General features: G+C 54.5%; 70 protein-coding genes, 2 tRNA genes and 2 pseudogenes (1 of these 74 running past the window's edge). 67 read left to right on the top strand and 7 right to left on the bottom strand.

Translation table 11 applies throughout. From position 1 onward, the window contains the following. Nucleotides 1–56 precede the first annotated feature (56 nt). The 9 genes and pseudogenes from BN871_RS04955 to BN871_RS04990 all read left to right on the top strand — a co-directional run. Nucleotides 57–1,250: pseudogene (locus BN871_RS04955) on the top strand (ABC transporter permease); the annotation flags it as partial. Between the two features lie 7 nt (nt 1,251–1,257). Next, nucleotides 1,258–2,142, top strand: coding sequence for an ABC transporter ATP-binding protein (locus BN871_RS04960; RefSeq protein WP_048744881.1), 885 nt, complete (start codon nt 1,258–1,260; stop codon nt 2,140–2,142). Next, nucleotides 2,139–3,722 carry an extracellular solute-binding protein gene (locus tag BN871_RS04965; protein WP_021877048.1) on the top strand — a complete coding sequence of 528 codons (1,584 nt, stop codon included), beginning with the start codon at nt 2,139–2,141 and terminating at the stop codon, nt 3,720–3,722. Before BN871_RS04960 ends, BN871_RS04965 begins: the two co-directional genes overlap by 4 nt. A 150-nt stretch (nt 3,723–3,872) precedes the next feature. After that, nucleotides 3,873–4,037 (top strand): hypothetical protein, encoded by a 165-nt coding sequence (locus BN871_RS28200; protein ID WP_164762992.1) that lies wholly within the window; start codon nt 3,873–3,875, stop codon nt 4,035–4,037. Nucleotides 4,038–4,112: 75 nt separating this feature from the next. After that, a tRNA-Met gene (locus BN871_RS04970) sits at nt 4,113–4,186 on the top strand. A gap of 43 nt (nt 4,187–4,229) precedes the next feature. Further along, nucleotides 4,230–4,306 (top strand) — tRNA-Ile (locus BN871_RS04975). Nucleotides 4,307–4,480: 174 nt separating this feature from the next. Further along, nucleotides 4,481–4,966: a MarR family transcriptional regulator gene (locus tag BN871_RS04980; protein WP_048744883.1), complete on the top strand. Its 486-nt coding sequence runs from the start codon at nt 4,481–4,483 to the stop codon at nt 4,964–4,966. A gap of 129 nt (nt 4,967–5,095) precedes the next feature. Next, nucleotides 5,096–6,331: an MFS transporter gene (locus tag BN871_RS04985; protein ID WP_021877051.1), complete on the top strand. Its 1,236-nt coding sequence runs from the start codon at nt 5,096–5,098 to the stop codon at nt 6,329–6,331. A gap of 506 nt (nt 6,332–6,837) precedes the next feature. Then, the gene (locus BN871_RS04990) at nt 6,838–7,635 is read left to right on the top strand and encodes a tyrosine-type recombinase/integrase (protein WP_198158010.1); all 798 of its coding nucleotides are present in this window, start codon (nt 6,838–6,840) and stop codon (nt 7,633–7,635) included. Here BN871_RS04990 and BN871_RS04995 read toward each other — a convergent pair. Further along, on the bottom strand, nt 7,613–7,933 hold the full coding sequence (locus BN871_RS04995) for a hypothetical protein (protein ID WP_021877053.1): 321 nt from the start codon (nt 7,931–7,933) through the stop codon (nt 7,613–7,615). The genes BN871_RS04990 and BN871_RS04995 overlap by 23 nt on opposite strands. 278 nt (nt 7,934–8,211) lie before the next feature. Between BN871_RS04995 and BN871_RS05000 the strand changes: the two genes are divergently transcribed. The 20 genes and pseudogenes from BN871_RS05000 to BN871_RS05105 all read left to right on the top strand — a co-directional run bounded on the left by BN871_RS05000 (nt 8,212) and on the right by BN871_RS05105 (nt 19,364). Then, the gene (locus tag BN871_RS05000) at nt 8,212–9,141 is read left to right on the top strand and encodes a hypothetical protein (protein WP_048744885.1); all 930 of its coding nucleotides are present in this window, start codon (nt 8,212–8,214) and stop codon (nt 9,139–9,141) included. Nucleotides 9,142–9,634: 493 nt separating this feature from the next. Beyond that, nucleotides 9,635–10,048: a hypothetical protein gene (locus BN871_RS05005; RefSeq protein WP_021877056.1), complete on the top strand. Its 414-nt coding sequence runs from the start codon at nt 9,635–9,637 to the stop codon at nt 10,046–10,048. Continuing rightward, a complete protein-coding gene (locus BN871_RS05010) occupies nt 10,048–10,308 on the top strand; it encodes a hypothetical protein (RefSeq protein WP_021877057.1) in 261 nt (86 codons plus the stop codon). The genes BN871_RS05005 and BN871_RS05010 overlap by 1 nt, the downstream gene beginning before the upstream one ends. Further along, nucleotides 10,305–10,643, top strand: coding sequence for a hypothetical protein (locus tag BN871_RS05015; protein ID WP_021877058.1), 339 nt, complete (start codon nt 10,305–10,307; stop codon nt 10,641–10,643). The genes BN871_RS05010 and BN871_RS05015 overlap by 4 nt, the downstream gene beginning before the upstream one ends. Next, a complete protein-coding gene (locus BN871_RS05020) occupies nt 10,640–10,846 on the top strand; it encodes a hypothetical protein (protein ID WP_021877059.1) in 207 nt (68 codons plus the stop codon). Before BN871_RS05015 ends, BN871_RS05020 begins: the two co-directional genes overlap by 4 nt. Next, on the top strand, nt 10,843–11,154 hold the full coding sequence (locus BN871_RS05025; protein ID WP_021877060.1) for a hypothetical protein: 312 nt from the start codon (nt 10,843–10,845) through the stop codon (nt 11,152–11,154). The genes BN871_RS05020 and BN871_RS05025 overlap by 4 nt, the downstream gene beginning before the upstream one ends. Then, nucleotides 11,151–11,342, top strand: coding sequence for a hypothetical protein (locus BN871_RS05030; protein WP_021877061.1), 192 nt, complete (start codon nt 11,151–11,153; stop codon nt 11,340–11,342). Before BN871_RS05025 ends, BN871_RS05030 begins: the two co-directional genes overlap by 4 nt. Then, nucleotides 11,318–11,572 (top strand): hypothetical protein, encoded by a 255-nt coding sequence (locus BN871_RS05035; protein WP_021877062.1) that lies wholly within the window; start codon nt 11,318–11,320, stop codon nt 11,570–11,572. Before BN871_RS05030 ends, BN871_RS05035 begins: the two co-directional genes overlap by 25 nt. 182 nt (nt 11,573–11,754) lie before the next feature. Next, nucleotides 11,755–12,027 (top strand): hypothetical protein, encoded by a 273-nt coding sequence (locus BN871_RS05040; RefSeq protein ID WP_021877064.1) that lies wholly within the window; start codon nt 11,755–11,757, stop codon nt 12,025–12,027. A 712-nt stretch (nt 12,028–12,739) separates the two neighbouring features. Beyond that, nucleotides 12,740–12,936 (top strand): annotated as a pseudogene (locus BN871_RS05055) (SAM-dependent methyltransferase); the annotation flags it as partial. Beyond that, nucleotides 12,933–13,211 (top strand): hypothetical protein, encoded by a 279-nt coding sequence (locus BN871_RS05060; protein WP_021877068.1) that lies wholly within the window; start codon nt 12,933–12,935, stop codon nt 13,209–13,211. The pseudogene BN871_RS05055 and the gene BN871_RS05060, both read left to right, overlap by 4 nt. Continuing rightward, on the top strand, nt 13,192–13,575 hold the full coding sequence (locus tag BN871_RS05065) for a hypothetical protein (RefSeq protein ID WP_021877069.1): 384 nt from the start codon (nt 13,192–13,194) through the stop codon (nt 13,573–13,575). The genes BN871_RS05060 and BN871_RS05065 overlap by 20 nt, the downstream gene beginning before the upstream one ends. Nucleotides 13,576–14,075: 500 nt before the next feature. Next, nucleotides 14,076–14,705, top strand: coding sequence for a DNA replication protein (locus tag BN871_RS05075; RefSeq protein WP_232312818.1), 630 nt, complete (start codon nt 14,076–14,078; stop codon nt 14,703–14,705). Nucleotides 14,706–14,761: 56 nt separating this feature from the next. Beyond that, entirely contained in the window at nt 14,762–16,111 is a 1,350-nt protein-coding gene (locus BN871_RS05080; protein WP_021877072.1) for an AAA family ATPase, read from the top strand. 102 nt (nt 16,112–16,213) lie between these two features. Next, on the top strand, nt 16,214–16,723 hold the full coding sequence (locus BN871_RS05085; protein ID WP_048744886.1) for a helix-turn-helix domain-containing protein: 510 nt from the start codon (nt 16,214–16,216) through the stop codon (nt 16,721–16,723). Continuing rightward, nucleotides 16,692–17,639: a toprim domain-containing protein gene (locus BN871_RS05090; RefSeq protein ID WP_083436251.1), complete on the top strand. Its 948-nt coding sequence runs from the start codon at nt 16,692–16,694 to the stop codon at nt 17,637–17,639. Before BN871_RS05085 ends, BN871_RS05090 begins: the two co-directional genes overlap by 32 nt. A 5-nt stretch (nt 17,640–17,644) precedes the next feature. Next, complete coding sequence (locus BN871_RS05095) at nt 17,645–18,331, top strand: hypothetical protein (RefSeq protein WP_157060205.1); 687 nt, start codon at nt 17,645–17,647, stop codon at nt 18,329–18,331. Then, on the top strand, nt 18,312–18,845 hold the full coding sequence (locus BN871_RS05100; protein ID WP_048744888.1) for an accessory gene regulator B family protein: 534 nt from the start codon (nt 18,312–18,314) through the stop codon (nt 18,843–18,845). Before BN871_RS05095 ends, BN871_RS05100 begins: the two co-directional genes overlap by 20 nt. Continuing rightward, nucleotides 18,838–18,975, top strand: a complete 138-nt coding sequence (locus BN871_RS27470) for a hypothetical protein (RefSeq protein WP_021877075.1) — start codon at nt 18,838–18,840, stop codon at nt 18,973–18,975. The genes BN871_RS05100 and BN871_RS27470 overlap by 8 nt, the downstream gene beginning before the upstream one ends. Then, nucleotides 18,975–19,364 (top strand): hypothetical protein, encoded by a 390-nt coding sequence (locus BN871_RS05105; protein WP_021877076.1) that lies wholly within the window; start codon nt 18,975–18,977, stop codon nt 19,362–19,364. Before BN871_RS27470 ends, BN871_RS05105 begins: the two co-directional genes overlap by 1 nt. 158 nt (nt 19,365–19,522) lie before the next feature. Here BN871_RS05105 and BN871_RS30125 read toward each other — a convergent pair whose 3' ends face one another. Further along, the gene (locus tag BN871_RS30125) at nt 19,523–19,744 is read right to left on the bottom strand and encodes a helix-turn-helix transcriptional regulator (RefSeq protein ID WP_021877077.1); all 222 of its coding nucleotides are present in this window, start codon (nt 19,742–19,744) and stop codon (nt 19,523–19,525) included. Nucleotides 19,745–19,840: 96 nt separating this feature from the next. Between BN871_RS30125 and BN871_RS05115 the strand changes: the two genes are divergently transcribed. From BN871_RS05115 to BN871_RS27480, 26 genes are all read left to right on the top strand, one after another. After that, nucleotides 19,841–20,422, top strand: a complete 582-nt coding sequence (locus BN871_RS05115; RefSeq protein WP_021877078.1) for a hypothetical protein — start codon at nt 19,841–19,843, stop codon at nt 20,420–20,422. 199 nt (nt 20,423–20,621) lie between these two features. Further along, nucleotides 20,622–20,780: a hypothetical protein gene (locus tag BN871_RS27475; protein WP_021877079.1), complete on the top strand. Its 159-nt coding sequence runs from the start codon at nt 20,622–20,624 to the stop codon at nt 20,778–20,780. Next, nucleotides 20,777–21,343 carry a hypothetical protein gene (locus BN871_RS05120; RefSeq protein ID WP_021877080.1) on the top strand — a complete coding sequence of 189 codons (567 nt, stop codon included), beginning with the start codon at nt 20,777–20,779 and terminating at the stop codon, nt 21,341–21,343. Before BN871_RS27475 ends, BN871_RS05120 begins: the two co-directional genes overlap by 4 nt. Before the next feature lie 167 nt (nt 21,344–21,510). Continuing rightward, a complete protein-coding gene (locus tag BN871_RS05125; protein WP_198158011.1) occupies nt 21,511–22,302 on the top strand; it encodes a hypothetical protein in 792 nt (263 codons plus the stop codon). Beyond that, complete coding sequence (locus tag BN871_RS05130) at nt 22,302–22,544, top strand: hypothetical protein (protein ID WP_048744889.1); 243 nt, start codon at nt 22,302–22,304, stop codon at nt 22,542–22,544. The genes BN871_RS05125 and BN871_RS05130 overlap by 1 nt, the downstream gene beginning before the upstream one ends. After that, nucleotides 22,545–22,934 (top strand): hypothetical protein, encoded by a 390-nt coding sequence (locus BN871_RS05135; RefSeq protein ID WP_021877082.1) that lies wholly within the window; start codon nt 22,545–22,547, stop codon nt 22,932–22,934. A gap of 241 nt (nt 22,935–23,175) precedes the next feature. Then, nucleotides 23,176–25,410 carry a hypothetical protein gene (locus tag BN871_RS05140; protein WP_021877083.1) on the top strand — a complete coding sequence of 745 codons (2,235 nt, stop codon included), beginning with the start codon at nt 23,176–23,178 and terminating at the stop codon, nt 25,408–25,410. Further along, complete coding sequence (locus BN871_RS29585; protein WP_021877084.1) at nt 25,400–27,226, top strand: DNA polymerase; 1,827 nt, start codon at nt 25,400–25,402, stop codon at nt 27,224–27,226. The genes BN871_RS05140 and BN871_RS29585 overlap by 11 nt, the downstream gene beginning before the upstream one ends. Further along, nucleotides 27,226–28,302: a DNA polymerase gene (locus BN871_RS05150; RefSeq protein WP_048744918.1), complete on the top strand. Its 1,077-nt coding sequence runs from the start codon at nt 27,226–27,228 to the stop codon at nt 28,300–28,302. Before BN871_RS29585 ends, BN871_RS05150 begins: the two co-directional genes overlap by 1 nt. Nucleotides 28,303–28,314: 12 nt before the next feature. Then, a complete protein-coding gene (locus tag BN871_RS05155) occupies nt 28,315–29,418 on the top strand; it encodes a hypothetical protein (RefSeq protein ID WP_021877086.1) in 1,104 nt (367 codons plus the stop codon). Beyond that, nucleotides 29,415–29,636, top strand: coding sequence for a hypothetical protein (locus BN871_RS05160; RefSeq protein ID WP_021877087.1), 222 nt, complete (start codon nt 29,415–29,417; stop codon nt 29,634–29,636). The genes BN871_RS05155 and BN871_RS05160 overlap by 4 nt, the downstream gene beginning before the upstream one ends. Further along, on the top strand, nt 29,633–29,827 hold the full coding sequence (locus tag BN871_RS05165) for a hypothetical protein (protein ID WP_021877088.1): 195 nt from the start codon (nt 29,633–29,635) through the stop codon (nt 29,825–29,827). Before BN871_RS05160 ends, BN871_RS05165 begins: the two co-directional genes overlap by 4 nt. Then, on the top strand, nt 29,796–30,344 hold the full coding sequence (locus tag BN871_RS05170; RefSeq protein ID WP_021877089.1) for a crossover junction endodeoxyribonuclease RuvC: 549 nt from the start codon (nt 29,796–29,798) through the stop codon (nt 30,342–30,344). Before BN871_RS05165 ends, BN871_RS05170 begins: the two co-directional genes overlap by 32 nt. Before the next feature lie 123 nt (nt 30,345–30,467). Then, nucleotides 30,468–31,535, top strand: a complete 1,068-nt coding sequence (locus tag BN871_RS05175; protein WP_269745405.1) for a site-specific DNA-methyltransferase — start codon at nt 30,468–30,470, stop codon at nt 31,533–31,535. Next, the gene (gene nrdI / locus BN871_RS05180; protein ID WP_048744891.1) at nt 31,532–31,900 is read left to right on the top strand and encodes a class Ib ribonucleoside-diphosphate reductase assembly flavoprotein NrdI; all 369 of its coding nucleotides are present in this window, start codon (nt 31,532–31,534) and stop codon (nt 31,898–31,900) included. The genes BN871_RS05175 and nrdI overlap by 4 nt, the downstream gene beginning before the upstream one ends. A gap of 11 nt (nt 31,901–31,911) precedes the next feature. After that, a complete protein-coding gene (nrdE, locus tag BN871_RS05185) occupies nt 31,912–33,969 on the top strand; it encodes a class 1b ribonucleoside-diphosphate reductase subunit alpha (protein WP_048744892.1) in 2,058 nt (685 codons plus the stop codon). Nucleotides 33,970–33,998: 29 nt separating this feature from the next. Then, entirely contained in the window at nt 33,999–34,973 is a 975-nt protein-coding gene (gene nrdF / locus BN871_RS05190) for a class 1b ribonucleoside-diphosphate reductase subunit beta (RefSeq protein WP_157060210.1), read from the top strand. A 2-nt stretch (nt 34,974–34,975) separates the two neighbouring features. Next, nucleotides 34,976–35,629, top strand: a complete 654-nt coding sequence (locus tag BN871_RS05195; RefSeq protein ID WP_021877095.1) for a PhoH family protein — start codon at nt 34,976–34,978, stop codon at nt 35,627–35,629. A 93-nt stretch (nt 35,630–35,722) separates the two neighbouring features. After that, nucleotides 35,723–36,085, top strand: a complete 363-nt coding sequence (locus BN871_RS05200; RefSeq protein ID WP_048744893.1) for a hypothetical protein — start codon at nt 35,723–35,725, stop codon at nt 36,083–36,085. Beyond that, complete coding sequence (locus BN871_RS05205; RefSeq protein ID WP_048744894.1) at nt 36,082–36,498, top strand: dUTPase; 417 nt, start codon at nt 36,082–36,084, stop codon at nt 36,496–36,498. Before BN871_RS05200 ends, BN871_RS05205 begins: the two co-directional genes overlap by 4 nt. 275 nt (nt 36,499–36,773) lie before the next feature. Beyond that, entirely contained in the window at nt 36,774–36,980 is a 207-nt protein-coding gene (locus BN871_RS30130; RefSeq protein ID WP_373864526.1) for an HNH endonuclease, read from the top strand. A 52-nt stretch (nt 36,981–37,032) separates the two neighbouring features. Further along, nucleotides 37,033–37,788 (top strand): FAD-dependent thymidylate synthase, encoded by a 756-nt coding sequence (gene thyX, locus BN871_RS05210; protein WP_373864527.1) that lies wholly within the window; start codon nt 37,033–37,035, stop codon nt 37,786–37,788. Further along, entirely contained in the window at nt 37,789–38,385 is a 597-nt protein-coding gene (locus tag BN871_RS05215) for a hypothetical protein (RefSeq protein WP_021877099.1), read from the top strand. Between the two features lie 94 nt (nt 38,386–38,479). Then, nucleotides 38,480–39,694, top strand: a complete 1,215-nt coding sequence (locus BN871_RS05220) for a hypothetical protein (protein WP_021877100.1) — start codon at nt 38,480–38,482, stop codon at nt 39,692–39,694. Beyond that, the gene (locus BN871_RS26580; protein WP_232312825.1) at nt 39,694–40,317 is read left to right on the top strand and encodes an HNH endonuclease; all 624 of its coding nucleotides are present in this window, start codon (nt 39,694–39,696) and stop codon (nt 40,315–40,317) included. The genes BN871_RS05220 and BN871_RS26580 overlap by 1 nt, the downstream gene beginning before the upstream one ends. Beyond that, nucleotides 40,274–40,876, top strand: coding sequence for a hypothetical protein (locus BN871_RS27480; RefSeq protein ID WP_021877101.1), 603 nt, complete (start codon nt 40,274–40,276; stop codon nt 40,874–40,876). The genes BN871_RS26580 and BN871_RS27480 overlap by 44 nt, the downstream gene beginning before the upstream one ends. Here BN871_RS27480 and BN871_RS05230 read toward each other — a convergent pair. Continuing rightward, nucleotides 40,854–41,198, bottom strand: a complete 345-nt coding sequence (locus BN871_RS05230) for a hypothetical protein (protein WP_048744895.1) — start codon at nt 41,196–41,198, stop codon at nt 40,854–40,856. The two genes, BN871_RS27480 and BN871_RS05230, sit on opposite strands and share 23 nt — an antisense overlap. A 98-nt stretch (nt 41,199–41,296) precedes the next feature. Between BN871_RS05230 and dcm the strand changes: the two genes are divergently transcribed. Genes dcm through BN871_RS26100 form a run of 3 tightly spaced genes read left to right on the top strand, consistent with a single transcriptional unit; the run spans nt 41,297 to nt 43,651 of the window. Continuing rightward, entirely contained in the window at nt 41,297–42,724 is a 1,428-nt protein-coding gene (dcm, locus tag BN871_RS05235) for a DNA (cytosine-5-)-methyltransferase (RefSeq protein WP_021877102.1), read from the top strand. Then, on the top strand, nt 42,724–43,125 hold the full coding sequence (locus BN871_RS05240) for a sigma factor-like helix-turn-helix DNA-binding protein (RefSeq protein WP_021877103.1): 402 nt from the start codon (nt 42,724–42,726) through the stop codon (nt 43,123–43,125). Before dcm ends, BN871_RS05240 begins: the two co-directional genes overlap by 1 nt. Continuing rightward, on the top strand, nt 43,109–43,651 hold the full coding sequence (locus tag BN871_RS26100) for a hypothetical protein (RefSeq protein WP_021877104.1): 543 nt from the start codon (nt 43,109–43,111) through the stop codon (nt 43,649–43,651). Before BN871_RS05240 ends, BN871_RS26100 begins: the two co-directional genes overlap by 17 nt. Here BN871_RS26100 and BN871_RS26590 read toward each other — a convergent pair. Next, nucleotides 43,596–43,832, bottom strand: coding sequence for a helix-turn-helix transcriptional regulator (locus tag BN871_RS26590; protein WP_083436254.1), 237 nt, complete (start codon nt 43,830–43,832; stop codon nt 43,596–43,598). The two genes, BN871_RS26100 and BN871_RS26590, sit on opposite strands and share 56 nt — an antisense overlap. Before the next feature lie 523 nt (nt 43,833–44,355). Between BN871_RS26590 and BN871_RS05250 the strand changes: the two genes are divergently transcribed. From BN871_RS05250 to BN871_RS05270, 4 genes are all read left to right on the top strand, one after another. Further along, on the top strand, nt 44,356–44,844 hold the full coding sequence (locus BN871_RS05250) for a hypothetical protein (protein WP_021877107.1): 489 nt from the start codon (nt 44,356–44,358) through the stop codon (nt 44,842–44,844). 86 nt (nt 44,845–44,930) lie between these two features. Continuing rightward, nucleotides 44,931–45,422: a hypothetical protein gene (locus BN871_RS05255; protein ID WP_021877108.1), complete on the top strand. Its 492-nt coding sequence runs from the start codon at nt 44,931–44,933 to the stop codon at nt 45,420–45,422. Between the two features lie 98 nt (nt 45,423–45,520). Continuing rightward, nucleotides 45,521–45,907 carry a hypothetical protein gene (locus BN871_RS05260; protein WP_048744896.1) on the top strand — a complete coding sequence of 129 codons (387 nt, stop codon included), beginning with the start codon at nt 45,521–45,523 and terminating at the stop codon, nt 45,905–45,907. Between the two features lie 1,383 nt (nt 45,908–47,290). After that, nucleotides 47,291–48,139, top strand: a complete 849-nt coding sequence (locus BN871_RS05270) for an RNA ligase family protein (protein ID WP_048744897.1) — start codon at nt 47,291–47,293, stop codon at nt 48,137–48,139. 177 nt (nt 48,140–48,316) lie between these two features. Here the strand turns inward: BN871_RS05270 and BN871_RS27485 are convergent, their stop codons facing one another. The 3 genes from BN871_RS27485 to BN871_RS05285 all read right to left on the bottom strand — a co-directional run bounded on the left by BN871_RS27485 (nt 48,317) and on the right by BN871_RS05285 (nt 49,519). Next, nucleotides 48,317–48,769 carry a hypothetical protein gene (locus BN871_RS27485; protein WP_157060207.1) on the bottom strand — a complete coding sequence of 151 codons (453 nt, stop codon included), beginning with the start codon at nt 48,767–48,769 and terminating at the stop codon, nt 48,317–48,319. Continuing rightward, the gene (locus BN871_RS05280; RefSeq protein ID WP_021877114.1) at nt 48,770–49,018 is read right to left on the bottom strand and encodes a hypothetical protein; all 249 of its coding nucleotides are present in this window, start codon (nt 49,016–49,018) and stop codon (nt 48,770–48,772) included. Between the two features lie 273 nt (nt 49,019–49,291). Then, a complete protein-coding gene (locus BN871_RS05285) occupies nt 49,292–49,519 on the bottom strand; it encodes a hypothetical protein (protein ID WP_021877116.1) in 228 nt (75 codons plus the stop codon). A gap of 218 nt (nt 49,520–49,737) precedes the next feature. Here BN871_RS05285 and BN871_RS28205 point away from each other — a divergent pair, with 218 nt between their 5' ends. From BN871_RS28205 to BN871_RS05305, 5 genes are all read left to right on the top strand, one after another. Continuing rightward, the gene (locus BN871_RS28205) at nt 49,738–49,890 is read left to right on the top strand and encodes a hypothetical protein (RefSeq protein ID WP_021877117.1); all 153 of its coding nucleotides are present in this window, start codon (nt 49,738–49,740) and stop codon (nt 49,888–49,890) included. Continuing rightward, nucleotides 49,887–50,795: a hypothetical protein gene (locus tag BN871_RS05290; protein WP_021877118.1), complete on the top strand. Its 909-nt coding sequence runs from the start codon at nt 49,887–49,889 to the stop codon at nt 50,793–50,795. The genes BN871_RS28205 and BN871_RS05290 overlap by 4 nt, the downstream gene beginning before the upstream one ends. Nucleotides 50,796–51,260: 465 nt before the next feature. Beyond that, nucleotides 51,261–51,659: a phBC6A51 family helix-turn-helix protein gene (locus BN871_RS05295; protein ID WP_048744899.1), complete on the top strand. Its 399-nt coding sequence runs from the start codon at nt 51,261–51,263 to the stop codon at nt 51,657–51,659. Nucleotides 51,660–52,967: 1,308 nt separating this feature from the next. Then, on the top strand, nt 52,968–54,422 hold the full coding sequence (terL, locus tag BN871_RS05300; protein WP_048744921.1) for a phage terminase large subunit: 1,455 nt from the start codon (nt 52,968–52,970) through the stop codon (nt 54,420–54,422). A 14-nt stretch (nt 54,423–54,436) separates the two neighbouring features. Continuing rightward, a protein-coding gene (locus BN871_RS05305) for a phage portal protein (RefSeq protein WP_048744900.1) crosses the window boundary here: on the top strand, nt 54,437–54,647 show its beginning. It continues 1,349 nt past the right edge of the window; only the first 211 of its 1,560 coding nucleotides appear in the window; it begins with the start codon at nt 54,437–54,439; the stop codon falls past the right edge of the window.

Below are 54,647 nucleotides of genomic sequence, written 5' to 3' on the forward strand. Positions count from 1 at the left end.
GAATGACCTGAAACTCCTGTATGCGCAAATCCTTCGGMATGGCCGGACGATCGTATCTCAACTCCACGGAACGGACGCTGTACCAATACGGCACCGACGTGGTCATGCAGACGGTATGGCCGGGATCGCCCGAGCTTCCTCCGACGCAGGGAGGCGGCAGCGGCAACGGCTCCGGCGGCAATGGCTCCGGGGGCGGAGCAGGCGGCGGAGGCCAAGGCGGCGGAGGCAATCCGGTGCCGGCTACGATCCGATACAGCGAGCCGCCCTTCGAGCTGTTCCGCACTCTGGAAGGGGTCGAGGCGGCGGCGCGGGTGCTCCAGACGAAAGGGAGCATCGTTGTGTCGGGACGCTCCATCGGCCAAGGCACGCTGATGGGGATCGACAATGTGGATTTTGCCAAAGTAGGCTGGTTCCGCAACGACCTGTATCCGGTCCATCCGTTCAACTACCTCAATAATCTGGGAATCTACGCGGAAGGCATGGGAGCGATCATTCCGACTTCGATGGCGGAGAAGTACCAGCTGAAGCTGGGAGATACCGTCTCGGTCGGACTGTCGGACGGCATGATCGATTTCTCCGTCGTCGGCATCCTTCCTTATTGGCCGTCCCAGTATCCGGATCAGTCGCCGTTCATCATCGCCAACCTGGATTACATCTACGATCAGGTGCCGATCATTCCTTATGATGTCTGGCTCAAGATGAAGCCCGGAGCGAAGGTCGCCCCGCTCATGAGCAAGCTGGCGGCGCAAGGCGTCGAGCTCGCATCCGTGAAGGACGTGCGCACCGAGCTCGTGACGCAGAGCAAGCTGCCGACTCGCGGCGGGGTGTTCGGCATCCTCAGCCTCGGCTTCCTCGTCTCCGTCATCGTGACGCTGACCGGCTATATTCTGTACTGGTTCTTCAACCTGTCGGGACGCGTCGTCCAGTTCGGCGTGCTGAGGGCGATGGGACTCTCGCGAGGACAGCTGACGGGCATGCTGCTTCTGGAGCAGCTGTTCACGGCCGGCCTCAGCATCGGCCTGGGCGTGCTCATCGGCAAGATCGCCAGCATCCTGTTCCTGCCCTTCCTGGAGACGACGGACGGCTCCAGCGGCAACGTGCCGCCGTTCCGCGTCGTGTTCAACAGCCAGGATACGGCGCAGCTGTACGGAGTCGTCGGCTTCATGATGCTGACGGGAGCTCTGCTGCTGCTGCTTCATATCCGCAGGCTGCGGGTCCATCAGGCGGTCAAGATGGGAGAGGAGCGGTGATGGCATCATGATCGAATGCGAAGGCTTGGTCAAAATCTACAAAACGGACGATCTGGAGGTCGTCGCCCTGCAGGGCTTGAACTTGAGCGTTCAGGACGGCGAGCTGATGGCGATCATCGGCAACAGCGGCAGCGGCAAGTCGACCCTGCTCAACATTCTGGGCGGACTCGACCGCCCTTCGGCGGGCAGCGTCAAGGTCGGGCCTTGGGATTTGCTCCAGGTGACGGACGACCAGCTCGTCAAATACAAGCGGGATACGGTCGGCTTCATCTGGCAGAACAATGCCCGCAACCTGCTGCCGTATTTGTCCGCTCTGGAAAATGTCGAGATGCCGATGATGCTCTCCGGCAAGGTCGACCGGCCCTATGCCAAGCAGCTGCTGGATTGGGTCGGGCTGAAGGAGCGGATGCACAACAAGCTGCATCAGCTCTCGGGAGGCGAGCAGCAGCGGGTGGCGATCGCCATCTCGCTGTCCAACCGGCCGCAGATGCTGCTCGCCGACGAGCCGACGGGCTCCGTCGACAGCCGCACCTCCGACCTCATCATGGACATTTTCCGGCGGCTCAACCGCGAGCTGGGCCTGACCATCGTCATCGTCACCCATGACCTGTCGCTGGCCGGGAAGGTGGACCGGGTCGTCGCGATCCGGGACGGACTGACGAGTACGGAGTTCCTTCGCCGCAACCCGAATCTCGACGATGAGTCCGCATTCGGCGCGGGAGGCCTGCAGGAGGTTCACGAAGCTTACGCGGTCGTCGACCGCGCGGGCAGGCTGCAGGTGCCCAAGGAATATTTGTCCGCGCTCGGCATCAGCAACAAGGCTTCCATGGAGTTCGACGGGGAGCGCATCATCATTACGAAACCAAAGCCTTTAGAGGGGGAACAAGCATGAGTATGGAATCGGGTCAATCAACAAAGAAAGAGGCCGGACGCAAAGTCCGCCGCACGGCAGCCATCGGCTTGTCGCTCGTCATGGCATCGGCCGTGCTCAGCGCATGCAGCGGGGGAACGGCGGATAAGCCGGAGAACCGCGTGCTGCGGATCGGCATGATGTACGGCTCGCCGGATCAGGAGCAGTGGATCCGCCAGCAGTACACGGACACGTATGAATTCACGCATCAGAACATCGAGCTGCAGTTCGAGTACGCGATCAACTACAACGACATGCGCGGCCAGAACGGCGAGCAGCAGCCGGATCCGTACGAGAAGTTCAAGGAGCTGCTGACGGGCAAGAACCCCGTCGACGTCGTCATCGCCGATTACAGCAATCTGCCGCGCATGACGCAGGACGGCCTGCTCAAGGAACTCGATCCGCTGATTACAAAGGACAAATTCGATATCAGCGACTACGTGCCGACTGTGATCGACGGCATCAAAGCGGTCGGAGACAACAAGATCTACGTCCTGTCTCCCACATTCTCCAGCTCGGCGCTCTTTTACAACAAGAAGATCTTCCAGAAGGCCGGCGTGCAGCCGCCGACGGACAATATGACCTGGCAGCAGGTGTTCGATCTCGCCCGCAAAGTCAGCGGCGGCGAAGGCGCGGACCAAGTGTACGGCATGACGATCAACCGCTGGGGCGGATCGGATCTGTACAGCGACGTCTCGACGTACGTACAGCCGCTTCAGCTGAAAATTTTCGACGACAAAGCCGAAAAGATGCTCGTGGACAGCGGCACGTCATGGTCCAACGCGATCAAGACGATTCTTGATCTGTACAAGGTCAAGGCCATCCCGAATCAGGAAGGCTACCAGAAGCTCAGCGAAGCGCTGAACAAGAAATACGAAAAGGCCAGCAAGGAAGGCGCCAACAATTACAATCCGTTCCAAGGCGATCTGTTCGGCAGCGGCAACATTGCGATGACCGTTGCGGACTACGGCTACATCTCCCAAATGAAGAGCAACAACAATTACGCTTCGCAAAACAAGGACTTTACGCCTGTGGACTGGGATGTCGTGACGGCGCCGGTATTCGAGGAGAAACCCGGCATCGGCGGAAACTCCTACCTCAGCCAGCCGCTCGGCATCAACAACAAGGCGCAGAATGCGGATGACGCCTGGGACTTCATCAAGTTCCTGAACAGCAAGGAATGGGCGAAGCTGAAGTCCCGCAGCACCTATGAAATTCCGGCTCGTGCGGAGTTCATCAAGCCGATCGACGGCATGCAGTACAACATCAAAGCGTTCTACACGCTGAAGCCGATTCCGCCGGATACGAGCAACATGCAGGATATCTACACGAAATATCCGGGACTGAACGAAATGTATTCCATCAGCCAGCAGCTGTTCCAGGAAGCGGCGACCGGCAAGAAGACGCCGGAGGAAGTCGTCAAGGAATGGGCCGTCAAGGGCAATGCCTTGCTCAAGAAAGTCAAAGCCAATCCGAAGGGAACGGATCAGGGCGGGGCGACGACGGAAGGCGGAACAGCGACAGAAAAGGAAAAAGTAGACGCGGCGGCCGGCAACGGCTAAGCATCCAGCGATCAAGAGCGGTCCTTCGGGACCGCTTTTTTCTATTCGGCTTCAAGCTGCAAGGCCTCCCGCATTTTTGCCGCGACGCTGGAATGTTTTCCTAGTCCGCTGGGGTAAACTAGGAGCAGAGAGAAAGGAAGGGGCTTGCTGATGAACTGGATTTATTGGGGAAGGCTGTATGAGAGCAAATTCCAGGCCGGCTGCCTGGTCAAGCGGATGGAGAACGACTGGTGGATCTACGGATATGAATGTCCGCGCGAGATCGAAGTGTTCCAGTCGAGGAAGGGAAAATACGGCGTCAGATATTTGCCATAGGAAGTTGACTTTCGGGAAGCTTTTATTGTATATTTATCCTTGTGTTCCAAACGGAACCTTTCTTTTTTTGGACGACGCGGGGTGGAGCAGTCCGGTAGCTCGTCGGGCTCATAACCCGAAGGCCGCAGGTTCAAATCCTGCCCCCGCAACTTACTTAGTCCTGATCAGCATCTTACCTTTTTGACACAAAAAGGGCCCTTAGCTCAGTTGGTTAGAGCGGTCGGCTCATAACCGATTGGTCGCAGGTTCGAGTCCTGCAGGGCCCACCAATGTAAGTTGAATCCTTGCGGAGCAAGGCTTTTTTTATTTATAGGCCATAAGGAAGCCGGCCGGCGGATGATCAGCCCATGCTCCTTCCATATATCCCGCAGCCGATCTGTCGGATAGAGGCATTTGCTGTAGTCCAAATATCGTTGATGCGGCGACGGGCGGGAGGGCAGTCCATGAACAAACAAGAGCAGGTCATTATGGGGTTCAGGGACTTGCTGAACAAAATGATTTTGATCAATAAGGATAAAATGGAAGACAGCCTGAAGGGGTTTAAGCCGTCTGAAGTCCATTGCATCGAATACATCGAAAAAAATGAAGACTCCAACGTGACTAAGCTTGCGGAATCCTTTTATATGACTCGCGGCGCCATAAGCAAAATGACGAAAAAGCTCCTGAAAAGAGGCCTTATCGAAAGCTACCGGAAGTCGGACAACAAAAAAGAAATTTATTTCAGGCTTACGGAGCAAGGGAAAGTCATTTACAACATTCATGAGGACCTGCACAAAGAATTTCAAGAGCGGGATAAAGCCGTATTCGAGCAGGTGACCGAGGAGCAGCTGGACAGCATGATCAGCTTTGTGGACAAGTATAGAAAGCATTTGGATGCCGAAATAAAGAAACAGGATCTGGATATCAAGCTGGATAAAAGGGAATCATGAAACAAACAGCAGCCTGACTCTTTGGAGAACAGGCTGCTTTTTTATGGGCGCTATTTTGTTGACTAGGAAACAAAGATTTGATATGATCATTTCGTTTCCAAGGAATCAAAATTTGAAGGGAGAAATCAAGTGTTCAAATCCAGATCACATCCAAAACCGAACACCGAACATACGATAGATAAGCATGCCTTGTTATTCGGTCTCATCTCTGTGTTTCTTTGCGGACTCGGCTTCAGCATCATCACACCTGTCATGCCGTTTTTAGTGCAGCCGTACACAAGCAGTCCGGGAGAGCAAGCTGTCGTTGTCACGCTTTTGTCCTCTGTTTATGCGTTCTGCGTATTTTTTGCGGCTCCCGCACTTGGAGCGTTGAGCGACAGATACGGCCGTCGTCCACTGCTTCTGGCGTGCCTTCTAGGTTCGGCAATCGGGTACTTTATTTTTGGTCTGGGAGGAGCTTTATGGATCCTGTTTGCGGGGCGCATAATTGAAGGCATAACAGGCGGGAGCATCAGCACGATCTTCACCTATTTTGCCGACATCATTCCTTCTGAGCAGAGAACCAAGTACTTTGGATGGGTGAGTGCGGTCGTAGGGGCGGGAACCGTCATCGGGCCGACTGTGGGCGGATTGCTTGCCAAGTTCGGGTATTCGGTGCCCATGTACTTTGGAGCCCTGATTACGGCAGTGAACGTCGGGTACGGATTCTTTTTCATGCCCGAGAGCCTTGGCAAGAAGAATAGGCTGAAAAAGATTGCCTTGGCAAGGCTGAATCCATTCACGCAGCTTGCAAGCCTGCTTTCCATGAAAAACTTGAACAGGCTGCTGATTTCCGCGTTTTTGCTATGGATACCCAACGGATCCTTGCAGGCCGTTTTTTCCCAGTTCACGATGGATACGTTCAGCTGGAAGCCTGTATGGATCGGACTTATGTTTTCCATCCTGGGAGTCCAGGATATTCTTTCGCAAGGGTTCATCATGCCGAAGCTTTTGGTGAAATACAGCGATAAGCAGATAGCGGCTCTGGGGATGGTCTCGGAGATAATCGGTTATGGTCTTATTGCGGCATCGGCTTTGTTCTCGTTCTATCCCCTTTTAATCGCCGGCATGTTTATCTTTGGCTTTGGCGATTCGATCTTCGGGCCTTCCTTCAATGGGATGTTATCCAAGTCTGTCGATTCCAGCGAACAAGGAAGGATCCAAGGAGGCAGCCAATCGATCCAGGCTTTAGCCAGAATGATCGGGCCTATCCTTGGAGGCTGGATCTATGTATCGCTTGGCCATGCCGCACCCGCTATTATGGGCATGATCCTTATCGCTGCGGCAATACCGGTTTTGTATAAGAGAACGCATGCAAGCGTGTAGATGCTTGTCTGACATCGAATGGCAGTTGCGATTCTTTTATTGACGTTCGCTGGCTAAATATGTTATGCTACGCTTCGTCAATGTTTGAAACAGGCATTGCCCCAACAAGCCGAGGTGGCGGAACTGGCAGACGCACAGGACTTAAAATGGTACGCAATTAGTCCGCTATGAACTCCGCGTGCTTACGTCTGCTGATACGAATCCCCACCGCATGAGCCGCGCTAGTTATCTGATACGTAAATTTACGCGTCCTGTACGCCTGCACTCGCTTTATTCGTCGCGTTGACGAATATTACGATGTGGAGGCGTTTTTGTTTATGGCGCGAACTAGACGCGTTAACCTCGCTGCAGCCGGAGCAACGCGGCCAACAACCGTAGAATACCCGCCTGAATCGCTTGACTTCGAAACGGCGCGCGCATCGTTCCTACGCTACTGCCGGATACGGAATCTAACGGACGAAACGCTGAATTTCTATCGCGATACAACGAAGGAATTGGCGCGCCTAATGTCGGAGCAGAACGTTACCCGGCCGCTTGATGTCGTGAAAAATCACGTCCTTATCGCGATCGAGACGAAGCAGGCGCAGAAGATCGCCAGGGGGCGCGGCCCTACGCCATCGGACGCGACTATTAACAAGTTGATCCGGGGATGGCGCGCCTTCTTCAATTGGGTGCATACGGAGGGCTACGTCGATACGAACCCGTTCAACGGAATCGGCACGATTAAGGCGGAGAAGCGTATTATTGAAACGTTCTCTGACGCGCAGCTCAAGGCGATACTGGCCGCGCCCAACCGGTCGACGTTTACAGGATATCGCGACTACACGATCATGATGACGCTGCTCGACACCGGCGTCCGCATATCGGAGCTGGCCGGCATTCGCATGTTTGATATCGACTGGAAAGCGCGCCATATCCTCGTTTACGGGAAGGGGCGTAAGGAGCGCCTGGTTCCGTTTTCGCGCACGCTTGAAAAGGCACTGCGCACGTATCTCGAAGTCCGCGGCGTACTCGAAACGGACAACCTCTTCGTCAATATCGATAACAATCCGTTCAAGGTACGCGGCATCCAGGAGACAATCGCCGACTACGGAAAGGAAGCGCGCATAAAAGGCGTCCGCTGCTCGCCGCATACGTTCCGGCATACTTTCGCGAAGCTATACATTATGAACGGAGGCGACGCGTTCAGTCTGCAGAAGATACTCGGACACACTTCGCTGGAGATCGTACGGATGTACGTGAATCTATTTGGAACGGATGTCAACGCGCAGCATGCGAAGTTTAGTCCGCTGGATCGACTGTAGCGCGCAGATTATCGATTGAGACCAACTTACCCGGCCCCTCTTTCGCGACGATACCGAAAGTGTAGAGCTTGCGATGTAACCAAACGAATCGTTCCGGCGAGTTGTCCGGTAACAGTGTATCGAGGACGACTGAGTCATCGGTCAGCTCCACAATTCTTCCTGAGTAAAAGAATGGGTCATCCTCGAAGTCGTCCGGAAGTATCTCTTCTGCAAAAACAACCGTCTTCCTTGAAAATGCTTCATTAAAGTCTTCTGATGTTTGAAAGATAAAATCTTCAGGATCAATATCTATTGTCATTTGAGGGCCGTCCTCTCTTTTTGACACGTATCGCCACATTGTACCATACCGATCATGTCCTTGAAATGGTTCGAAAATTATAAGCGTCATCCCTTCGTGGGGTGGCGCTTATTTTTTTTGTTTCCGGATGACTCCGAAAATAATTTCGCTTCGATGTCCCAAATACGGAAAAGTCAGCGGGTATACGGAGTAGGAACGAAAAAGTTAGCGCCAAAGTGTACTACATTCGAACGGGCGGCGTCATTGACGGTAAGAGGTCGCGAAAGGGGAGCGAGGATATGGCGGAAACAGCTACACAGAGCAGAAGATTGCCGCGCAAACGGGTGCGCATCGTTAAGGTAACGGTGACGCATGCGGATGGGGCGACGGAGGAGGTTGAAGGGAAGAAATGTACTGAGTGTGGCGTTGAGAAGGCGCTGACGGAGTATCACGAGCAAACGATGGGGCTAGGTGGTAGGAGATCGAAATGTAGGGAATGTCTCGTCAATCATTTACGTAACTACCGTGGAGAAAATACATTAAAGGTTCGCGAAAGCCAACGTAGCCGCTACGAAAAAAACTCGGAAAGGGAACGCGAAAGAAGCCGTAACTACCGCAGAGAGAATTCGGAAAAGAGACGCGAAAGCTGCCTTAAGTATTACGAATCTAATCCGAATGTATATAGCGCCGCCCGTCAGCGCTACCGTGCGATGAAGCGCGCATTACCGTCCGTCTGGAATGACGAAGACGCCGCGCAAATGACCGAATGTTCACTAACGAAATCAACCGAAGATGTCCACGCGGATCACGTAATACCTCTCGCATCGGGTCACGGAGGTACATATGCCGGCAACATGGCTCCGCTGATCAAGGTGCTTAACATCTCGAAGAAAGACGCGCACGCATCCGTCTGGTTTGAAGCGAACAGGCAACGCTTCAATCTCGACCCCGAACGTTTCGACGCGATGTTCGATGAGAAAGCGCAGCAAAACGGTTTGACGCCGCAGGAGTATCGCGATTACTACGATTGGTGTCTCGCTAATCCGCGCACTGTTGACGAAACCCGACGCGACAACGCCCGCTACGGCTACCGCGTATCATCCGTCGAACTCTGGCGCGAATCCACCGGCATTCAATTCCCGCTGCGTCTCGATTTCCGCGATCAGAAACCGCAAGCACGGAGGACCCAGGCGAAACGATCCGAACGGCAAGCGGAGCAGTCTACGTAGTCATTTGCACTATTATACACATTTTATACGCGCTTACATTTTATCGCGTAGAAATAACGCAGCATTGCGAACGCCTTGTAAATCGCCGTGAAATTAGCGCTTGAAATAGCGGACGGGTACAAAGACACTCCCGAACGGCTAAGCGCGCTAATTTCACGCTGAAAAATAGGCAAAACGTAGGCGACCACGAAAGGAGGCGGATCAGGCGGATGGGCGGCGCGAAACTCCCAGGGGTTTTATCTCTTATTTTTAAAATCTTGCGCGTCATAATCCTTGTTATTAATATCCGTCCGTCGTATAAGGAGCGTAGCGACGTTACGATGGCGTAATGTTTAGAACTTAATGCTTTTAAATCTTTATAAAGATCTTAAAGTCTTTAAAAGATTTAAATAAATACTACGGATCGCGCCGAAAGTCAAGCGTTAATTTCCGGGACCATCCGCCGCCATGCCGAAAAGTTTGCACTATTATACACAAATGGAGGTAATGACGAATGTCTAACGAAACATGCCGCAAAACTACGCTAGTTCCAACGATTCCGCGCGGGGTTGCCGCCGCCATCGAAAACCTGCACGTAAGACATGGTTACGCAATTATCGCTGGTCTGGCGCTAATTCAGCCGTCCGATGGCGGAAGCTGTACGTCAGACGTAGCTATTTTGCGTGATTATACGAAGTCCTCGAAAGAAGCCGCTGAAACGCTGCTGGCCGCGCTGGTCAACGGATACGAAATCGAGAAGACGGCAGAGGAAGCCGCGCATGATCGCATTCGAGCAGTCTACAGGCGAAAAATTTATAGCACGTTTTTCGCAGATCCAACGAAGTTTTCGCGCGATAAAGGTTTCGCAGAGGGCATCAAATACACGCTGAACGAACTCGGCGTAAAAATCGAAGGGGTGAACGCGTAATGACGGAACAACAGGCCCGCGCTCTTGCTCGCCAACAAGCGGAAGACCAAGCCCGCCGTCTCAAGCAGCAACGCGCATATGGCGTAACGGAAGTCTCGATTGATCTCGCCATTCAGGCGATGGAACTGGCGGCCATGCTCGCGGCACAATACGAAAAGGTCGCGAACGAGAAGGCGCAGATTTACGCGGCAATGGCGGACGCGACAGACCGCTTGGATCGCGCAGAACGAGCGTTTGAAAGGGCGGTGCGTTACGTATGACGCAAGAAAAAGCGAAGCAAATCGTATCCATCTCGCCCGACCTGCGCCTGGAACTCGACGACCACAACTATACGCTGAAGCGCCGCCACCTCGTCGACCCTACGCGAGCTCCCGGTTACAAGGCGCCGGCTGACGGTTCCATTCCGCCAACATCCGAAAAGTGGCTGGACATCGGATACTATCCGGTATCTCCGCGCGGGTTCGTCGCGGCGGTGCAGGCGGCCGTCCTGCGCGTTGATACGGAGGGCGTCGATACACTGGCGGGACTGGTCGCGGCTTATAAGGCGGAGGCTGAGCGGCTTAGCGCGCTGATTGAGCGGGAGGTGAGCGTATGAATTGGAACGCGTTCTTCGAGGCACTGACGTGGATAGTTACGCTAATTTCCGTCCCCATCGCAATTTTCGGCTTCGTATTCTGGTTTGGTAGCGACGATATGTCCGATCCTGATGCGCGCAAAGGATTCGTAGCCACGGTCGTCTCCGTGCCGATTGCGGTGCTGGGAATCGCGACTATCGCCGGAATGGGGTGGGGCGGATGAAGAAACGAAAATACCCGGTCACAGCGCCAAGCGGTCGCCAATACGAGGTCACGGTCAAACGGAATTACGCCGTCCTCGGAGCGTACAGTCTCGACTTCGAAGTCGCCCGTTTTGAGGAGCGAAAGTCCTTCCGGCGAATGAAAAGCGTTCGTATTATCGAAGAGTCCACGCGTTACTGGGAGCGTGCGGTTATAGACGTAGTTGAAACGGCAAAGGCGCTTGTAGAACGTGTCGATGAGCGGCTAGATGCGGACGCTCGTCGCAATGAATCGTTCGACGCGTTCGACCGTTGGGACGGCGTTATATGACGCTAGTAACCGCCATCCACGCCGCCAGCCGCGGCCATGCGATCATCTCCGCTATCACCGACCGCCGGATCACGCCGGACATGCTCGCGCCAATTACGCTGATGGGACCGGCTGCCGCAGCGCATCGATCCGTTGAGATGACGAAAGCCGAGCGCGAAGGAGAGTGGGAAATCTGCATTACGTCCTAATCGTAGTCCAGACGCGAGAAAAGGCGGACGCTCTCAACGCCACCCTACCGCTAGCAAGCGATGTCCTGAAGATTCAGGCGGTCTTCTACGGGCAAGCGATCTGCGGACTCCACCACCGTGGACAGCGGCCGAACATCATCGTCGAGCATTACACGGACATATTCGCTGGTGGCGGCTGGAGGAACGAAGTTCTGCTCGCAAATGCCGCTCATGATGCGGTGTGGGTATGAAACGATCCCCGCGCTATGACTACGTTCGCCGTCCGTGCTTCGACCGCCTGAGCAAGCGGAGCCGTCGCAAACTGCACAAGACGTTCCGGGCGTATGAGAAGCGCGTCGTCCGCCTGAATGACGAATTTGAACCGATGCCTCGGCGGAGCAGTTGGGGCTAATAATGAGAGGAGACTGAAACTATGAGCAAGCAAGCTATTTTGGACGTATTGAACAGCCTACCAGTTATCGACCAACAAGGAGGAGACGACGCATATATACTGGTTCAAAACACCCAAGAAGTACGCGAACGGTTGGCGGCTGCAGGTGACGTCTCAGCATCGCTTGACCCTCACACTCTTGGGCGATACGGCGACGAAGAGGAATTCTGTATTCTTGCGTACGCCTTCGGTGAAGAGTACGCCAACGATTACCGAGGTGGAATTCTGATATGGGACGAGGAGGGCGCGCAATGACCAAACGTGACTTAATCGAAGACGTAGTATACCTCGCGGTTGTGTGGGCGCTTATCCTAGCGATTCCGGCCGCGTTCCTACTGACGGCGTATACCGGTAATCCGCGGTGGCTTCTCGGCGCGATCGTAAGTGGTACGTTATTACAATTCGGACCGGGAAGTCCGGAAGGGGCGTAGTTATGACCAAGCGTAATTTTGCCGCCGATCGGGCGGTCTGTGACGCTGCGACGCCTGGTCCGTTTGCCTACATCCGTCAGTACAACGGTATACATTCAGTTAAGGGGCCGCAGGGCGTAACAATCGCATCTTGCGGTGCCAATAGCATCTACTCGTCCGGAGGATCATACCGAATCGAGTCGAGTGAAGCAGAGGCTAATGCAGTATTCATCGCCGAAGCCCGCACCGGCTGGCCCGCGGCATTAGACGAGATCGCGCGGTTGAGGGCGGCGCTGGAATGGTACGCAAATGCGGAGAATTATCCCGTGACAGTGGGGGCGTACCGAACATACGCGAGTAGTATGGAAAGGGACGAAGGACAACGTGCAAGGGAGGCGCTGCGATGAATACGGTGATTCTTGCGGACAGCCCACGCCCATGTATTGAATGCGGAACCGCGACTAGGTTTGTAGATATCCTGAGCGAGCAATCGGTCTGCGGAGATGTCTGCCGGACAGCGCTTCATGCGTGGATTGACGCGAAGACTGAGCGGAGACTGGCGCGAAGATATTGCGAAGGGGTTTCGCGAATGTATGCGCGTATTAAAGCCGAATGGAGTCCTTGTATTCAAGTGGAACGAGGATCCGAACGAAAGCTCGCCGAAATTCTGCGAGTTACTGAGTTCCGCCCGCTTTTCGGTAACAAGCGCGACAAGACGCATTGGCTCGTATTTATGAAGGAGGACGACGAATGAGAGCGAATAGTCGAGCGGAATATCTATTTATCCGAGCCAGTTGCGAAGCCGTCGCACCTGAACGCTATCCCGCGCCAGAATACCGCACCCTATCCGCCGGCGTCCGCAGCCTGACGGAGTACGCTGAATCGCGCTCAGATTACGAGGCGGCCAAGACTGCATATCGACAAGGCATGGCGGCGGCCTACGGTGATATGGCGCGCAAGCTCGATGCGGCGTGGAGTGGGCGCGAATATAAAACGGAGGAGGATACGAATGCCACGCGCGAAGATTGACCGGAAGGATTGGCGCGGCCTACCGTATGAGCACTGGAATACCGCGACAATTCACGCTTATTTTATCGACCGAACGCGCGAGCTCTACGGCATTGAATACGCGCCGATGCGAAACTGGAAATTTGAACAGGCGCTAGTCAAGCGCGCACTAACGGATCATGGCGCCGAGATGCTTCATCGCGCGTTCGACGAGTGCTTCCGCGTCTACCAGCCGAATCCGCAGTTTCCGATTCTGACGGCTGGCTTCGCGATTGCGTACCGGTTGAATGCCGTGATTCCAGCGCTGAAGAAGGCTGACGCGATTATGGCGACAGTGGCGCGGCCTGAACGGATGACGGCGGACGAGTTGCGGGATTGGTTCTGATGGGCGGTGATCAGCGTGTTGTGGCGAGGTTCGTGCGCGTTAGCTGCGAATGTGGAGAGCATTTAGTCGACCTATCCGCGACGATGTGGAACGATCCTAAAATCGGAATGTCCGAGTGCAGCACCTGTGATAAACCGCTAGTTATCCGCGGGGTTAACGGAGAGTTCTACTTCGTCGGCGCGAAAATTTAATTGGAGCGTGGGATTTCGGCGTGCTCGCGTATAGCAATTAATAGAGAAAAATTTCGTAGGGGCAGCATAATCGAAAGAGAAACGGGAGAAAATAGAAACGAAAGCAAATTAATAGCATGCCCGACAACAACCGTCCTTATACTTGGTTAGGAGGTGATCGCAATAAGAAGCGAAGGCTCTAACGCTAGAAACTGCGTCCTCGCCGGAATCTGCTCGCTGGCGGACGGTCCGAAATGTACCCGCCTCTGCGCGCCATATATCGGAATGCACGGCGCAGATGGGCGAGGCGGGCGCCATGGCAGCGCCGATTTGCCGCAGGAGTACCGCTTAGTAACGCTCGATAACGCAGCGCCGGCGAAAGATCAAGCTGAGGCATACGAAGTAATACGAAGGTACGTCGCATCATTCAAACGGCAATTCGAAGACGGCGGCGACCGGTTAAAATCGCTATACCTCGTGTCCGAATCGCCCGGCACCGGCAAAACAACGACGGCCGCCGCAATACTCAACGAATGGCTGCGCGTATCGTTCGTAGGCGCACTCGGACGCAACAGGCAAGCGCCCGACCTCCTCGCGTACTTTCTCGACGTTAACGCCTGGCAAACGGATTACAATGCGTTCAATCGCGCACGGGTTCCGGACTCGATCGCAGGGCCGGCGGCCGAACGATACTATCGCGCATTCTCGGCGGCACAAAGCGCTCCATTCGCGGTGCTGGACGATATAGGGGTACGCGATGTAACTGACGGATTTCGCGGCGATTTGCACGCGGTAATCAATGCGCGAGTGACGAACGCGCTGCCGACCGTATATACGAGCAACGTGGCGATTGACGCGTTGGCGCGCGTCTTTAAAGACCGCCGCCTGCCGGACCGGATTCGCGACCAGTGCCATGATATTCCGTTCGTTGGCGATAGCAAGCGCGGGATAAGACGATAATCTAACGTTGCGATACGAATTGTAGCATAGTATAATCGGGAGGTGATCGGGGACTTATGCCAAATTACGACAGTCAGCTGTTTTCGAAAATCTGCGACGAGAACGACGTCAAGGCGCTGACTCGTTACGGATTGGAGCGCGAGGACTTCGCAAGCGAGACGAGCCGGCGCGCCTATGACGAGATCCGTTCGTATGCGGAGTCGAACGGAGGCCAGGCGCCGTCATACGCTACACTTGTCGCGGAGGTCGACGGATTTAACTACGTGCCGGCCGTGACGGATTCGTACGAGTTCCTGGCGCGTAAAATTAAGGAGTACAGCGGCAAGGCGCAGGTGGCGCGATTCTTTAACGAAGAACTGCCGACGCTTTTCGAAGATGCTGACACGGAGAAATTAATTGTCACTGTACAAGCGCAGCTCGATCGTATTAGAATGGGAACAAGCGTTCGACAAATTCCGGGTAAGACACTCGTCGAGATCGCGCAGGACTTCCGCGCCGAATACGAACGGCGGAAAGCCGGCGAATCATTTCGCTTGTGGAAGACGCCGTTTCCAACGCTCAACGCGGAGATTGGCGGCCTGTATTCCGGAGACATCTACGGAATCATGGCGGAGAGCGGCCGCGGTAAGACGTACCTGTCCGAAGTCCTGGTCGACGAGATGCTGCGTCAGGGCGCGAATGTGCTCGTTAAATCGTACGAGGTCAAGGCGTATCCATGGGTGGCGCGGCTGCTCAGCGTCATTACGGCGAGGGAAGGTGCGCTTGAGATCGACGATATCGCGGATAAGGTCGGCTTACCGAATAAGGCGATGTTGGCCGGCGGACTTGAAGGCGCGGTCGAGGCGTACTTCTACGAGATTTGCGACGCGCTGAGTACGTACTATCCCGGCAATCTGTACCTGCAGGCGAAGTCGGACGCCGGCCTGACGCGATCCCTCGACGCTCTGGAACGTGAGCTGGCCGCCAACCCTTCGATTGACGCCGTAGTTATCGACGCGTTCTACAACTTGGACGACGTATACGGCCGTAACGCGAATAAGACGGCGGGTGGAGCTGCGGAACAGGCGGCGCGGCGGCTCGAACGGATTATCGGCGAGAATGACGTGGTCGGCATTTATACGGTGCAGGCGGCGACCGAGCGCCAGGATACGGACGAGGATACGGGGCGGCGCGAGCTCAAGTTACCGGACCGTGACCGCATGAAAACGACCAAGGCGCTGCTCGAAATCACAACGAACCTTTTCGCGTTCGATGCGGTGAACGGTCTCGGCCGGATAGGCGTCGAGAAGGGGCGGAATGGCGGCGAGGGATTTACGCTGGACTTGGTCGCACTGATGGATTACGGGGTCCTGCGGGAGATGCCGAAGGGGGCGGAGGTGGCGAGTCAGTTCGCTGGAAACTTCTAGTGTTTCCGATTAAGAAACGTTTATTCAATAGACGGTTGACAACTTGTTAACGATGGATTATTATGGGTTCATAACCTATTAATCTATCGGAGTTGGTAACGCATGAAAGACAATGTGTTCGGAGAGTACGTTCGATTTCGCCGCACGAATGGTACTGATCTATCTCTGCGGGCGTTAGCGGAAAAAGCAGGCATCAGTGCCGCTCACCTTAGCAAGATCGAGCGCGGGATTTCGCCGGCCTCTTACGACACAGTCGTTAACCTTGCGTACGCTTTAAACATGGACAAGACTGAATTGCTCGCGTTGGCTGGCTTCGTCGACGATGAAATTCGTTATACAGTCGCCGAACACTTTGGGCCTGTTCTGGATACATTCGCGGAGCCAGTAGTAAGCACGCCAAGCGCTCCGTTCTTCGTATACGATCCCAAGGCGGCCGGCGAATCATACCTCTACGAGTACGTCGCGGCACACTGGTCCGAAGACATGTCCGATGATGACGCGTATCTCCTCGTAAAAGAGATGCGCGCAGCATACGAGTTAACGCTCAAGCGTATCAAGAATCGAAAGGAGGCCGCCGACCTTGCGCCTGACGCCAGAACAAATCCGCGATGAACTCGAAGGTTTCGCCTGGCATCGCGCCAAGTGGTACGCTGACCGCCTCGTTGCCGCATCGCCATTCCGCTACGACAGCCATCCGTCATTCCGCGTAGAGTTCGAGCACGGATACTGGACGGACTCAGGCGCATCCGATCCGGAGTGGCAGCGCGGCGGCATCGTAAAGCTACTCGCATACCTCCGGCAAGAGACGATAGGCGAGACACTCGAATACCTGCGCGAAAAGTATGACGCCTACGAAACGGACGAAGACGACGCACCTACGCTGGACATGCCGCTACTTGGCGTGCCGGCGCCCTACATACCGCTAGAAGACAGCGTCCTCGCACCGTATCAATGGCGTCACCCGTACCTGGCCAGCCGCGGAATAGGCGAAGCCGTCCAGCGTTTATGCGGCGTAGGTTACGATCGCGACAGGCAGGCGATTGTAATTCCGATTAGAAACGCGAACGGCACGCTCGCTAACGTAAAATTCCGCCGCGTCGATGCCAAGACGTTTTGGTACGCGAAGGGCGGGCGACCAATCCGCGAATGCCTCTTCGGCATCGACGTCATTCACGCGCAGCAGCTCCGGCGAGCAGCGATCGTGGAGGCGGAAGTAGACGCGATGACGCTCATGTGTGCGGGAATACCGGCGGTGGCAACGCTCGGCGCGGCCTGGAACGAAATAAAGGCGGAGATGATCCGCAACAGCCCGATAGAAGAACTACTCATCATACGCGACAACGACTCGGCTGGACGAAAGTGGCAACGCGAAGTAATCCGAACACTGGCGGGCGACGTTAGACTTACGATAGTATCCGTGCCGATCGCGTTTAAGGACGTGAATGAGGCCGGAGCCGAACGTATGGCATCGCGCATAGCACGTGGACGGCGGATTCGAACGCTAAAACTATCCGTCAAGGGAGCGTAATGTCGATGTCGTACGTATTGTTTGTGGTAGGGTCAGCCGTTGAGTATTTCGGGATGTTCGCACTCATGTTCGCGCTATTCCGATTCCAAGTAAACCGCGATTTCTTCGCAAAAGTCGCAATTATCACGCTTCTTATGAGTCAGGTCTCGTACTTTACGCGGCTGGTTCCGGAGATCGGCAATTTATCCACGTATCTGCAGTACGTTCTATTCGTCGGCATTTTGTGGTACCTATTCCGCGTGCCGCTCTTTCACTCCATCGTCATTAACTTCGCGGGTTTGTTCGTCGATATTGGCGTAACCGTCGGCTGCGTGTTTATTATCTCCGCGGCGACCGGCATAACGCTGGATACGATATCGGCAAATCCCGTCCTTACCGCCTCATTCCAAATCCTCTCAGCAGTCATTCAGATCGGACTCGCCTATACCATTCGCGTCAAAAATTGGGGATTCGATTGGGTTCCGAGCGATCGGCGCGTCTATACGCCATTCAATAGGACAAGCGCCGTTATAACCGCACTCATTGCGTTCTGCATCGTTGCGGCTTTCATATTGACGTCTATTCTCCGCGAAGATTTCGAAGGCTATCTCGTCGCGGTCGGCGGCGTAGCGTTAATATTCGTCCCACTATTCCTGTTCTTCGCGCTAAGAAAGGATCGAGAGGAGGGCGCCCATGCAGAAAGCAGCGATTAAACTGGCGAGCAACATGCGGGCCGCTGGCGTCGAGCCTCCGCCGATTGGGACGATAGTTTACGCGTTTGAGATTCTCGCCAATACGGGAGCGATCGTCTTGTTGACGGCGACACTCGGACTCATTACGGGGAATTTCGTAGAGATGATGGTATGTCTAGGCGCGTTTGCCCGCTTGCGCTTCGTGTCCGGGGGTGCGCACCTAACGACGGATTTAAAATGTATAACGCTATCTGGCGCGATGGTGACGGCCGTTCCGTACATTCATCTCAGCTATGACGCGACGATAATTGTAAATTGCGCTGCCTTCGCGCTTGTGGCCGCTTATGCAACGAATAGCTACGATAAACACGCGAGGATACCGCGCAAGTTTTATCCGTACATGCGAGTGTTGGCGTGTGTGTTCGTAGGAGCCAACTTCGTAACCGCGTCGGACATTCTCGCTTTATCATATATCGCGCAGGCAGTTACGTTGCTGCCCGTATTCAACCGAGAGGGGGTGAATGCAAATGAGTAAACGTCTCGCATATAAGCTGCTCGCCATGGCTATCGTAGGTGTCGCTGCTATCTTCGTTACAACCGGTTCCTACGCCATCTTCAAAAAGCCGACTATTCCCGCAGAACTGCGCAAAAAGGAGAACGCCTAATGGAACGAATCAGACCAGTCGTCCGTCGCCAGGGTAAGAAGGATTTCGAGGTCGTCGATATCGTTGCGTCAGATGTTAAATGTACGTTTGTTGAGCGAGGAATCCTCAAATACCGGATGAAAGACGGAGAGGTGCTAAGCCAGATTTCAACGGTTGAGGAACAGCAGAAAGACCTCGAGCGCGAAAACTTCCGCAAGGCCGAGCGCGGCTATCTCGTAAATATGGACCTGGCGGAGTGGTATGACGATGACATGTCGCAGATTCACTTTACGCCGCACCCAGAGCGGGACAAGCATCCGGTACCCGTTTCCGACCGCCAGCGATCGACTATCCTTCGTGCAGTAACTTACACGAAGAACGCGATATGTCAATACGTTTTTAATCGTTAGAATGCGGAGGAAATCGTTTCCTATTTATGGTTTAATATTCCTATAAAACCCCTTCCCTTCCCCAATCGCGCCCCGTCACAAACGATTATGTCATCGTCTGTGACATTCTTCATCGGGAGGTAAACACGTAGTTTACCATTTCACCGCCAGGACCGCTGCTATTCTTCGTTTAGCCATTCGTACAAATCGCGCGGAGAGACGCCGAGAGCGTCCGCTAACGCAACCGCAGTTACTAACGGCATACCCTCTCCGTGACTTTTTGTCTCGTACTGGCTTATCGAAGTTCTTCCGACTCCACTTCGCTCGGACAAGTTTTCTTGTGTCCAGCCGAGGGCTAATCGGAACTCACGAATCCGGCAGCGCCCGACTTTTATCTTCATCGGCGCAACCTCCGAAATTAATTTTACCACGATGTCCCAGTTTTCCGAAAGTCAGCGGGTATATCTAGTAGGACGAAAACGAAGGGAAGCGAATGAATGAACGACGCACAACTAAATAACCTGGCCGCTCTAGCCGCGGCAGGTAACGAAGAGGCTCGCAATTCAATATTTCGGTATTTCTTTCCAATTATTGAAGCGATGTCTCGCGAAGTCTGGCATCTTTTGAAGGATGAGTCTTCGTTCGAACACGAGTGCTATCGAAAATTGATGCGCGCAACTGAACGGTACAAGCTAGGATCTCAGCGAAGTTTCCGAAATTACGCGATTCACAAGATGCGAGGAATCAGGAGTACGCATTTGCAGCGAAGGTCCATCGAACGAGAGAGGTTAAGCGCGATAGAGGCGATGGGCAAGCAAGATGAGGAAGGAAACGAAGCAGGGTACGAGGTTATCGACGGTTTGGCGATCGTGGATGACGCATTACTCGTAAATGAAAAAGTCGCCCTCTTGGCGGAGGACGACTCTCGGAGATTGACGATTCTGGCTGATTGGACTAACGGATTTAATGACGATTCCGACACCGCGGCTTTGTTGGCGCATCGCTACGGTGGCAATTCGGAATCACACCGAAAGTTCATTCAACGTTTCAGAACCGCTTGTCGCAAAGCCTTGGCATAGGCTCGCAACGTTTGGAACGCGTACGCCACTTCAGGCATGAACGACGTGCGCGCTCCACTTTCATTATAACACGTTACATTATGTATACGCGATATTGGTCTCATTATAACTTTAACCAAATCGAGGATCGATAAACGTCCCGCCCTAATAATAGCACGTTTCCTAAAATCTAACAATCCACACTGGAGGTATTTAACGCATGCTTAACGCGACTGTAACGAATATACGCGCAACCCGTCCGTCGGTTTCAAATCGCCGCCATCAGGCCGAAAACTACTATCGCGGAGGGTTCGCCGCCTATGAAGATCCGGCCGATTATGTCCGCATTCAAACGCTGAAAGGGGTGCGCCTCGGATGACAACGCTGATCGACCCGAAGGCCGGCGCGCACTTCACCACCGGCAAGATATTCGTCACTCCGCATGCTTGCGATGAAGCCGCGAAGGACTTCGGTGTCGATCGCAGCAAGGCGCCCATGTACGTAATGGACCAACTCCGCCGCGCATCCTTTATCGCAGACATCGTAAACGAGGACGGCCGCCCATCGCGCCTCTTCGGATATAAGCGCATGGCAATCGTGGTCGCGCCGGACACAGCGACGGTAATCACCGTATATCCGCGCCACCAGGCGAATTCCGGCGTAAGCGAGACGGTCCAGAAGGCGTTGTTGCGCGCTCTCAAATCCGCCAATCGGAAGGAGAAGCTCGCGGAAAAGCGGATTAACGTGGCCATCGCGCAGCTTAACGTAGAACTCGCGAATTGTGAGCTTAAGAAGGCGAAGAGTGAGTCGCGTACCGTTATCGCTACGATGAGTCAGCGCCAGGACGATATCAGGCGCGCAATCTCGGAATTGGAACGGGAATTACTCGCCATTAAGCGCGAGAAGACGACGCTTGCGAACGATATCGTCATGTATCTATGAGGTCCGCCGTTCTTGCTCCGGCCTGTGCGCGTTAATCTCCGGATTAATACGTAGAGGCGGGCGCGAGAACAACGCCTATGAAGGAGGTGGACGCCATGTAGCCGCGATACCGTCGTCCTAACGCAAAGTAACGAATCCAATACGAAGGGAACGATCGAATGTCCAGTATGTTCACGAACCGCGGCGCCGCAGCCGTAGCCAACGCGCAAGCCGATAAAGATGCGTCCGATTCCGTCATCCTCCCGTTCACAACCGGCACGACGTATAAGGTGCGCCTGAAATCCGTAGAGGATTCGGTCGAGTATTTTTGCTACGGCATGTACGGAAAGGTGAATAGCTTCGTACCCAAGGCGCCGGCCGAACGTAACGCGAAAGGGTTTATCACTTCGAATCCGACCGTATGGGATAAGGCGGCAACGCTACTTTACGAAGAGGCAAACGCAGCCAAGACGGCCGGCGACGAGGCAGGCGCTGAGGCTTTGCGGAAGGAAGCGTACCTGTTCAAGGGGAAACCGAAGTATCTCGTCGCCTTCGTCAATCTCGAAAATGGCGAATATGGTGTCGTCGACCTGACTCCGAAACAGGCGGCGGGCGTGTTCGCAACAATCCAGAAATACGCGAAGAAACTCGATAAGCTGGCGTTCGAACTCGCCAAGACCGGCAGCTCTACGAATACGGTCGTAAGCCTTTCGCCGCTACTCGACCTCGACGAAGACCTGACGGATGCTGAGCGCGCAAACTTCTCTAAAGCCGGCGAGCTGGAACCGTTCGATTTCGCGCAATTCGAAACGTGCCTCTATGTCGCGGACGAGGCGGAACAAGTCAAAAATCTCGTCATCGCCGGATTTGATATCGCGCGTCTCGGCCTTTCGATCGGAGCCTCCGCGCCTTCTTCCGCCCCAGCCGCGGACGTTACGCCAATCCCCACCGATTCCGACGCGCCTCCGGTTAACTTCTGATGGCGGCGCCAAGCGTAATACCGCGCAAGCTGGCGATTGGGCTGACTGTCGACAATGTGAGCGCTCTGCCGGGCGCGGGTAAAAAGCTCGCGGCCTTCCTGGCGGCCGTTGACCATGCGCACGGAACGTTCGAGCTCGATATCGCGGTCAGTGTCGGAGGGGCGGAGGCGCCGATGGCTCCCGTCATTGTAACGATGATGAAGGCGGCCTCCGGCGGTGATTACGAGGAGGTGACGGAATAATTGGCGCATAGAAGCGAAGTTGTTGGACGCGTATCGGAAATGACCGCAAGACGCGCGCTGCTTAACGCGGGCTATGAAGTCGCGAAGCCGGAGACGGACGAACCGTATGACGTCGTCTTTCGCGATCCGGTAAATGGCGATTGGGCGACCGCGCAAATCAAAACGGTCCGAGTCCGCGAAGACCGCGGCGGGGCTCTCGTAATTTACGCGAAGAAAGGTAACGGGCAGCCGTATACGAAGGCCGACGCTGACTATATCGTTGGCGTCCTGGGAAATCGCGTCTATATTACGGAGAACACGGAGCAGGCCGAGTATTGGTCGAGCTCCGAAACGCGGGCGGCCGAGCGTTGGATCGAATTGCCCGCGGAATTGGTCGATGTCGCGCTCTGATCCCGCCGAAGCGCCCGTCGTCGCAACTTGCGCCTGGTGTCGCGCTGAGATATACGCTGGGTCCGAAGTGGCGCGCATCGATGACGGAGGCGGCGTGGTCCATGCGGGATGGCGCGAAAGGTGTGCGGACGAGTACGCGGCGGAACGCGTATTTGATGCGGTTGGCGTAATCGACCGAAACGGTAACGTAGAGTAACGCAAATACTACGGGCCAGCGCGCCCATAAGGAGACGGTAATTTAATGGCGAAACTTAACGTAACTGTTCCAGCGGTGGATGTAACGATTGACGGCGCGATGTATCGTAAAGTCAATCGTTCGGCGCAAGAAGGCGATGTTGTGCGGATTACGGACGACGAAGACGAAGCGCCTAGCTACGTCCATTCCGGCAGCTTCTACGAGGTCGTACGGCTGGACGACGCAGGTGACGCGCAGATCATCGACGAAGACGGCGACGAATACGACCTCGGCGCCAGCGATATTACGTTCGAAGTTTACGAGAAGGTCGCGCAGGAAGCAGCGCAGCCAAAACGCCTGACGGTCGGGGACTATGCGCGGGTCGTCGGCGTGAACCTGAATGGACATAACTACGATAATGGCTCCGTCATCAAAATCGACAGGGACGACCGGGACCACGCGCCATATTCCGGAGTGAAAGCGGACGGCAGCGTAGGCAACTGGCTCCGCGAGGAAAACGTAGAGCCAGCGACCGAAGCCGAATTCCTGGCGCAGAAAGACATCGTCATCCACGACGGCAAGCAGTACCGCAAAGTGGCGCGTAAGGCGGAGAAAGGCGAACTGGTCCAGGTATTCGGGCATCCCATCAGCAAACAGAATAAAATCCACACCGTCATAGGCGTGGACCTTAGCGGACACATCCGTTACGAAGAAGGCGGACGCTTGCCGGGAGGTTATTTCGTTCTCGAACCGGTCGAATCCGCGCCGAAACCGTCCTATAAGACGGTCAAACGCAAGGCGGCGGTTGGAGAACGCATTCGAATCGTCAACCGCCATCATAGCGAGAATCGCTACAAAAACGGTGACGAAGCGACCGTCATTGGCGGATGGGGCGGAGATGACGTCCGGGCTGCCTTCGGTCATGCGGGTGCGGAAGACTGCGGAGTTGTCTACGCTGAATACGTCGTACTCGAACCGGTCGATGCCGCCAAGCCGACGGAAACGTTCAAGGTGGGTGATCGCGCCGTTCTTGCGACGAAAGCAGGCGGACACCTTGCCGGATTTACGGTAGGGGATACGGTTGAAATCGTAGAGAATCCACACGATCTGGACCCGGAACACTATCGTGTTAAGAACGCGGGAGGAACGCTCGGCTATGTAGCGAAAAATGGCGGTCTGAAGGCGATTGAGCCGACGAAGCCTGAGCGCCTGAAAGTCGGCGAATACGCGAAGGTGGTCGGGACGAGCGGGAATGGTCCTAGCGTTAAAATTGGCGATATTAACGAAATCATTACGGATGACGATGGCGTGATGCCCTTCCGCGGTAAAAGAATCGGCGATGGAAATCTCCAGTGGTTCTACGAAAAATCGCTGGTCCGCGCCACGGACGAAGAAGTCGCGGCAGCACGGCGCTATAAAGTCGGCGATTACGTTCAGGTAACGAAGCCGGGCGGTTTCCACAACTATAAAATCGGCGAATTCGTACAGGTTACGGAAATGTACGGGTCGGGTAGCGGTGCTTTCAAAGGACTGCGTTCGTCCAACGCTACGATCGGCAACTGGCTGCTTCCGAAACAAGTAATTCCCGCGACCGAAGCGCAGTTTACGATGTCGACGCCTAAACCGACATTCAACGTTGGCGATACGGTAAAGCTTACGGTTGCGGCCGGAAAAACTCCGCGCTTTAACTGGGGCAGCGTGAAAAACGGCGATGTTGGAACGGTAAGATACGTAAGACCCGACAAAGTTGTCGTTAACTTCCCGTCCCAATCGAGCTGGAACGCCGATCCTACGGAGCTTACGAAGGTGAGCGCGGAAGAGGCGCAGCCGAAGCCAGATCCGCGCAGCCAATTCGCAAAGGGTGATAAAGTCCGCCTGATCGCGAAAGCGGACCGCCTGAACGGGTACGAAGTCGGAAAAATCTACGAAGTATCCGAACCGCTCGCCGACTCCGACCGTGTAGCGATTAAAGGCGGATCGGTTCCGAATGGCTACGCAAAAGCGGACCAGCTCGAAAAGGTGACGGAGGCAGACGTTAAGGCAGCCGCGGCAGAGGCGAAATGGGCGAAGATCGGGCGCAAGGTCGGCGAGTATAAAGTCGGCGATATCGTTCGCTTCAAAAAATATAGCGGAGTCAACGGATTGAACGAGCACGACGGCGTTATCGTTGAAATCGACGATTTGGGCGGCATGAATCCGCATCTCGCGAAACCAACGTTCGTAAAAACGGGGTACAACACGTACACTCATCCGGACCACTTCGAACTCGTCACGCCGGTAGAGGCGCGCTTTGACCGATAAAGTCCGCTTGGCGTTAAGGGTTCGCACGGAACCGGAAGCGTCCGAGAGAGTGGCGGAGGCGGCGAAACGTAAAGGGGCGGCAACCCCGGAAACGGCAGCGCAGGCTTTCGAAAGAATCGGCGCAATGAGCATGACGGACAAGGAGCGCGCACAATTCAATGCCGCGTATCAAGCGTTCACGAACGGGGAGACAGGCAGTCCCCGTTCTGACGGCGGTAAATGGACGAAAGGCGACGTTCTGGCGGCCGGCGCGCGGATACTACGGCAGAAGGCGGAAGGGGAGCGCGAGGGCAGGATTACGGCAGTCCTCGCCTCCAAGCCGCCAAACTATCGGATCTTAACGGACGATAGCGAATTACCAGCGTTCGTTGACCGGTTGCGTCTCGAATGCCAGCGTCAGATGACGGAATGGCCGGATAAGTTCCGCATTCTTGGCGTAGATACGATGACGGCGGGCGACTTCGAAGGTACCGGCGTCGATACGTACATCGACCTCTCGATCGGATTCAGCGTATGGCTACCGCTATTGGACGAAGGTTATTACCTTCCGTATGGACACGTCGATATGCGGGGCGAGGCGGGCTTCGAATTTCTGACGGAGCGCAGCGCGTTTAAAGCGACAGACCCGCAGCTTACGCGTTCGAAAGTGCTGGCGGCCATTTCTCCGTATCTATCGCGTCCGAATCACGGCAAGACGTTTCATATGGGATCGGCGCGCTACGACTTATTCGTCGCGATAAAGGACGGCTACGAAATCGGCGGTTGCGTGTGGGATACGCTCGACGCGATGAACACGCTGAACGAGCACGAAGAGGCGTACGGTTTGAAACCGCTGGTCGCGAAGTATGGGCGCTGGTTTGGCGTGCCGGGTCCGGTCTACACATTCGAAGACATGTTCGGTAATCGGTCGCCGGCGCCGTTTAGCGTCGAACTGGTCGGCATCTACGCGATAAAGGACGTCTATTACGGCTGGCGTCTGTTCGAATGGCAATACGAGCAAATGGCGAATGCGCCGAGCGCTGACGGAAAGGGGCGGCTACTCGAATGCTACGCGCTAATTGACTCGAAGCTTCCGGAGACAGACGTATTCATGGCGGGATGCGGGTTCGAAATCGACCTCGACGGGCTGGCCGCGCTCGAAGCCGAGTTTACACCGAAACTGGAAGAAGCGCGATCGGCCGTGTTCGAATCGTACGGAATCGACGCGGAGTTCGTACGCAAAATGGACCGAACCATTCACGCGAAAAAGGTTGCGGACTGGATCGAGGCGCAGCGAAAGAGGAGCGCCAGGCATGCGGAAGCCGTCGCGAAGGTACGCGCCACAATCGCGGCGGATGAGGTGGCCGGCAAAACGAAGATGAAGCGTTATGCGGACGCGGTGGCGCGCTTGGCTACGCTTGAGGCCGAAGTCCTGGCGCCGGCTGACGAAGAACACGCGCCGCTATTTACGGAGGAGTTTTCGATTACGAACGGAAACCATCTCGCGTATCTCATCTACGACCACCTCGGCATTCGCGACCGGACCGGCCAGTTTAAGCGCGGTAAGTCGCGATCAACCGCGGCAGACGTACTCGATGCGTACTACGAAGAGGAAGAGGCGCTTAAACCGCTGGCAACCGTTGCGGCGTACGAGAAGCTGCTGAATACGTATGTTACTAAAATCCCGAAAGCGCTCGAAGCTGACGGACGCTTGCATAGCGAGTTTAAAGCGGGCGGGACCGCGACAGGACGTTATTCCAGCGCCGGTTATAGCGGACGCCCTATCGACATTCTTGACGAGTTTAAAACGGAGGTGGACGCTGCTCCGTGGAACTGATGATAACTGACACCAACTATCACGCGATTGTCCGAAAGCTTATCGCCGACGATCGGAAGGTACCGAAGGGAAATAATCTTCAAAACCTTCCTTCAAAGGGTGCCGGCACTCAAGTACGTAACTGCTTCATCCCTAAACGAGGTCATACGTTCGTCGGCGCTGATTTGGGTCAAGTGGAGCCTAGAATAATGGCTTCTATTATGTACGAACGATACGGCGACAATTCCATGCGCCAGATTTTCGTAGACGGCACGGACTTATACACGACTCAGGCCGTTATGACGTTCGGCCTCGAAGAGAAGTATTGCGTCGACAAGGCGTACGATCCGACCGGTACGTACCAGCCAAGGAAGCTCATGAAGACCGGAGTTCTCGCGAAGGCATACGATCAGTCGGCGAAATCCTTCGCGAAGAAGATGGGCGTTTCGGAAGATGTCGCGGAAATGTTCTTCGAGCGCTTTGACCGAGCCTTTCCGTCTTTCTCTCCGATGGTGGCGGACATACGCGATTTTATGCGGCGCCACGGTTACGTCGAGACGCTGTATGGTCGAAAGCGCCGGTTTCCGGATTACGCATCGGTTGCGGCCGCCCAGGCGAAGAACGAGCAGCGATTAATCCGGCTGTACACCGAGCGTAAGCAGCTTCGTAGCAAAGCGGTCCTGACACCGGCCGACGACCGCAAAATGACCGCGATTCAGGACGAGATCGACATCCTCGCTGAGAAACGCGGCCTAATCGGATACTGGGAGCGCGCAGCATTCAACGCGGTCATACAGGGGACCGGCGCCGACATTCTGAAGATGAACGGTAATCGTAATGCTCGCGAATGTAAGGCGCGCGGCTGGGAGTTTAACGCGTCCATTCATGACGAAATAAAAAACTCGATTCCGAACGAACAACTCACGCCAGAAGCGATCGAACTCATACGCGACATCATGACGAAGACGGCGGAGCTTTCGGTACCTCTCGTAACGGATATCGTAATCGAGCCGCGTTGGATGCAGGAGTACGCGCCGGATGAGTGGGATTACGAGAATTGCCGCCCGCTGCCGAAGTTTGCGAACAAATACGAATAAGGAGGCGGTTAATTGAGCGCACTATTCCGAAAGGTAGGCGGCATGTCTCGCGGCGACCGCTTGGTTAACGATTTCCTAACGCAGATGGACGCGTATTACGCCTCGCCTGCGTCCGGCTTCTACGACAACGCGATCAGCCGCCGTTACTACGAACAAAAATTGCGCCATCTCAAGTTTACGCCGTATCCGAACGACGGCCTCGTAACATTCGGCGCGTCCGGTACGAACCTCTGCGATCGGCAGCTCGTGTTCAAAAACGATAAGGCTACGCGTCCGGAAAAATCCGATGACATTCCGTTTAGAGGGCGGCAGCGGCGGCTTGGCACGGCAGTCGTCGATTACATTCAGCTCGACATCGTTCATATGCCGAAGCGACTCGGTAAGGGCGCGCTGTTTACGATGGCCGAGCGCAAAAACACGGACATGTTCGGAAACGTGACGTTTGAGTGGGATTTCGAAGAGGCTGCGCAGGAACGCAAGGTATTCGAGTACCCGCATCCAGAAACGGGTGAACTCGTCCAATTCGCAATCACCGCCAAGCCCGACGGTAAGTTCGATTATGCGCCGGACGGCTCGCGCATCATCTTTGAATACAAAACGAAGGCATCCGGCCTACGCGCCATGAACGGTAAACTCGATTACAAAGGCGCTCAGGATGATCACGTCCGCCAGGTAACGGCCGAAGCGATCATCTTCGGGATCAACGAAGCGCTAATCGTATACGAGTCGACGCAAAAGCCGGCGTGGTTTAGCGATGAGGAGCGAACGAGCGTTACGAAGGGACAGAAGACGTGGGCTGACGGACAGCCTCGACCGGATCTGCGCGCTTTCTACGTCGAGATAACGGACGACATGAAGAACGCGCTTCTCTCGGATTTGGCGCGTCAGGCAGCGCTTGTATACGAACAACGGGCGGGCGGCGCGGTTCCTGACGTAACAATTGAGATGACCGATAGCTGCGGATTCTGCGCGTTCAGCGGTCATTGCAAGGCGACGTTAACCGCGGAGAACAAAACGGTGCTCAAGCGGCAGGAAAGCGCGATGGCTGCGTCGAGTATGGCGGGCAAAGCGGAACACCGTAATCTTACGACATATCTCGAAGGAGTGAGCGCGTGAAGAACGATTTACTCGTATTCCTCGCGTTAGGGCAACTAGCTGAGCAGTGGGGCGTCGATGTTAATGAAGCGCTCGGCGATGATGTTGTTACGAAACTTGAAACGCTTGTCGCTCAAATACCCGCCGCTGACGAAACAACGAACGTAGCTTCGATGGAATTATTGGCGGAATTACTTCGCAAACAAGCCGTTTTAGTTCTCGGAGGTGGCGCCGAATGAACGCAATCGCACGTATCGCCCGCGGCGCCATCGTAATTGGAGCGTGTATCGCGATCGGCTACGTTTGGTACCTGATCGCGTCGGTCATTTTCGTGGTCAATCCGGTCGCCGCCGGAATCATCGCTGTAGTCGCGGCCGCACTCGTTTGGCTGGCGGGAGGTGACGGAGACGGCGAAGACGACGAAAAGTAAACCGCAGCTATACGCCGGCCTCGACCTATCGCTTACCTCGCCAGGCTTCGCAATTATATCCGTGGACCAAAATTCCGAAGGACACCGCATCCCCTCGCTAGTCGAAGTATCCGTCATCAAAACGGATACCTCCGAAACTCAACCGCTGCGCTACGAAGTCATCGAAGCACACGCGCTCCTATTCTTCCGCAAGTATACCGGCCTGACAGCGATCATTCGCGAGGTATGGCCGCCATCCCGTAACTACGCTCAGAACGATAAACTCCACGGCGCATGGTCGGCGGTCGATCGCGCGCTGTCCCGCCTCGGCCTCGCAGTTACCGAAAACCTGACGCCATCGACCGTTAAGAAGACGGTGGCCGGAAAGGGAACCGCCGAGAAGCTCGAAGTGGCAGCGGCCGTATCGCGAATACTCCGCCTGGAAGACCGGAAGTGGGCGCCCGGCTACGATGACTCCGATGCGTGTGCGGTTGCCTTGGCGTACCTGATTCGCGACGGCCTTATAGACGTCCGTTAGGGCGTAAATTAATCGGAGAGGTGAGCGGACATTAAAACGAGTGAAGCAGATTTTAACGTAGTTCTCAACGGCGACTGTCTCGAAGTATTGCGGGGTCTTCCGGGTGCATCCGTCGATTCCGTCGTGACCGATCCGCCATACGGATTATCGAAAGAGCCGAACGCGGCCGAAGTGCTGACGAAATGGATCGCGGGTGAGCCGTACGACCACGGTCATGGCGGATTCATGGGCAAGGCGTGGGATTCGTTCGTACCGCATCCGGACGTATGGAAGGAGGTGCATCGCGTTCTAAAGCCGGGCGGGTATGCGCTGGTATTCGCTGGTACACGGACGCAGGATTTAATGACGGTTTCTCTGCGGCTGGCGGGCTTCGAGGTCCGCGACGTCATCGAATGGCTCTATTTCAGCGGCTTCCCTAAGTCGATGGACGTTAGCAAGGCGTTAGACAAACGCGCCGGAGCTGAGCGTGAGAAGGTACGTCACAAGGCACGCCCTGAAACGAGCGGTACAATGTCAGGTAGTAGTGATACGCGCCCGTGGATCGAAGAAAGCCGCAAGCGTGGATACCACGAGGTCGACGGGAAAATTCCGGTAACTGATCTCGCCCGGCAATGGGACGGCTGGGGAACGGCGCTCAAGCCCGCGCATGAGCCGATTATCGTTGTCCGGAAGCCGTTGGCCGGAACGGTCGCGGATAACGTTGAACGGCACGGAACGGGCGCGATTAATATTGACGGGTGCCGTATCGGACGCGTTGAAAGCGATCGAGCGGAATACGGAGTAAGCGGCGACGAGCCGAGCCATACCGGAGACACAAACGGACACACCTACGGAATCTATGGCCGTGTCGCGTATGTTCCGAACGAATCCGGACGATTCCCCGCTAACGCCATCACGACGGACGCCGACGCTTTCTATTCGCCATACTTCAACGTAAGCCCACGCGAGATATCGAAGAAGGCGAGCAAAGCGGACAGGGGTGCAGGCAACACGCATCCGACCGTTAAGCCTACGGACCTAATGGCGTGGCTCGTGCGCCTGGTAACGCCGCCGGGCGGGACTGTTCTTGATCCGTTCGCCGGTTCCGGCAGCACGTTAGTCGCAGCCAAGCGCGAAGGTTTCAATTTCATCGGAATCGAGCGCGAGCCGGAATACGTCGAAATCATCAAGGCGCGGACTGGTACGGAATGATCGTCGCCTACCATTCGCTGACCGGTAACGTACGCCGCTTTGCCGAAAGAACCGCGTTCCCATCCGTCCAGATTACGCCCGGCCTGCGCGTCGAAGAACCGTTCGTACTCGTAACGCCGACGGTCGGATTCGGACGCGTGCCGGACCAGGTGGCGGCGTTTTTAGCGGGATCGGGCCGCCATATGATCGCAGTCGCGGCGAGTGGCAATCGGAATTTTTCGTCTGCGTACGCGGCGGCGGGCGACCATATTAGCGGTTATTACGGAGTTCCGCTGCTCCTGCGTTTTGAGCTCGCGGGAACTGACGAAGATGTACGAAAATTTAACGAGGCGGTGACGGCTTTATTCCGAGCTATATCGAATTAAACAACGAAGTTATGAAGCGCGGCGAGGACGGATTCTTCCAACTCGAAAAGGACGCGGAGGCTGTACGCGAGTTTATGGCGGAGGTGGCAGCGAAGACGAAGCGCTTCGATACGCCGATGGAGCGTATTCGATGGCTCGTGGATTACGAGTTCTATTACGGAGAAGTTGAGTCGCAATATGACGTACACCAACTCGTAGGAATCCACGATATATGCGACGCGTACGACTTCCGGTTCGCTTCGTTTATGGCCGCGTCCAAATTCTATAAGGACTACGCGCTGCAGACGAACGATAAGTCGCAGTATCTCGAAACGTATGCGCAACACGTCGCCATAGTCGCGTTATATCTCGGTCAAGGCAATTATGCGCTGGCCGAACGCCTGGCGCGATCGATGATGGAGCAGCGCCTGCAGCCCGCCACTCCAACGTTCCTTAACGCAGGACGAGCGCGCCGCGGCGAGATGGTATCGTGCTTCCTGCTTGAGGCGGACGACTCGCTGAATTCGATCAACTACGTGTTGTCGACGTGTATGCAGTTGTCAAAAATCGGCGGAGGAGTCGCGGTCAACCTTTCGAAGCTGCGCGGTCGGGGCGAGCCGATAAAGGGCGTAGAGGGTGCGGCGAAGGGCATTATGCCGGTGCTAAAGCTGATGGAAGACGCGTTTAGTTACGCGGATCAGATGGGTCAGCGTAAAGGGTCCGGCGCTGCGTACTACAACATCTTCGGATGGGACGTAGTCGAGTTTTTGGACACGAAAAAGATTAACGCCGATGAAAAGGCGCGCCTCAAAACGCTGTCCATCGGCTTGATCGTACCGCGCAAATTCTACGAACTGGCCCGTGATAACCGGCCCCTCCACGTATTCGCACAGCACTCCGTATTTAAGGCGTACGGCGCGCACCTCGACGATATGGACATTACGGAAATGTACGAAGAACTCCTCGCCAATCCAGCGGTCAAGAAGCGCGAGATTATGTCGGCGCGCGACATGCTGACGAAGATTGCGACGACGCAGCTCGAATCCGGCTATCCGTACATTATGAATCGCGATAACGCCAACGAAGGGCATCCGCTGGCTGCAATCGGCACCGTGAAGATGTCAAACCTTTGTACGGAGGTGTATCAGCTACAGGAGTCGTCGACCATCGGTAACTTCGGCGAACCGTCCGTAATCCGCCGCGATATCTCGTGCAATCTCGCGAGTCTAAACATCGTCAACGTAATGGAGTCCGGCAAGGTTCGCGAATCTGTCCACGAAGGTATCGAAGCGCTGACCGTCGTCTCCGATATCTCGCGCATTGAGAACGCGCCTGGCGTGCGTTTGGCGAACGATGAGCTCCATTCCGTAGGACTTGGCGCGATGAACCTGCACGGTTATCTCGCGAAGAATAAGATCGCCTACGATTCCGAAGAGGGACGCGATTTCGCCCGTACATTCTTCGCGATGATGAACTATTACTCGCTGGAGAAATCGGCCGCCATCGCACGCGAGCGCCGGATTACGTTTAAGGACTTCGCCAAGTCTACGTATGCGGATGGAACGTATTTTACGAAATATCTAGCGGAAGACTTCGCTCCACGTACGGACCGAGTCGCGGAGATGTTCGCCGGCATCGATATTCCGTCGCCGAACGATTGGGCAACGCTCAAGGATACCGTAATGGAATACGGACTCTATCACGCGTACCGGCTCGCGATTGCCCCGACGCAGAGTATTTCGTATATCCAGAACGCGACAAGCAGCGTCATGCCGATCGTCGAACTCATCGAGGAGCGTACGTATGCGAATGCGACTACATTCTATCCGATGCCGTTCCTGAGCGCGGAGACGCAATGGTTTTATAAGAGCGCTTATAAGATGGATCAGGCGGCTGTCATCGATATGGTCGCGGAAATCCAGGCGCACGTCGACCAGGGAATCAGCGCGATTCTTCACGTCAATAGTGACGTAAGTACGCGGGAGCTGTCGCGCTTCTACGTTTACGCGGGACATCGTGGCTTGAAGGGGCTGTATTATACTCGGACAAATCTGCTGAGCGTCGAACAATGTACATCCTGCGCGGTGTAACGAAAGGAGAGCGATAGCCAACGATGACAATTTCGATTAGTAATTGGAACGCGCAAGAAGACGTAACGACTCAGCTATGGGCGCAAAATCTGCTCCAATTCTGGAGCGACGAAGAGTTCCCGATATCCGATGACAAGTCGGTATGGGACGCGCTGGGTGACACTGAACGTACCGTTTATAAGCGCGTGTTGGCGGGCCTGACCGCGCTGGACACGCTGCAGAATAAAGAGGGGATGCCGCTAATCGCTCGCCATGTCGAAGATCCGCGCGCCGCCGCGGTCCTCTCATTCATGGGCATGATGGAAGGTATCCACGCGAAATCCTACTCCACGATTTTCACTACGCTCCTCACCGGTGCTGAGGCGGACTATATGCTCGACGTTTGGGCGCCGTCTCAGCCGAACATCCGCTATAAATACGAAACCATCTCCGCCGCCTACCGCGAGCTGCTGCGCGATGAGCCGTCCGATTACGCGCTGTATATGGCGATGGTCGCGTCCGTCCTCCTCGAAACGTTCCTGTTTTACTCCGGCTTCTATTATCCGTTATACCTCGCCGGCTCCGGCAAGATGACGTCATCCGGCGAAGTCATCAATAAAATTCTGATGGACGAATCGATTCACGGCCTATACGTCGGATATCTGGCGCAGCAGGTTCGCGCCAAGCTTACGGATACCGAGCGCGAATTGGCCGACATCGCCATGGCGGACATGCGCGAACGCCTCTACGAAAACGAGGCCGCCTATACGGCGCTGATATACGACGAACTCGGCTTGACCGCCGATGTGCTTCGCTATGTTCGTTACAACGCGAATAAAGCGATGATGAACCTCGGCCTGCCGCAGGTCTACGAGGAGGAAGCGTTCAGCGCGATCGTCCAGAACGGCATAACGGTCGGCACGAAGCAGCACGATTTCTTCTCGAAGAAAGGGAACGGCTATGTGCGAGCGATGAACGTAGAGCCGGTTCGCGACGAAGACTTCATTTTCGAAAAGGGGCGCTAACTATGCCGATGCCGAAAGACACGCTGTTCTTCGGATTCGCACCGAAGCTGACCGGCGAGCAGCGCGTATACGTCGATTCGATATTCGACCGCCAGATTACGTTCGTAAATGCGCGGTCCGGCACCGGTAAGACTACGCTGGCGGTGGCGGCGGCCAAACTGATCGGCAAGCCGCTAGTCTACGTGTTCAGTCCGGTCGAAGAGGGCCGCATGGGATTCCGGCCGGGAACGCAGCGCGAAAAGGAGGCGGCCTACATTACGCCGCTTACCGATGCGCTTTACGAAATCGGCGAGAATCCGGCGAAGGTGATTTACGATCCGGATAACGTAGAGGCGCAAAAACGCGGCGACGTATGGGTGTATCCGATGAGCCACGTATTCGCGCGCGGAATGAATTTGAAGGGTAAAACGGTCATTCTCGATGAGTCGCAGAATATGACGCGCGGTGAACTGAAGAAGATATTGACGCGTATCCATGACGACTGCCGCGTTATTGTAATCGGCCATACGGAGCAATGCGACCTTCCGCAGCCGGGCAAATCCGGATTCGCGCCGTATATCGAACACTTCCGCGGGGAGCCGTACGCATCCGTATGTGAGCTTACGGTCAATTTCCGCGGTCAGCTCGCACAAAAGGCGGACGAATTTGCGTGGTAAGTGTGCGAAACCGGCCGAGCGCGGTGTCATAGTCAGTAGATAGACGTACTACATCCGGTTGGACGGCGTCATAGACGATAAGGAGGCGGTTGGATGACAACGAAAATAATCGCGACGACATCGCGGATGCACTGGGGATACCGGAGGGGTGACGTACTTGTGGTCGACCGCGTTTCTCCAGGCGGTATTGCTTACGTCGCGCAAAACGAATCTCGGCCGGACAATTACGGAAGGGGCTACGCGCTTGTTCACAGAGAAGATTGCCGCTTTGCTGACGAAAAGCCGCGCAAGGTAACGTTCATTAGCGTGCTGGCCGCGTTGCTTGGCGTCTATTGGGCGGCGGTACTCATCGCGTATCTGTGCGGATACGAGCCGCCCGTAACTGCTATCGCTTCCGCATTCGCACTCAGCGCGATCGATATGTTCGTAGTAGCAGCGAAAGGAGCGCGACAATGACCCTCAGCGTTAACATTCGCAAGCTGCATCCGGACGCCGTCGTACCGGTAACCGACAAATTGACACATATTTTCGAAATGCAGAAAACTCTTGACGACCGTATTATTTCGGAACGTGGTGTGGACGGCACGCTCGAAGACTGGGTGATGGGCATTACGATTGCAATGGACTCCGAAATTGATGAAATTCGGCGCGAAGTCAATTGGAAGTGGTGGAAAAATCCGAAGCCAATAGACGTCGATGCGTTAAAGAGCGAAGTAATAGACTTATGGCACTTTCTCGTCAGTCTTTCAGAAAAAGTCGGACTTAGTGCTGAGGAAGTTTACGCGGCTTATTGTACTAAGAACGCCGAAAACCACGCCAGACAAGAAGGACGTAGTGATAAGTCCGGATACGAGGTGGTCAGAAACTGAAAAAACATTTCTTAAACTGCGCTTGGTGTGGTGTTTCATTCGTGGTTAAGCCATCACATGCGGATAAAAGAAAATGCTGTTCACGAAAATGCAGCTCTCGTAGAAAATCGGAGATGTATGCCGGTAACAGGAACCCCAACTACGGAAACAGGCAAGAAAATTGTGCTGTTTGGAAAGGCGGAAGAAAAATATCCAACTATGGGTACGTTCTTCTAAATATGCCCACTCATCCTAACTCCCGGAGAGACGGTTACATCTTAGAACATAGGTTTGTAATGTCTGAACACTTAGGGCGCCCGCTAAAAGACGATGAGCATGTACATCACATTGACGGCAATAAGACGAATAACCACATAACTAACCTTTCAGTTACTACTCGGTCTGACCATACGAGACTCCACAATCTAGATAAAATAATTACGAGGGACTGTGTAGGCAGAATAAACAGAGTGCACGTAAGGAGGACGAGGATTGAACGTTAAACTAATCGCGCATACTGCGTTATCGGACGAGTTTGTGTCCGAGTTAACTTCGATGGAGTGGGACGAAGGCGGGCCGTCTTATTCTGTGCCGTACGATAATGAGCGCGCAGCCGTTGCCTTGACCGCTATCCGAACTTGCTACAGCGCGCTGAAGCCCGCCGATATCCTCGCAACTGAGGGGCGTAAATACTTCGGCCAATCCGCGTCCGACGGCGAAGGAGGCGCCGAGTCCGACCGCCTGTTCCGGCACATTATCCGTAGCAAACACACATCTACGCTGGAGCATATTACGTACACGTTCGCTATTGAAGGCGTATCGCGGTCGCTCCTCGCGCAGTTGACGCGCCACCGCATCGGATTCAGCTTCAGCGTCCAATCGCAGCGTTACGTTAAATTCGGAAGTGGCGATAAGAGCGCCGGCTTCGATTACGTGACGCCGGTTAGCGTCGATGGTCGCGATGTTCCCGGAACAAACCGCTACGACGACGTTGCACTATCCATTCGGCACGATCCGCTCAAAGCATACGAAGTTTACGAAGACGCGATGATTGCCGCACAAAAGGCGTACGACGCGCTACGTGCCGCAGGAGTCCCCGCCGAAGACGCGCGCTATGTCCTTCCGAACGCGGCCGCCTGCAACATCGTCATGACCGCCAATCTGCGCGCCCTGATCGAGTTTTACGATAAGCGGCGGCCGGGCAACGGTGCTCAGGCGGAGATTGCGGAATTAGCGGAAAAGATTCGCGAAGAGGTAACGAAGGTTGACGCATGGGCGGTAGGATTTTTCAACGTAAAGGAGACGGTATAAATGGCGAAAATCGACGGACGCAAGGCGCGCATTACGAACTGGCGGAACTGGTACGATTGTTTCGGGGAATGCGCGCAAAAACTCGGTTATCCGGATGCGGTTAAGTCTCGTCGAACACGTAGGGACCCGGTTAATGACGAAATTGTAACGCTCTTAGCTTGCGATGAGGTGGGCGGATTATCTGGCGCGATATGGGCCGTAGAAGCAACGGATGGCGAGCGTTACCTTATCGGACAGCGCGGCCTTGAAATCCTCCCGCTCACAACCGAGCAGCTAATCGAAGCCAAGCGCAAATCGATCGCGACTCTCAGCGAAGAACTCGCCACCCTGGAAGCGCAACTTGCCGAAGAGAAGCGCGCCAACCAACCGAAGGTCGGCGATTACGCTCGTGTAACGGACATAGGCCACCGCTCGGCAGACGTAAGTTTAGGCGTTGTCGTACGCGTGGATTCGATTGTTAACGGAAGCCGCCCGTATAAAGTGTCGAAATTGTTCGGCTCAATAGATGAATGGGATTACGTCGCAAATGTCGAGCGCCTCACGCCCGACGAAGCACGAGCAGCTCTTATAGCGGAAGTCGATTCGCTGTTTCGGTAAAACAGGCAATTATCGAAACGCGACCGAAAGAAACGCGCAAGCTCCCGGACGGCAATCCGGAGGGATGGCGTACTAAAATAACGGAGGCGAACGAATGAATAACGTAAACGTAACGGTTTTGCGCGATGAGAAGCTGGGCGGAATTGAGCGCGAGTATACGGAGGTTAAGCGGCTGGCGTGCGTCGGTGAGCGCATTAAGATCGTTAACGCGTGGATGACTTACGGAACCTACGACAATGGCGCAGTCTTTACTGTTGATCGTGTAAGTGGCGGGAGTGTTTACGTAAACTTGGCGAAATTCCCAGGTGGTAATAGCGGAGGTTATATCTCTAAGCGTGAATACGTAGTCCTCGATCCGACCGAAATCGTGCGCATCGGCGGCGAGCGCTTCCGCATGGTCGACCGCAAGGCGGCGGTGGGCGAGCGCATCATTATCGTAGCTACGGCCGATAGGCGGTGGAAGAATGGCGCAGTATTTACCGTCAGGGAATCGGAGCCATCCGGGGTATGGATTAAGCATCCGGAAGGAAACATCGGCGGTAAAGCGGGCGTATTTCATCGCGAATACCGCGTACTTGAACCGCTTGCATCCGCCGCAGCTCCGCCTTCTACGTCCGGTCCCGCCGATCTAACCGAAGTCGTGGCGAACCTGGCGCGCCGTGTTGCCGAGCTTGAGCGCCTGATCGCGCCGTCGCAAGTAGCGAGAGGCACCGTACCTAATCGCCGACCATCGTTCCTGAAACCGACGCGTGACGAAATCGTTCAGCGCGCGAAGGATGACGTGGCCGCGCTGGAGACGACGTACCAAAGCGCATGGAGTAGCGGAGGCGCATCGTTCTGGCCGCAAGCTTGCGCGAAACAAGGGTATTCGCCGGTACATTACGTTGAGTACGTCATTAACCGCGAAAAGCGCACCGTTGTAGCGCTCATTCGTAGACTGCGCGATAAGTCCGTTTACTACAAAGGCATCGCCAAGTGCGCGCCGGACGACGTATTCAACGCACATATCGGCCGCGCGATCAGCCTTCGCCGCGCGCTCGGCCTCGAAGTTCCGGCGGAGTATACAAGCGCGCCGCAGCCGACGGAGCCGCGCGTAGGGGATATCATCCGTAACGGCTTGGGAAAAAGGCGCGTGGTCTACGCCGTCCGTCCGAAAATGAGAACATACGGCGTTGGTGCGGGGGAAGCGTTTGTTTCTGCGGATAAAGGTCTTACTTACGTTGACGATAGCAACTACGAGTTTTGGACGCATATTCAGTTCGTCACGATCATCGACGACAGCCGAGAGGAAACGGAGGTGAGCGCTTGATGGGCTGCCATTTAAAGGGGCGGCTTAGTGAAGACTATAAAGACCCTACTTGGTTACGTGAAAAGTACACCGAGGGGGAGTTGAGTAGTAAAGAAATAGGCGACATTTGCGGAGTCAATGAAAACACCATTCGATACTTTATGAAAAAATACGGCATCCCCAGCAGAACCGGTCGTGATCGAGCGACCTCTAGGCTGCGGGAGAAATGGTCGGAAGAACGAAAGGGATTCCCAACATGGAATACCGGTTTAGCTGGTAAATACGAAAAGTGGACAAAAAGAGGGCAAGAGGCGCCGGGCTATAAAGGCGGAGTCGCACACAATGCAAGTGGTGGCTACCGGAAAGTACTTGTTGCCGATCACCCATGCGCGGATAAAAATGGTTATGTTTTTGAACATCGCCTCGTCTGTGAAGTAGCCTTAAAGAGATACCTAACCCCCAATGAGATCGTCCATCACCGCGATGGAAATAGGAAAAACAACACCCCTAGCAATTTGTTTGTATTTTCTAGTAATTCCCAACACATAAAGTTTCACCATGCAAAGAGGAAGAATGGCTTTCTAACCGAGGAGGAGTTCTGTGATAAAGCAGGGTACTCGTATAGCAATTTGCGGCAAAATTAGAAGCGGTAAGGATACTGCAGGCCAATACATTTGTGAAAAATACGGGCATAAGCGATTCGGATTTGGAGATGGCTTATGGGAAATCTGCTATAGGCTATTCCCTGAACAGTTTATAGACAGTGACGAAAATCCGGTAAAACCTCGCGCGTTACTACAGGGAGTTGGCGAATCTTTGCGGACTTTCTCTAGAGATGTTTGGGTAAATGACTGCTTTCGGAGAATTAATGAGCCTATTTATTTTAAAGACGTTAACGAGCCGTTCCTTCCTCCGGAAAAAGTCGTTATAACCGACTTAAGGCAACCGGCGGAGTACGAACGCTGCCGCGCAGAAAATTTCTTAATCATCCGCATAACCGCCCCCGAAGCACTCCGCATTCAGCGCGCTATAACCGCCTCCGACACGTTTAACCTCCGCGACCTTACGCATCCAACCGAAAGCCACATCGATAGCTTCGCGGTCGACTACGAAATAGAAAATAGCGCCACACCTGCGAATTTGTACGCGCAGATTGACGCTATTATGGCGAAACTATCCGCTACTTCTCCGGCAGAAAAATAAGCCAACCGTCCTCTTCCGTTTCAAAGTGATATTTCCGCGCTTTTCTCACTATCTTCGTCTTCTCGTAAAATTTCCGCGCACTCGTATAAAGCCGCGCGTCAAACTTATTCGCTGTTTCAGGCGCCATTCCAACTTTATTAGGCTGGGCAAGCGCGATAGCTCCGGTCGTTGCGTCGTAGCCGAGAACCAGCCGGACGCCTTCGCGCCATCCCTGCATTTCCGCGAGATCGGCCGAAAGTCTTATGCGGCGCTGCTTGTCCGTTGTTATGTACGGATTAAATCTCGATACGGGTTCGATGTTAAATCGCTTTGGCTTTTGCACATTCAGCGTTATCACGTCCTCAGACGATATGTTAACGCTATTTTATCGCAGAAACCTGCGTGTTACAAACATTTACATTTACGAAGGAGTGACGAGTATTGACGTTTAAGTACATCGAACTTTTCGCGGGCATTGGCGGATTCCGCAGCGCGCTCGATCCGCTGGGCGGCGAATGCGTATTCGCGAGCGAGATTGATCCGTTCGCTACGAAATCATACCGAGCGCTGTATAGCGGAGCCACGGAACTACACGGCGACATTACGCAGATTGGTGCCGCCGACATACCGGACTTTGACGTCCTCGTCGGAGGCTTCCCGTGTCAGGCATTTAGTGTCGCGGGCCAGCGCAAAGGATTCGAGGATGCACGCGGTACGTTGTTCTTCGAGATTGCGCGTATAGCTGCCGCAAAACAGCCGCGCCTTATGCTGTTGGAAAACGTTAAGGGACTACTGTCCCATGACGGCGGGCGGACGGTCGAAACGATGGCGGCCGTGCTGAATCATACCGGTTACGCGATCGACTTCAACGTCCTCAACTCGAAGTATTTCGGAGTTCCGCAGAATCGCGAGCGTATCTTCATTGTCGCGAGCCGGGACGCAGAACATGCGGATTGGGACATACAGGGCTCGGGAGTTGTCGCGAAAAGTAAGCGGCGCATTCAGGCGCTCGGCATTCGCACGTTCAACTTCGACTGGCCGGCGAATAGCGCGGTAATGACGCGGCTGCGGGATATATTGGAGGCTAACGTTGACGAGCGTTATTACTTGTCGGAGGAGAAGACGGCGAGGTTGATTGCGCAGTTAAATGAACGCGGACTGGTGAGCGATTCCGATGACTGTGAAATGATCGGTCATGTTGACGGGGTTAACGGTCATGACATTTGCAGGCGCGTTTATACGCCGACAGGCGTTGCGCCGACAATACCGACCGGTACGAGTGGCAATACAACGCCAAAAATAGCGGAATTTACAGTGTTACAGAAGACAGCGAGTTGGACAACGACCGTTAAGTTTGACGAAACCGGAACGCTTCAAGCCGCGCGACTTGATAAGGTTCCGCAAGTGGTTACGAAGCCGTCTCTTCCGCATATTGATGGCAAACGCATCGTATATGGGCTTGACGGGATTTCCTATTACTATTACGACGATGAGGAAACCGAGATTCGCGCAGTACTAACGCCGGACCGCGAAGAAACACGTCAGGAGGGGCGGAGATTTAAAGGTAACGACGAGGCTGCCTTTACGCTTAATACGCAGGACAAGCACGGGATAGCTGTCGGGAAGTTTCCGCGCTATCGCATCCGCAAGCTTACGCCGCTCGAATGCTGGCGCCTACAAGGCTTTACAGACGCGCAACACGCTACGGCGGCAACCGCTGGCGTGTCGGACTCGCAGCGCTATAAACAGGCGGGCAACGCCGTTACTGTGAACGTAATCCGGGCGCTAGGCGAGCGCCTTGTACCGCTATTAACCGCGAATTCGAGCGAAACAGGCAATCGCTCTAATCGCGTAGAGGAGGCCGTCTAATGGGCGCTAGGAACGTTGACCTAACGAAAGACACACGCAAATATGCTGTCACCTACGCACTCAACTCGGCCGACGGCGTTAAGAAGCTGCTGCGCGACCGCCATAAAATCGGCTTGCGGCGTTTTGCGGGCGATACGGCAGCCAGCGATATTCTTATCGATCTTCACTCGGCAATCGAATCCGCCGGCCTTACCGATCGCCAGGCGGAAGCAATCGCACTCGTATACGGACTCGACGTTACGCAGGCGACGGCGGCGCGTGTAATGGGGATCACGCAGCAAAACGTTGCGGTAAACGTCGATGCTGGCGTTGAAAAGCTCGCCGCCGTCTTCAGGCGCTGGGAATACGGCGAGGTTACGGTCGAAGTAGAAACGGAGGACACCGATGGGGGAGTCGTATAAAGAGGCATTTGTTGACGCCGTTAGCGAAATTATCGCGCAGGATATCGAAGATCGGCCGGAGAGAATCGCAGCCATTCACGGACTGACGGAGGCTTACGTTGAGGATATCGGAGAACGCCCGGACGCCGCGCAGCTCGAGCGCCTGGCCGATTATATTCTACGCGAAGAACTGGCCGATCCTAACCCGTACAAAATGACGCACGAAGAATATCCGTTTATGAGCGAGTGGCAATTCGAACTTAGGCGCGATAGGGAGACGGGCATGAAGGCGGCTGAGCACGCTGGAACAGACGGACGCGACCACCGCAAGCCTACGAAGCGCCGCCGCACGAATTACGAGAACTGGCGAGTCGATAAAGACGCTCACGGGCGTAACAAGGCGCGCCAAGACCAGTATAAACGCGATACTTCGCCCGGCCCGCTTATTACGTATTCCTTGCGCGATACAGGCGGCGAGTTCAAGCCGGAGTTTACCGAGGCTCGGACGCAGGCGGGGCGCTGGCATCGTCTACTAGCGCAAGGATAGCGCCGGGTTCCACGTCAAAGTAAACGCATAGCTTTGCGATAAGGTCGCGCGGATAACGCTCCATTTCGTCATTGTATAGTTGGCGTACACTTTCGAAACGGTAGTCGATGTCACGCGCGATTTCTCGTATGGAGACGCCGCGGGCTTCGGCCAGGGCGCGTAGATTGGATCGTATTTGCAACGGGAACACCTCCGGTATGATACGAGTTTACCCTGACGCGAAAAAAGAGTCAATTACGTATTGACACGCTAAAGGAGTCGGTGTAATATTGACACTAAAAACGAGTCAAACAAACGGAGGCGAGCGAAATGATTCTAGTGTTGGCGTGGATTGGCGCAACAGTTACGGTAATAACGATGATTGAGCGGGCGCCGGAGATGAACGATCATGTATAAGCGCGATGTGCTCCGCATTGTCTACTATACGCGCAAAGTTCGCCAAGCAACGGAAAGAGGAGCGCATGTGCCGCGTAACCGTGTATCGCGTCTGCTTGCGTATAAGGCTGCGATGAATGAGCGCCTGGAGGCGGAAAGGAGGCGGCCGTTGTGGTAGCGAAGTATACGCATGGGAAACGAATCGGGCGGGCTCTTTACGTGAGGACGCGCGGCGGTAATTGGGTGGATTTGCGGCTGGCTTGCGCGGTAAATTACGAGGGGGTAGCGATGAAAGTAGATTACAGTTCGGTAAGCAGAGGAGGGCGCCCATGAGTAACGAACAGCAGCCATACGGAGAAGGCGGGGATTGCAGGTGTATCCATTGCGGGATACCGGACAGCCGGACATGGGTGTGTGAACGGTGCCAGAAGGAGCAGGACGTTCGCGCACGCAAATCCCTCCGCAAAGATACTATGCCCACACAGCAGCGCATGACGCCGGAGCAGATGGCGGAGATCGTGCAGCGCGTGGAATTGCTGGACGAAGCCTACCGGGATTATGACGAGGACGCCGATATCGCGGACATGCAAGAGTCGCTGAAACACAACCGATCCCTCCTAGCCGAGGTACAGCGCCAGCAGGACGAAAAGCAGCGCTTATGCGATTGGCTTACGCACTTTGCCGTAGGTGCCCAACGCGAAGCAGAAACGCAATCTGACCGCGATCGAGCGATGTACGCCGAAGGCGGGGCGCATGTCGCTCGCGAACTCGTTCGGATGATTCAAAGCGGAAGATTCACGAAGGCCGGTGTTTCTTAACCGGTCATTTTTTCCGCTTGCGCACCGAACATACATTCGTTATATAATGGCGATATACGATCATACGTTCGGAGGTAACGCGCACAATGAGCAAATTGGACGGAAACGAGCGCTGGAAATCGAAAATGCTGCTGACGGAGCACGTCGAAGGATATACGGAGAGGCACACGACAGAGACGCCGACTACACGCGCCAAAGCGGTCCCGTCTTCAGAAGAGTTGACGATGATACGCGATGACATCATGCTTCCGTTTATGATGACGATGGTCCAGAAGAGTGTGGACGATATCGAGCGGTCCACGAACGTACTCCGCCGTCTATATGCGCAGGCCGGCCGTGCTATTCTCGATCAGATCAGCGCGGATCATTTCGTCATCCGGCGGGATCTCAAGCAGCGGAACATTCGCGTCATTCCATACGAAACGGACAGCGCGGCCGCCGTCATCAACTACGAATATTATTGCCGCGGCTATCGGGGCGAGTTCGGTATGATTCGCGAGCACTTGCGGTCGCAAATTGCCATGCGGCTGGCGAAGTATACGGCGGATTTGGGCGCGGTTATGAAGGGCGGACAGTGACGTTCGCGCTCTGTTCCCATTTACATGTGTATATGTTTGTGTTATATTTAAATCACAGCAAGGGACGACGCGGAAACCACTCGAAGGGGCCGAGAACAATGAATTACCTCGAAATCGCTAAAGAAATCCTTGAGAATAACTGGTTCGTCGGCGTTCGCACCCTTTGCGACGATGAGCAATACGAAGTTGGCGATGACTGTCGCCCATCTTACGAATGGGATATCGAGAATGACTGCTCGACCTACCACACAACCGGCGAAACGGCGGTCGGTACTTGCGCGACACACATAGATACAGGGTATTTCAAGACCGAAGATGAGGCTGCTGAGTTGGCAGTTCGAATCGCGGAGGCTGTAGCCAAAAACCAAATCTACGGCAAAGCGCAGCAGGTCATCATCGGCGGGCACTCTGTCAATAACGACGGATACTTTGACGAGGGCGAAATTCGCATCGTCGAGGCATTTGTAGTGGCGGTGGTCATATAATGCCCCGCCAATTGCTCGACCTAACAGGCGAGAAGCATGGACGCTTAACTGTCATTAAAGAGGCCCCGCGATCTGGCTATACAAGACGCTGGGAGTGTATGTGTGATTGCGGCAATCCTAATGCTGTAATTGTAACGCAACCAAACTTGCGTAACGGCCACACTCTTTCCTGTGGTTGCTTCCAACGAGAAATGGCCTCAGAGTCAAACGGAGTCGAATTAACGGGGAGACGCTTCGGTCGTTGGACCGTTCTGAAACGCGCGGGCAAAAGCAACAACCGCAAAATTATGTGGCTATGCCAATGCGTCTGCGGCGAAGAGCGCCCTGTCTTGTCCAATCGCCTCCTATCTGGCGAGTCAACCTCATGCGGGTGCTCTCGAACCGACTCAATTGCTCATGCTCGCAAGGTGTTAAGGGAGCAATTCACGGTCAATGGTGTACCCCTACCCAAACTGGAGCAAAAGGTTCGATCGGACAACAAATCCGGATTAAAGGGAATATCCTTGCGAAAGACATCCGACGGACAAAAGAGATACATGGTGCGCATTACCGTCAAGGGGAAACACGTTCATCTCGGAACTTATAAGACTGTAGACCTGGCGCGTAAAGCTCGGAAAGTAGGCGAACAACTGTACCATTACCCCTATCTCCGGCTAAAGAAACGCCCTAAAAGACGTCAGTCTGTAGAAAGAGAATGCACATTATGCGGAACAGACTTTATGGGTGGGCACCGGGCGAAATTCTGTCCTAAATGCAAATCACTCATGAATGCAGAATATGTACGTCAACATTTGAATCGGGCAGCAAAAGGACTTGCAAGGAGAATCGGAATGACATATTCCTGCGACCGTTGCGATGCCGATTTTATCTTGAAGACAGCAACCCAAAAATTTTGTGAAAATTGTCATGACCATCTTTACCAAAATGGCAGGCGAGCATATTCACACGAGTTTTATGAGCTAAACAAATCCCGGATTCTTATAAATCACAGACGAAGGGAGCAGAAAAAAAGAAAGAAGGATGACCATGGTGAATGAATGGATCGGCTCCGGCCCTTGGCAAGGTTGGAGACTCACAACGGAGCACGCCGCCAGCAGCTTTGGGCAACCTGTGCTTGTCGACCCGGACGGCCGCGCCTATACCCCCGTTGATATTCGCGCGAAAGTGTACCAATCCGACCTAGCGCGCCAAATTGGCAGTACCCGCGCGGCAATAACAGGCCGCATCAATCGCGGAACCTTACCGCCATTTGACGGAGTTGATTCCGTCGGCCGTTCGTATTGGTTCGAGTCTACGATTAAGGACGTCACATAACTTACCAGCGCGATTCCAGCCGCCATAATGTTATACTCGCCTTATTTACGAAAAAGGCGGGTGTACACGATGTTTATAGCGCCAATGCTGTTGGAGAAGCGCGAGGAACCGTTTGACGACGATCGCTACGTATTTGAACCGAAAATAGACGGACATCGTCTCGTTATCTCGCTATCCGGCGGCCGCTTGAACATGTATACTCGCCACGGCAACGAAGTCACGCGCCAGTATCCGGAGCTGCATGACGTTCCGACGCGCTCCGATATCGTCCTGGACGGCGAAGTCGCCTGCGTCAATTCGGTGACCGGCGCAATCGAATTCGAGTCGGTCATGGAGCGCTTCAAACTCGCCAAGGAAGCGCGTATAACTGAGGCTGCCCGTACGAGGCCGGTCCATTTCTTCGCGTTCGACGTGCTGAGCGTTGCCGGCCGCGATGTTCGCAATTTGCCGCTGACCGAGCGTAAGGCGATCCTAAACGAGAGCATAACGAATAACCCGTATTTCAGCCGCGTATTAAGCGTTGAAGGAACGGGTAGGTCGTTATTTGACGTTGTGCAGGCGCGCCGCTTAGAGGGCATCGTAGCCAAGCGAAAAGATAGCGCGTATGTATCCCGCCGGTCGGCCGCGTGGCTCAAAGTTATCAATTACGAGTATGCCGACGTCTATATCGCCGGCTGGCGGAAGGAAGAATTCGGCTGGCTCGCGCAGGATGAGTCGGGGCGCGGCGTCGGTATCGTAGAGCTCGCGGTGCCGGTCGCGCATCGGAAGGCGTTTTATAGCGTCGCGCGGGCGCTCGTGACCGGTGAGGATCGCGCCTTCGTCTACGTGGAGCCGCGCGTTAAGGTGCGGGTGCGGTTTCGGAATTGGACGAGTGGAGGGCGGTTAAGGACGCCGGAATTCGTTAAGTTTATCGTTTAATGGTGATTTGAGAACGGAACGTCTATCATTATCCTTTCGACTTCCTCTACGCTAATTCCAAAATGCTCACTCGTTTTCTTGTCCACAATTGGATCGTGAATTTCAGGATCGTAATTTTCCCCGTAGTTCGTAAGCGAGTTAAACTCATTCATAGCAAACTCATAAATCTCAATGTCTTTATCGCTTTGTCTGCTGCTTAGGTTTATTTGTTGGTTTTCCAGTATCATAACTCCCGCTGTAATTAATTGAAGCTTCACTACTTCTTTGAATATACTCTGAGTTCATGTACAGATCGAAAATGGTTCTATCCATAGGTTCTTTTGTAGAAAAGGTGTATTCAAATACTCCGGCGGGTCTGGAGATTACGACATCCGAAGCATATATAAAGCCATCCTTTAAAATAGCCTCTCCTTCAGATTCATAATCGCCCTGTTTTAGGGAGTAAATGTATTTACCTTCCGGAGGGAGATTCTTTTCTTGAACTCTGAAGGTGTAAAACCCATTGTCGAGAGGCGTGAACTCTGGGTTTGAGAATTCTAAATTCTTTAGTAATGGTTCATCGACAGCTTGACTTGACGAGCATCCTGAAATACCAACCAAAATTATAAGCCATAAAATTGCTACCCGCATCTACAAGTCCTCACGTAATTTATCTCGCAAGAATGCGCGTTTTTCTTCCGCATCAATCTCTTCGAAATTCTCGTCTAACTGCAGCGTGTGGTGATAGCGGCCGCCATCGTATGTATGAAGGACCGTCGGCTTCAAATCGCCATGACCGACGTCCATTTCCGTTACATAATCGATTTCCTCCGGACTCAGCTCGCGCCAGTTGCCGGAGACTACCGGGGATGTGCCGACCGGAAACGCGATAAATATCATAATAAACGCCTCCTCGTTAAATACGCTGAGTCCGCGGCTGCTGATTTACACCGCTTATTAGCGCTTGATAATGTCTCGCGCATTTTTCACACGTTAAGTACGCTTCCTTCCAGTTGTGCGCGCGCCTTGTATTCCGTTCATCGCAATAGTAATTTCCGTCAACAAATCCGGGAGTGTCGCGATCAATTCCGCGCTCAAATTCGAAGATATGCGTTACTCTTTGGCCGGGCAGCACCGAGTATCTAAGCGGCAACTTTTCGTAGTCGACTCTTATCAAAGTGGGATCGCCTCCGCGATTTCAAACGTACAATGTTCGCGAACATACGTCTCGCCGCGCACCGTTACGATTCCGTACGTTAGATCGTCGTGAGTGACCGCCGGCTCGAACGCATCAATGCGGCCGGTTCCGATCAGCTCGCGGTCCTGGAATACGAGTACGAGCGCGTTTTCCATCTGCGCGGTATAAAAGTGGATAGGATGCGTTAATTGGCGGGCTTTCACGAGTATATGCGCTCCCTTTTACGTAATATTTTCCATTGTAAACGGCATTAATTACGCTGACAACCGTGTATTTTGCGTCATCTCAAACCTATAGAGTATACGAAGGTTTTAAGGCGCTATCTCTTCGCAGAGATGGCGTCTTCTTTGCGTTTGGTTACGGAAAGAGCCGGGCATACTCCGGCCACCTTACGCTCAAAAACGAATAGGAGGCGTTATGAATGGCCCAATTTGGCGAATTGAACGCGAAAGTAACCGTAGACGTATCGGAGGCAATCAGCGCGCTTAAAGCGATCCAGCGCGAAGCAAAGCGGGCGACTGCGGACTTGCGCGAAATGGAAGCCGCGTTGAAAGCGGTGAGTGCGCGCCAATGACGGATAGATTCGGCAAGCACTCGTACTATGACGAAGACAGCGGCCGCAGCCTTACGATTGTTGACGAGGCCGAGCATAGCGTTATGAGCCACGAACAACTGGCGGCTCTGCGTGCGGAGAAACAGCGCCAGGACGCGATTAAGGCCGGCGGTATCCGCCATTACGTTACGGCCTATCACGGACCCGTCCGCAAGCTCAACGATATCCTATCGCTTAACGAAATAGGCGCGATCATGAAGCTGGTTCCGTACATGCGATTCGATAAGGACGGCGCACTCATGCTCGATACAAAGCGGATGGGTATCGCTGAGATAGCGAAGGTAATCGGCAAGGCTTCCCGCTGGTCCGTTACTCTCGTCGGCAATCTCGTTGATACTGGCGTACTTGTCGCGGAGAAAGAGGGCCGCCGCAACGTTTACATCGTAGCCGAAGCGTATCATACGATCGGACGAGCGGTAAGTGGTACGCCATTTACGAAGGTGTACCAAACGAAGACGCGCACGGATATCGCGAATGTGTCGATACAGGCGGCAGGCTTTTTGTATAAGATGATTCCGTTTATCCACTACGAGCACCTCTATTTGTGCTGCAATCCAAACGTCAGGGACAGCGAGCAGATCCGCCACCTATCGCAGAATCGTTTTGCGGAAGAGGTCGGCGTCGACCATGAAACGTCCGTCCGCTGTATGCGCGAATTGATATCGGCCGGCTTCGTCATGCGGTCGGAGGCTTTCGGCGCTAAGATTATTCGAATGAATCCGGACGTCATGTTCCGCAAGCGGACGAAGGATGAGCGCGACGATATTACCGAGTTCGTACGCGGCGAGTTCCGCCAGGCTTTGAACGCGGATAAACAGGGCGACAGAGGCGAGGTTGCGGTCGACGAGCGGAAGTTGCCGTTCTAACTGGTTGGAATACTGCATAGTTCAGGGCAAAACTGGTTGGAATACTGCATAGTTCGAAAGTGGCTTAAACGTAGTGGTGGCGCGGCTTTGCGGCGTTTTTGGCTCCGGGCATCTCTTATTCTTAGGGATAGCGGGGCATCAACGCCCCTTGCGCAATTTTACGAAATAGGTGCACTTTTTTGCACGCGGATAATAGCGCTTGTTCCCGGACGGTTTGAAAACCGAGCGCGAACATAAGGTCAACCCATTCGACGCCGGCCAAAAGCGGGCCGACATCGGCTTATTGGACTATAGACGCGTTGCTCTTAAACGTAGTGATAATCGCGCCAAAGGATATAGATAGTCCGACGCAAGGCGAAGCCGCCGCGGAGGGACAAGGAGCGTAGCGACGCGTCAGTTCCCTTTAGCTTGCGCCGAGTCTAAGACTCAACGGAAGCATACGTAATACAAACGGAGGTGTACGAAATGCAATCGCTAAAGACGGAACAGTACGTAGCCATTCGTTACCTGGCGTTACCTAGATCGGAGCGTCCTACGGTAGATGAGATCGCGAAGGAATGCGGAGTACATCGCGCGACCATTTTCGAGTGGAAGAAGCATCCGCTGTTTGAGGCGGAGCTCAAGCGCCAGATGATACGCAATAGTCAGGATATGCTGCCGGAATTAATCGAGTCTCTGCCGCGTATTGCGATGCGCGACGGTAATGCGGCCATGGCGAAACTGGCGCTGCAGATTAACGGTATGCTTACGGACAAGGTCGAAGTGGAAACGAAGGACGGCGGCGTTACCGATGTGGAGGCGTTGAGAGAGCGCTTGGAGGCGATTAAACGGCGGGAGTCGGATACGGATAGCTTGCGCCATTAAGATGTAGGGATGCGCGTATAGGGCGGCGACAGACTCCGACTATGGCGCGCATTCTCTGCACGGGGCTCCTGACACGCGCCCTCTTCGAAACTTTTCGGAGTTCATTGCGCCGATCGCCTTCATAACGCCTATATTCGTAGCACAATCGTACAAATAACGCGTACAAATTCGCGGACGTGTTCGTATCCGTAACGGAAGAATGGCATAATGGCGCGGTTTGGCGGCGGAGAGGATGCGAACATAGATACGAATAAAATCCGTATTTTGCGCACATGTACTACGCTGTAATGCGTTAAAGCGTGACAAATCACTTCCATACTTTAGCGCGGTGAAGCGTTACCCCCAAGCGGGGTGGCGTATGGGGGCGGTCTAGGCCCGAAAACAATCCGCGTATCAAAAATAACGTTTGACCTTTCGTTGTCCCACCGTATGCATAACGTTTTGGCCTATTTAATCGCGGCATATTAGCGCGCCTAGCACTTCCGGAGGGTATTCGTATCCGTCCGCAGTCGAGGCGCTTATTTCACGTTGATTTTAAGGAGGCGCCGTATGGCGTGGATTGTTACGAATAAAGGCGATCAAGTCTGCCGCCAACTCGCTGATCGTCATTACTCACGTCAGAAGGTGGGAGCGCGTCAATTTACGCGTCCAGGACGAAATTTAGTCCTACGTACTGAAGTTGGCGACGCGGTGTGGGTAACATGGTCGGGAATACGGGATGATGGCGTAGATGCCTGGGAATGTACGATATTCCGCAATGAATCAGCGCAACTAAGTAGCGAACTTATTCGCGAGGCAGTAGAAATTACGTTATCGGAATGGGGAACGCCTCCCATTGACGGCATAATCACATACGTAAACGAAGAAAAGGTCCGGAGCATAAATCCGGGCTTTTGTTTTTTAAAGGCGGGATGGACGAAAATAGGACGGTCTAAGCGCCGGAATCTACTACGTTTGCAGGCGCCAACTAATTAAGTAAAGGAGGCGGTCGATATCGCTTGGATAGACGGAAAATGGCTGAAGCGTCCGGAGCGCGACGCAAGACTCGCGGAACTGGCGCCGGTCGTTAACGCGGTCGATCTTGACGATATCGACGCGCTCCCTGACGATGTGAAGCGCGAGCTCGACGTCGTGACGGAAGAATACGAACGGCTGGCGCGCATCAACGCCGGTGAAGACGACCTGATCGCGTTTTCGTTCGAATACTTCTCGGAAGCGCGCAATCCGGGCAACGCCGGCAACTGGGACGGCTTCGACATCGAGCGCCTGGCCGATGCGCCTGCGTTTCACCGCGATATCGCCGTTATAATGGACGATGTCAGCAACGTGAATACAAACGATAAGGTGGCCGTTGCCGCGCCCCGTTCGCACGCAAAATCAACGTATTTGTCGAAGGCGTTCCCGTTGCGCGAGATCCTGTATCGCAAGCGTAAATACGAGATCATCATATCCGAGACGCCTGCGGTATCCAGCGGCAACCTCGACTGGATCGCGATGCAGCTCAAGCATAACGAAAAACTCCGCCGCGACTTCGGACCGCTGATGTCGCCGAAACAGCAGGAGAATCCGAAGGACAACTCGTCTGAATTTATCGCATGGGAACCGCAGGATAACGGTATACCGCGGCTGCTTACGAAAGTGGAGGCGGCTTCGACCGGGCAGGCGCTGCGGGGGCGGAACTGGAACGGCGTGCGGCCGGACCTTATCGTATGCGACGATTTGGAAGATGTTAAATCAAACGCGGCGACGGCGGAATTACGCGAGAAGATGCGGAACTGGTTCGCGCAAACCGTAGTTCCGCTCGGAGATCCGAAAGGGAAGCGGACGGCCTTCGTATACATGGGAACGACGGTCCATCACGAAGCGCTTCTCGTTCACGTGTTGCACAAGCGGTCGGACTTTCGCAGCCGCGTTTATCGCGCGATTATCGACTGGCCCGAACGAATGGACCTATGGGAAGCGTGCCGCCTCGTCTACGTTGACCGCGACAATCCGAATCGGGCGAAGGATGCGCGCGAGCTATACGAGCTGAATCGCGCTGAAATGGACCGCGGCTGTCGAGTGCTGTGGCCGGAAGCGCAGCCGATATGGAAGCTGATGACATGGAAATGGGATAACGGTAGCAAGGCGTTTAATACGGAGTATATGAACAACCCGGTCGACGAGGAATCGATGGTCTTCAATCCGGAGCGCTTTACGTATTGGGACGGGAAGTTAGACGAGGGCTTCTACGAGTATCCGCGAAATCACTCCGAGTATGATGTTTATATGGGCATCGACTTCGCCATGGGTAAGCAACGCGGAGACTACTCGGCTATCGTTACGATCGCGAAACATAGGACCAGCGGCGCAGTTTACGTTGTAGATGCGTACGGCGAGCGCGTTCATCCAGACGTGTTCTTACGAGTTATTACGGAGAAGGTGACGCGCTTCCAGCCGACAGGTATCGCAGCAGAGGCGCAGGCGGCCCAGGAGTTTTTCGTACACAAGCTAAAGCAGGCGCTGCAAGCTACGGGATATCCCGTTAATCGGCGCGTGAAAGAAATATACCAGCGGAGTCGTAAAGAACTCCGGATAGAGGCGCTACTCCCGGACATCGAGAGTGGCGCTATTCAGTTTTCACGGAAACATGCGCTGCTTCTCGAACAATTCGAAATGTATGGAACGGGGAGCCACGATGACCTTCCGGATGCGCTCGAAATGGCGGTAAGCATCGCGAAGAAATCGGTACGGAAAGTAATTGACAAGCCGCTATGGCTATGAGGGGAGGTTAGCGATTGGGGAAGTTGTTTACGACGGGCGCCGCTTATCCGCCGGCAGCCGATATACAGCGCATTGCGACGTACAAGCGTGCTAGAACGATATTTGACGGACGCCAGTACGAGATTTACGAAAGGGCTGCGGAACTGTTGAAAGACACGCCGCATGCCGCGCAGCTTCGAACGCTTTACCTCGCGGTGAATGTCGTTGATATTCTCGTCACGAAGC

It is taken from the genome of Paenibacillus sp. P22, assembly GCF_000469945.2.
GTDB classification, from domain to species: domain Bacteria; phylum Bacillota; class Bacilli; order Paenibacillales; family Paenibacillaceae; genus Paenibacillus_O; species Paenibacillus_O humicus.

What these genes read in the sequence shown, in the direction of transcription:
- BN871_RS05125 (WP_198158011.1), top strand. Translation starts at nt 21,511, where the DNA reads ATGTTCACGAACCGCGGCGCCGCAGCCGTAGCCAACGCGCAAGCCGAT.
- BN871_RS04980 (WP_048744883.1), top strand. Translation starts at nt 4,481, where the DNA reads ATGAACAAACAAGAGCAGGTCATTATGGGGTTCAGGGACTTGCTGAAC.
- BN871_RS04965 (WP_021877048.1), top strand. Translation starts at nt 2,139, where the DNA reads ATGAGTATGGAATCGGGTCAATCAACAAAGAAAGAGGCCGGACGCAAA.
- nrdI (WP_048744891.1), top strand. Translation starts at nt 31,532, where the DNA reads ATGATCGTCGCCTACCATTCGCTGACCGGTAACGTACGCCGCTTTGCC.
- BN871_RS05085 (WP_048744886.1), top strand. Translation starts at nt 16,214, where the DNA reads ATGAAAGACAATGTGTTCGGAGAGTACGTTCGATTTCGCCGCACGAAT.
- BN871_RS04960 (WP_048744881.1), top strand. Translation starts at nt 1,258, where the DNA reads ATGATCGAATGCGAAGGCTTGGTCAAAATCTACAAAACGGACGATCTG.
- BN871_RS05015 (WP_021877058.1), top strand. Translation starts at nt 10,305, where the DNA reads ATGACGCAAGAAAAAGCGAAGCAAATCGTATCCATCTCGCCCGACCTG.
- BN871_RS05255 (WP_021877108.1), top strand. Translation starts at nt 44,931, where the DNA reads ATGAGCAAATTGGACGGAAACGAGCGCTGGAAATCGAAAATGCTGCTG.
- BN871_RS05295 (WP_048744899.1), top strand. Translation starts at nt 51,261, where the DNA reads ATGCAATCGCTAAAGACGGAACAGTACGTAGCCATTCGTTACCTGGCG.
- BN871_RS05140 (WP_021877083.1), top strand. Translation starts at nt 23,176, where the DNA reads ATGGCGAAACTTAACGTAACTGTTCCAGCGGTGGATGTAACGATTGAC.
- BN871_RS26100 (WP_021877104.1), top strand. Translation starts at nt 43,109, where the DNA reads ATGGGGGAGTCGTATAAAGAGGCATTTGTTGACGCCGTTAGCGAAATT.
- BN871_RS05065 (WP_021877069.1), top strand. Translation starts at nt 13,192, where the DNA reads ATGCCACGCGCGAAGATTGACCGGAAGGATTGGCGCGGCCTACCGTAT.
- BN871_RS28205 (WP_021877117.1), top strand. Translation starts at nt 49,738, where the DNA reads ATGGCCCAATTTGGCGAATTGAACGCGAAAGTAACCGTAGACGTATCG.
- BN871_RS05250 (WP_021877107.1), top strand. Translation starts at nt 44,356, where the DNA reads ATGAGTAACGAACAGCAGCCATACGGAGAAGGCGGGGATTGCAGGTGT.
- BN871_RS05060 (WP_021877068.1), top strand. Translation starts at nt 12,933, where the DNA reads ATGAGAGCGAATAGTCGAGCGGAATATCTATTTATCCGAGCCAGTTGC.
- BN871_RS05105 (WP_021877076.1), top strand. Translation starts at nt 18,975, where the DNA reads ATGGAACGAATCAGACCAGTCGTCCGTCGCCAGGGTAAGAAGGATTTC.
- BN871_RS05005 (WP_021877056.1), top strand. Translation starts at nt 9,635, where the DNA reads ATGTCTAACGAAACATGCCGCAAAACTACGCTAGTTCCAACGATTCCG.
- BN871_RS05025 (WP_021877060.1), top strand. Translation starts at nt 10,843, where the DNA reads ATGAAGAAACGAAAATACCCGGTCACAGCGCCAAGCGGTCGCCAATAC.
- BN871_RS05000 (WP_048744885.1), top strand. Translation starts at nt 8,212, where the DNA reads ATGGCGGAAACAGCTACACAGAGCAGAAGATTGCCGCGCAAACGGGTG.
- thyX (WP_373864527.1), top strand. Translation starts at nt 37,033, where the DNA reads ATGGAGTGGGACGAAGGCGGGCCGTCTTATTCTGTGCCGTACGATAAT.
- BN871_RS28200 (WP_164762992.1), top strand. Translation starts at nt 3,873, where the DNA reads ATGAACTGGATTTATTGGGGAAGGCTGTATGAGAGCAAATTCCAGGCC.
- BN871_RS05120 (WP_021877080.1), top strand. Translation starts at nt 20,777, where the DNA reads ATGACAACGCTGATCGACCCGAAGGCCGGCGCGCACTTCACCACCGGC.
- BN871_RS05215 (WP_021877099.1), top strand. Translation starts at nt 37,789, where the DNA reads ATGGCGAAAATCGACGGACGCAAGGCGCGCATTACGAACTGGCGGAAC.
- BN871_RS05010 (WP_021877057.1), top strand. Translation starts at nt 10,048, where the DNA reads ATGACGGAACAACAGGCCCGCGCTCTTGCTCGCCAACAAGCGGAAGAC.
- BN871_RS30125 (WP_021877077.1), bottom strand. Translation starts at nt 19,744, where the DNA reads ATGAAGATAAAAGTCGGGCGCTGCCGGATTCGTGAGTTCCGATTAGCC.
- BN871_RS05280 (WP_021877114.1), bottom strand. Translation starts at nt 49,018, where the DNA reads ATGATATTTATCGCGTTTCCGGTCGGCACATCCCCGGTAGTCTCCGGC.
- BN871_RS27470 (WP_021877075.1), top strand. Translation starts at nt 18,838, where the DNA reads ATGAGTAAACGTCTCGCATATAAGCTGCTCGCCATGGCTATCGTAGGT.
- BN871_RS05195 (WP_021877095.1), top strand. Translation starts at nt 34,976, where the DNA reads ATGCCGATGCCGAAAGACACGCTGTTCTTCGGATTCGCACCGAAGCTG.
- BN871_RS05115 (WP_021877078.1), top strand. Translation starts at nt 19,841, where the DNA reads ATGAACGACGCACAACTAAATAACCTGGCCGCTCTAGCCGCGGCAGGT.
- BN871_RS05260 (WP_048744896.1), top strand. Translation starts at nt 45,521, where the DNA reads ATGAATTACCTCGAAATCGCTAAAGAAATCCTTGAGAATAACTGGTTC.
- BN871_RS04990 (WP_198158010.1), top strand. Translation starts at nt 6,838, where the DNA reads ATGTCGGAGCAGAACGTTACCCGGCCGCTTGATGTCGTGAAAAATCAC.
- BN871_RS05080 (WP_021877072.1), top strand. Translation starts at nt 14,762, where the DNA reads ATGCCAAATTACGACAGTCAGCTGTTTTCGAAAATCTGCGACGAGAAC.
- BN871_RS05205 (WP_048744894.1), top strand. Translation starts at nt 36,082, where the DNA reads ATGACCCTCAGCGTTAACATTCGCAAGCTGCATCCGGACGCCGTCGTA.
- nrdE (WP_048744892.1), top strand. Translation starts at nt 31,912, where the DNA reads ATGAAGCGCGGCGAGGACGGATTCTTCCAACTCGAAAAGGACGCGGAG.
- BN871_RS05020 (WP_021877059.1), top strand. Translation starts at nt 10,640, where the DNA reads ATGAATTGGAACGCGTTCTTCGAGGCACTGACGTGGATAGTTACGCTA.
- BN871_RS05200 (WP_048744893.1), top strand. Translation starts at nt 35,723, where the DNA reads ATGACAACGAAAATAATCGCGACGACATCGCGGATGCACTGGGGATAC.
- BN871_RS27475 (WP_021877079.1), top strand. Translation starts at nt 20,622, where the DNA reads ATGCTTAACGCGACTGTAACGAATATACGCGCAACCCGTCCGTCGGTT.
- BN871_RS04995 (WP_021877053.1), bottom strand. Translation starts at nt 7,933, where the DNA reads ATGACAATAGATATTGATCCTGAAGATTTTATCTTTCAAACATCAGAA.
- terL (WP_048744921.1), top strand. Translation starts at nt 52,968, where the DNA reads ATGGACGATGTCAGCAACGTGAATACAAACGATAAGGTGGCCGTTGCC.
- BN871_RS05290 (WP_021877118.1), top strand. Translation starts at nt 49,887, where the DNA reads ATGACGGATAGATTCGGCAAGCACTCGTACTATGACGAAGACAGCGGC.
- BN871_RS05240 (WP_021877103.1), top strand. Translation starts at nt 42,724, where the DNA reads ATGGGCGCTAGGAACGTTGACCTAACGAAAGACACACGCAAATATGCT.
- BN871_RS27485 (WP_157060207.1), bottom strand. Translation starts at nt 48,769, where the DNA reads ATGCGGGTAGCAATTTTATGGCTTATAATTTTGGTTGGTATTTCAGGA.
- BN871_RS26580 (WP_232312825.1), top strand. Translation starts at nt 39,694, where the DNA reads ATGGGCTGCCATTTAAAGGGGCGGCTTAGTGAAGACTATAAAGACCCT.
- BN871_RS05040 (WP_021877064.1), top strand. Translation starts at nt 11,755, where the DNA reads ATGAGCAAGCAAGCTATTTTGGACGTATTGAACAGCCTACCAGTTATC.
- BN871_RS30130 (WP_373864526.1), top strand. Translation starts at nt 36,774, where the DNA reads ATGTCTGAACACTTAGGGCGCCCGCTAAAAGACGATGAGCATGTACAT.
- BN871_RS05100 (WP_048744888.1), top strand. Translation starts at nt 18,312, where the DNA reads ATGCAGAAAGCAGCGATTAAACTGGCGAGCAACATGCGGGCCGCTGGC.
- BN871_RS05220 (WP_021877100.1), top strand. Translation starts at nt 38,480, where the DNA reads ATGAATAACGTAAACGTAACGGTTTTGCGCGATGAGAAGCTGGGCGGA.
- BN871_RS05095 (WP_157060205.1), top strand. Translation starts at nt 17,645, where the DNA reads ATGTCGTACGTATTGTTTGTGGTAGGGTCAGCCGTTGAGTATTTCGGG.
- BN871_RS05030 (WP_021877061.1), top strand. Translation starts at nt 11,151, where the DNA reads ATGACGCTAGTAACCGCCATCCACGCCGCCAGCCGCGGCCATGCGATC.
- BN871_RS05270 (WP_048744897.1), top strand. Translation starts at nt 47,291, where the DNA reads ATGTTTATAGCGCCAATGCTGTTGGAGAAGCGCGAGGAACCGTTTGAC.
- BN871_RS05150 (WP_048744918.1), top strand. Translation starts at nt 27,226, where the DNA reads ATGATAACTGACACCAACTATCACGCGATTGTCCGAAAGCTTATCGCC.
- BN871_RS05130 (WP_048744889.1), top strand. Translation starts at nt 22,302, where the DNA reads ATGGCGGCGCCAAGCGTAATACCGCGCAAGCTGGCGATTGGGCTGACT.
- BN871_RS05165 (WP_021877088.1), top strand. Translation starts at nt 29,633, where the DNA reads ATGAACGCAATCGCACGTATCGCCCGCGGCGCCATCGTAATTGGAGCG.